The following is a 57,671-nucleotide window of genomic DNA, read 5'->3' as shown; positions in this document are numbered from 1 at the left end:
CATAGCTTACTTTATTTGCAAATCCGAATTTTTTAACCGCCGATACACTATCACCGCCACCTACTAATGAGAAAGCGCCATTTTCGGTTGCTTCTGCCACAGCCTCAGCAATTGCCCTGGTGCCCGCCTGAAATTTTTCCATTTCAAATACGCCCATAGGGCCGTTCCATAAAATGGTTTTAGACTGCAATATTACATTGGCAAACTGCTTGCGTGCAGCTTCTGCAATGTCCAGTCCCATCCAACCTTCAGGAATTTTATCGCTTGGCGACTCAGAAACACTGGCATCCTCTGCAAATTTATCAGCAATAATGCTGTCGCCGGGTAAATGTATGTTCACCCCTTTAGCTTTGGCTTTTTCTAAAATTTCTTTTGCGGTATCCAATCGCTCCTCTTCACAAAGCGATGAACCTATATTGCCTCCCAGCGCTTTAAAGAAAGTGTAGGCCATACCTCCGCCAATGATGATATCAGTAGCTTTTTCCATCAGGTTGTCGATGATGAGTATTTTATCAGAAACCTTTGCGCCACCCAAGATTGCTGTAAATGGTTTTTGCGCTTCCTTCAATACTTTTTCAGCACTGCTTACTTCGCCTTCCATCAGTAAGCCAAACATTCTTTTTTCTGCAGGGAAAAATTTAGCAATAATTGCTGTAGAGGCGTGCGCACGGTGAGCTGTTCCAAAAGCATCATTTACATACACATCGCCCAGTTTGCTTAATTTTTCTGCAAAAGCCTCATCCCCTTTTTCTTCCTCTTTATAGAAACGAAGGTTTTCGAGTAATAATACTTCCCCTTCACGCATCATATCAGCGGTAAGATATGCTTGCTCACCTATACAGTCGTCTGCAAACAATACCGGTGTTCCATCTAACAGATCACTTAAATGCTTCACCAGGTATTTAAGGGAAAATTTATCTTCGGGACCGGCTTTAGGGCGGCCCAGGTGAGACATTAATATCACCTTTCCTCCATCGGCCAGTATCTTTTTGATGGTAGGAACAGCCGCCTTCATACGGGCATCAGAAGTGATCTCCATTTTATCATTCAGGGGCACGTTAAAATCTACACGTACCAGCGCTTTCTGGCCTTTAAAATTGTAATCGCTGAATTTTGACATCTTTTTAATTTTTAGTTGGCAGGGTAACAGATCACGGTTGACAGATGAAAGCTATCAAACTGCTAATAGCATTAATCGCGATTTAATAGGCTACATACCGCCCTGGCCAGCCTGTTTCACTGCGCAGGTTCATAAAACAAAAAGCGGAACTGTTGATGTTCCGCTTTTCTATTTAATTATTTGCTGATCAACTTCGCAAAATAATCTACAGTACGAACCAACTGAGATACATAGCTGTTCTCATTATCATACCATGATACGGTGCGTGCAATGTGCTTATCACCCACATTCATTACTTTGGTAAGTGTAGCGTCAAATAAAGAACCGTAAGTAGTTCCGATAATGTCGCTGCTCACAATTTCGTCTTCTGTGTAACCAAAGCTTTCGTTAGCAGCCGCTTTCATTGCCGCATTGATTGCTTCTACAGTGGTTGGCTTGCTTAAAATCACGTTCAGCTCTGTAATAGAACCTGTAATTGTTGGTACACGTTGAGCGCTGCCATCTAATTTGCCTTTAAGATTGGGTAATACCAGTCCAATAGCCTTAGCGGCACCTGTACTGTTAGGAACGATATTGGCTGCCGCTGCACGCGCACGACGTAAGTCGCCTTTAGGGTGTGGTGCATCCAAAGTATTCTGGTCGTTGGTATAAGCATGAATAGTTGTCATTATACCCAGTTCAATACCGAAAGTATCATCCAATACTTTTGCCATTGGAGCTAAACAGTTAGTGGTACAGGACGCACAGCTGATAATGGTTTCGCTACCATCTAAAATATCGTGGTTTACATTATATACGATCGTTTTTAAATCACCTGTGGCAGGGGCTGAAATAACTACACGTTTTGCACCTGCAGCGATATGGGCTTCTGCCTTTGTTTTATCAGTAAAGAAACCAGTACATTCTAATACCACGTCTACATCGTGTGCTCCCCAGGGGATCTGAGAAGGATCTTTTTGTGCATAGATCTTGATTTCTTCGCCTTCTACAGTGATAGAATTATCGGAATGAGAAACATTTTTGTCAAATGGCCCTTGTGCAGAGTCATATTTTAATAAGTGCGCTAAAACTTTGGGACTTGTAAGATCATTAATTGCTACCACATCAATGCCTTGCTGATTGTAGATCTGACGGAAAACAAGACGTCCAATTCTACCAAAACCATTGATGGCTACTTTAACTGTGCTCATGACTTTTTTAGTAATTTAAATTATGAAGTACTTTTTGGAGGCGTGAAGTTAGTGATTATTATGAAATAAGTGTACTTCATACATTTTAAATTTTATAAACAGCATCATGTGCAATAATTTTCTTAAAAAAGTTTTTGGCTGTTCCATGATGGCACCCTATATTTGCACTCCCAAAAACAACAAGCCGCGTTGGTCAAGGGGTTAAGACGCATCCCTTTCACGGATGAATCACGGGTTCGATTCCCGTACGCGGTACCAAATGGGAACTTTCAGCTAAATATTGAGAGTTCCCATTTTTATTTTCGTTATATCTATTTGAAAGTTCGGAAGTTAACAAAATCTGATTCACATTAACCTTACGAGTTAGATATTCATGGTTTTCGCGTCCTAAAAAATTCCGTCCGGAAACAGGATTTTTTGAATTTTCCACTTATAGGTATCCTTATCTATCGCCAAGACCGTAACGAACTGTCAGTTCATGCGCCCTTTTTTCTAAGGTTTTAAACAGACTCAAAAGAATGACCACTTGGCGTAACTTCGTCTTGAAATGCCTCAAACATATTTATGTTGGACGTATGGGAGCATGATTAGATGTAGGTGTCCTAAAATATGTGGCCCAATCTCATTATTTTTTTCAATGGTTTTAATTACTGGTACTCCCGGAACAGAGCGTATGAATTGTGTAAGCAGATTGTCACAAGAGGCAGCATCTGTCGTCAAAAATAGTTAAAAACTGATGGAATATGTACTCCACTACTACTATCGCTTTATTTCAATAAAATGCCCGTCACTTCACTGGATCTTTATTATCCGCCCTTCCAAATTTTCGCGGATAAAAAGCTATTGTCAACATATAATATTTCTGCAAACTATTAGAAATGCTTTGTGTTATTAAATTATTATTCGCGGTATTATTGAGCACATTATTTTGTCCCAGCAGGTCCAGCGCAGAAAACTTACATTCCAGGTTATTGCTCTTTAATACGCGCAGGATAATATGAGCATTCCAAATGGTATAATTAATGGGATCAGAAAAAGAAGTGGAGTTGTTTTTATACTGTACATCCGAGCAAAGACGCAACCTTTTTGTGAATTGCACCGTTCCGGCAAAGGAAGTAGTCCAAAACTGACTTTTAAAAACTGAAGCGAAATATTCAATGAAACCTCATCCTTTTTATAGGGTTTCAAATCCGCATTGCCCAATATTATGAAGTAGCTATTCGAGCTGTCCACCAGCGGAACCAGTTAAGCGGGTGTAGGATAGTCAACAGTGCGGGCGTATTTATGAAATTCGTTCTACGCTATTGTTGCTGTAACTGTTATTAAAATTAATGCTTAAATGTTTAAGCAAAAAATTTAGTTTTTACAATAATTTATTATGTGATACAAAAGTATCCCGCTTTTATCCTTGAGATCCTTGGATAGAGTACTTTTTAATGTTTTGTCGTGAATTTTTATGATAAACATTATTGAAATCTATTTTATAAAAGGTATATTTGGAAGGCGCTTTGTGAAAGAAACTGCTTATGAAAATATGATAAAAACTCCTCATGACAAACAGTTACCATATTTCAGCTCATGTCCAGATAAACTAAATAAATGTGGAGCCTACAGATGCTGTGATATACTGTCAAAAATGGCATTGAAGGATGCAAAGGTCTTTTGCAAATGACCAAAGAATCAAAACATACGAGCGTGATTTTGAATTAAAAGCTTGAACTTATTAGAGTTGGAAGATTAAAAATAGTTTTTTATTTATTTTAGCAATACCTCCCTTTTTTTAAGGGCTTTAATTATTCTATGAAAAGTGAGCATTCTGTAAAACATAACGATAAAACGAGATAAACATATTCAAAATGGAAATCGTTAAATTACATGGAAAGGATCAGCGCCTGTATCACTTGGTTGCCCATTTGGTGATGGATGAAGATGTATTGAGCTACAATTTAAATTATCCATTTAAAACATCTCCGGATTACAGATGGTATATCGGAACAGAGAACGGAACTACAATTGGTTTTATTCCTGTAAAACTGGACGGGGAAAAAGCTGTCATTAACAACTACTATATCGCTGCTGATGATAGTGCTGCCCTCTCAAGTCTGCTCAAAGAAATCATTCAAACACTTCATCCCGATTTTGATATAGAAGCAATTGTACAAATAAGGCATATTCCAGTTTTTGAAAAATGCGGTTTCCCAACAGTGCTTTTTTGGAAAAGATATGTAAAAATGAAGATGGATAAACTGGTACCGGCTGAAGAAAAAGTTGGTACAACCTAAAAACGAGGTCCAATGAAAAAGAATGTGTATGACCTGGCAATGCACCGCATTGGATTGGTTTTTGAAGAATTTGATAATATTTATATTTCTTTTTCCGGGGGTAAGGACAGCGGTGTAATGCTGAACCTCTGCATTAAATACATAAGGGAGAACAGGATTAATAAAAGGATCGGTGTTTTTCATCTTGACTACGAAGTGCAGTATGAAAAGACGACACAATATGTAGACCGGGTCTTAAAAGAAAATCCTGACATTATTGATGTATACAGAATTTGTGTTCCTTTTAAAGTAACCACCTGTACGTCCATGCATCAAACTTTTTGGCGTCCCTGGGATGATAAGCACAAAGAGCTTTGGGTACGAGAAAAGCCAAAAGGTAGTTATACTAAAAATGATTTTGCATTTTACACCAGCGAACTGTGGGACTATGATTTTCAGATGCTCTTTGCGGAGTGGTACCATGAGCTAAAAAAAGCGAAAAAAACCTGCTGCCTGGTAGGTATAAGAACGCAGGAAAGTTTCGATCGCTGGCGGACTATACACAGCAGCAGACGAACAAGTCTTTACAAGGGATTGAAATGGACTCATCGTATTACAGATAATGTATATAATGCCTACGTAATCCACGACTGGCTGACAACGGATATATGGGTTGCTAATGGCCGCTTTGGATGGGATTACAACCGGCTATATGACCTTTACTACCAGGCCGGCGTCCCCCTTGAAAAACAACGCGTGGCCAGTCCGTTCCTTTCTGCTGCGCAGGAGCATTTATCGCTTTACCGCGCCCTCGATCCTGATATGTGGGGAAGAATGGTATGCCGCGTAAATGGGGTCAATTTTACAGCTCTATATGGGCATACAGCTGCCGCAGGAAGACATACGGTTGCTTTGCCTAAAGGATACACATGGGAACGTTACATGCATTTTCTTCTGGATACACTCCCCGAAAAAACGAAGAAAAATTATCTTCAGAAACTTAGTGTAAGTATTGATTTTTGGCGATATAGAGGCGGATGTCTGCCTGAAAAAACAATTGACAAATTGCGTTCTATGGGTATTAAAATAGAAGTTTCGGCAAGCTCAAATTACAAAACATCCAAACGACCGGTTCGGATGGAGTACCAGGATGATATCAATATCCCTGAATTTAAGGATCTGCCTACTTTTAAGCGGATGTGCATATGCATTCTGAGAAACGACCATCTGTGTAAATATATGGGGTTTGCATTAACAAAGAAAGAACTTGAAAATAAGCAGAAGACAATAAACTTTTACAAGAACATATATACATAGATCTCATGGAAGAATATACAAGTCCTGTTTACAACACGATACCTGTACCTGTGGAAAAGATCCTGGCCAATGCTTATAATCCTAATGTAGTAGCACCGCCAGAGCTGGAACTGCTGGAACTTTCTATTTGGGAGGATGGATACACAATGCCTTGCGTTTGCTATTACCTTCCCGAAGCAGATATGTATGAACTGGTAGATGGATTTCACAGGTATACAGTAATGAAAACTTCAAAACGCATTTACCAAAGAGAGAAAGGAAAGCTGCCTGTCGTTGTTATACATAAAGACCTGTCCAACAGGATGGCTTCAACAATACGACACAACCGGGCCCGTGGCACGCATAATATAGAGCTGATGACCAATATAGTTGCTGAACTTAAAAAAACCGGTATGACGGATGATTGGATCCTAAAAAATATTGGAATGGATAAGGATGAATTGCTCAGGCTAAAACAGATTTCTGGGCTGGCAGAATTATTTGCGCACAAAGACTTCAGCATCCCCAAATAAAATTGCAAAATATCTCAGAAAAATTTGCTTTAACGCAAAGGAAATGATTTTTAAGTTTACCGATGCGGATTTTAAAGCAGCAGAGCAACAGAACTAAAGTCACATGAAGAATAACACTTTTAATAAACCCACGGATATAATAATTGCAAAAAAAAGGTTTATTTCCATTTACTCTAAAGATAACGCCTGATAGTAGATTCTATCTCGAACAGATCAAAAGGTTTTGATACATACGCTGTAGCACCGGACTTCTTTGCAATTTCCCCACCGTCTGTGCTGGCTGACATTACAACAATGGGAAGGTTTTTATAAGCATCCTCAGCTCTTAGCTGACGGATAATCTGATCGCCGGTAAGCACAGGCATCCATAGATCAAGCAATACCACATCGGGGTGATACCGGTCAATTTGAGTCCTCACTTCCAGGCTGTTAAGCACAGCTATAACATTTGTATTCCCATTATCGAAAATAAGCGTAAGCATCTCCAGAATATCCTGATCATCATCACATATAAGTATTGTTTTGCTCATTGTGGTACATTTATCAGTTAACGGGAATAGTAAAGCTGAAAGTAGCACCGTTTCCTGGTTCACTTTCTACCCATAAACTACCTTTATGGTTGCTGATGATCTGTTCACATATGTAGAGTCCGATACCCATTCCCGGATACTTCTTTTGAATATCGCTCACGCGGTAAAACCTGCCAAATATCTTCGATTGCTCACTTTTAGAAATCCCCATACCATAATCCTGCACAGAAACCTTTACATAGTTGCTAACCCTGGCTATATATACCTCAATATCTTTTGAGTGCGGCGCATATTTAATTGCATTTGAAATTAAATTGGTAACAACCTGGGCGATATTGGATTCATCCCCGATCACGGTTTCCTCCATTTGCCCGCTCAGTTTTATGTTGTATGTGGGATTGGCGGCCAGTATCGCATCTATGGTTTCACGCAGCATAGCGCCAAAGTCAAAAGGGGCCATGTGTAATTCAATATTTCCAGACTGTATCTTTGAAACGTCGAGCAGCTCCGCAATCAGGTTATTTAAACGCTCTACATTACGTTCTGCTTTGTCAAGGATACCCTTAAATTGATCCGTTGAATCTTCATGCATAAAGCGCTTAAGCATCTGGATATACCCCTTGGCCGAGGTCAAAGGTGTTTTAAGCTCGTGACTGGCAATAGACAAAAAATCGTCCTTGCGGATTTCGATAGATCTCCGTTCTGTAATATCTTCTATCGCTAAAAGTATCCGGTTCTTATATTCACCCTCCAGCTCTATCCGGAAAGCATTTAACAGCATTATTTTTCTTCCTATGTGTGGAAAATTGTGTTGAACCTCGAAATCTAGAACAGGGTTATTCGTTGGCAATACCTGCTCCAGCAGCTCCTTTAACTTTTCAATGTTCCATTGCCCGTTGCCCAGATCATACAGCCGAAGCTTTACTGTCTCTATCCGGGAAACTTTAAAGGTGCGCAAGAAGTGTTCATTAACTGAAAGAACATTGAGATTTGAATCTAAAACGATTAAACTCTCCCGAACGGTTTCAAGTACACTTTCTGTAAACTCCCGTTCATCTTTCAGCTTTTTGGTACGCTCCAGCACTTTTTGCTCCATCCCGTGCTTTGATATCACTAGTTTATCCAGCGCCTCACGCTTTTCTGTAATGTCGTGCTGTACACCGATGAAGTTAGTAAGCACACCGTTTTGATCCCTTACCGGCGAAATGCGAAGCTCATTCCAGAATAGTGCACCATTCTTTTTGTAATTACGGATTTCAACAACCGCGCTCTCACCTTTTACTATAGCTTCTTTTAATATAAAACGTTCCTTTTGGCTCAGATCTTGCTTTTGGAGAAACCGGCAATTATGCCCAATGATCTCAGGACGGGTGTATCCGGTAAGTTTTTCAAAAGCTGTATTGCAATATATGATAGGATTATCGGGTTGAAGATTATCAGTAATGATAATACCGGATACACTTTCATTAATGGCCCGCACTATCAACTCTAAAGGTACATTATCAATAGAACCAGAACCATAGTTACTCATATTATTTATTGGCATAATTACTTTTTAAAATAAACTTCCACCGGGAAAAGGGCCGTATATAATGAACAAGCACCTATCAGGATTTAAAAATATCCTGCCTGGAAGGATCTTCTTCAGACCGGTATAATGTTATCATCAAGGGGTGAGAAAAAAACTGTTTGCTTCAGGTATTGAGTTATTTATGCCGGGGATAATATTGTATCCCGGATATTATAACAATGGTTGAAAAACCTGCCGAAGCGAGAACATTATGGTTCAATGTACCATTTCAATAAACAACTAATATAAAATGTCGGACCTTTACAGATCCAACATTTAGTAATAACCTAAAAGAAGCGTTATGTATATATTATTTATTTGCTTGCATCGCGTAATGCCTTAATTGTATCATGGCTCATATTAATGGCCTCCTGTTGCTGCAATAATACTTCTCGCACATCTGCTCCCAGTTCATTTTCCTGTAACGCCTCCTTATATGATTTTTTTATTGCATCCTCTCCTCTTTCACACTCAGCAAGAATACTGTGGCGATCAGATCCGCCAAATGTAGCTTTAATATCAATCCAGGCACGGTGCAACGTTCCTAAAACTGTATTCCCACCGTCCGGATGTTCGCCCTTGCTGCCCACAAGACCCGCCAGCTCTGTAACATTTTTACGGCTCTGTGAGGCAAATTTTTCAAAAGTTGCTCTCAGGTCAATATTTTCTTCGTTCACATCCTTTGCTGCTTTTTCAAATCCGTCGGCCCTGTCGTTGTTGATTTCAATTAAATCATTCAGGACCTTAATAACATTACTTTGATTTTCCATTTTAGTTTTTTTTAGGGTTCACAAAATATTCCAATACAGACTGTATTCCTTGCTTTTTACGAAAAGACATGAACAGGTGTTGAAACTGTATGACAGTCAATAACAATTTTAAAAGATATCATTTCTTTCCTTGTTTGCTACTTTGTCGGTTACTACACAAAATCTTTTGCCGTTAATCACTTCTACATGCCATGTCCATTCGTTGATATCGAACGAATTACCCGGGCCTGTGAGATGGCTTATGGCATCACCGGTAAATGTGATGGGCAAATTTGGCATGTCCTCATTTTCAAAAAAGGATTGATGAGCAACGGCATCATTGTATCTCATGGTTAAATATCTAGTATTTTTATTATTAATTCAATTAGAAAGATAAATTACGAGAGCACGTCGTAACAATCAGTATTTAACATTTTAAGCTAAAGCCAATTTTCATGCCAATTCACTTGAGAATTGAATAACAGAACGTTCAAACTATATTGCAGCAATAGCGCCATTTATGTGCAAAAGTGCAATGTACCGGCATCTTCTTTTACCGTTGTATTTTTAAAACAATTTGCCTTTACGGCAATGATTTTAATGATGAATCTCTGAAGGTGCAACCACAGGACAGGAAGCGTGAGAAAAGAAATGGTGTCAAAAACCTGTACTATCGGTTTTTAAAAAAACACGTTCCATTTTAAACGCCTATTTGCTGGTCAATTTGAGACTGACCGGTATACTTGATAGTAAGATGGATCTTTAACTTGATCTATAGTCATTTTTGTGATGTGCCTGAAGTATAAGGGCCCATATGATAAATTTTGCAACCACCTTGCTTTATCTTTATCAATAACAGCGCCCGATTATACTCATGGCCACTGTTATATTAATAAATATTTTTAATTATTTCTTCCCCGCAACTGTATATCATTTTCCCATTATAAGACGTTGGTAGCTAAAAAGTATCTACCGGAATACAGTGCCTATTATTTACATCCTTTGATCCTGAAAAAAATCCCGGAGCTTTTGGCCCGCATCCTTCATCAGCGCGATAACTCTTACCTGCAACTATTTGTCGTGTTTATTCCAGCCAGATCATAGGTGTAAATGCGCCGTTGGCTGCAATATCCCAGGCTTCAATGCGCACCCATTTTTTGTTAGACAGATCTACCGGCCAGGAGAATTGCTGCTTACCAAAAGCTGTTGTATGATTAAGGCTGATACGCTCGCGATATACTTTTTCTCCATCACCGGAAACAATTTCAACAAAATTCATCGGGAAATTCCATTGTAACACCGCTTCAATATTTACCTTTCCGGACGTTGGAACTTTGAGCACATCTCCTGATTCACTTCCATTAATCTTAAAGACGGGTATCAGCACTTCTCCGGTGGAAACAAAAAATTTACCATTTCGCATGGCATCTAAAACCGGCTGCCAGCCCTGTTCATAAAGAGGAAGTTGATCAAGCTTCAGATATATAACATTCAGGTGAGCGTACATTTCGTTTTGATGGGTAATAGTAAAAATATCAGATTCTGCAATTGCATGTTTCCGGTGTCCCCAATTAGCCATATCATCTACCAGCTTTATTACCCGCTGACTCAGCGTTGGCCAGGAAAGATCTGCAGGTATAGACTTCCATGCAGCACCCAGGTAAGTATCCGACTTAAAAAAAGCTTCGTCTTTATATTGATCCGGATATCCGGTAGATGCTTTGGTACGGGCATGTGCCACCCAGGCTAAGCCTTTTTCTTTTTCGAGCAACTTCAGCATTTCTTCTTTATTTCCTACACGGTAAACGGTTCCGTATTGCGAATCCTTTGTTTCGAAAGGAGCCTGTTCTTTCCTGGACATGATCCAATAAACAGGTTTTGGAAAAAACGCCAGCCAGTGTCCGCCATAAAAATTATTGGCTTCCTCTCCTGGTAATAAAAGAAAACTACTGTCAGACAAACGTTTTGTTTGTTCGAACAGTGATTTTAACTCCACCAGCCTGATCGAATCCGGCCCGGTGGGATGCCCTACCCCATGAAACTCGGCCAGTTTTACAATATCCAATCCGGCCTTTTTCAGCACATCAACAAACTCCGGCTTCGACGGTATTGACTTGCCGCTCATTACCTCATTCATAATAAACTCATTGTGAAAATGGGTAGCCATTCTTTTAAAACCGGGCAAGGCAACAAATGCATCATTGTTTGTAAACCGCTTTACTTCATCTAAAGTACCTTCTGCATCTTTACTGCTCAGTAAACAAAAAAAGTTTAAACGTTGTAAGGTTTCAGGTGGTGCGTTAAACCAGGGAACAAATCTTTTGTCGCCAACAGGATCCTGCCTGATGCCGATCCCGAAACCGGGAACCCTATTTAAATAATCCTTTCCACACCAGGTGAATCTTAAATTAAAGGCTTCATCCAAAGGGTAAAAATATTGATGCGGCGCCGGAAAAACGGCTAAGCTGCCGGATGCATTCTCGCCAATAACAGTCCGGTATTTTACTTCGAGATTGGCACTGTTCGTATTGCTCGAAGGAGCTATCCTTACAATATTATTGCTAACATCAGACCACGCAACATGCCGCCATAGCTCCTTTTTATTTACCAGGCCCGCATCGTATAAAATAGCAGTTGAATCTTTACCGGTACTAACTACGGCTGCTATATTAAACAAAGGGCTTCCATTATAAAATGTTATTTCTAAATAGCCCGTAAATCCCGGCGATTCCAGTTTGTTAATTTTTATAACGGTAGATGCGCCAACAGTACGTGCACTGGCGCTACTCTTGCTTAGTTCTACTACATGCGTTTGGTAAGGGCTATTAGGTACTTTATCAAAAAAGATATCCCATCCTCCGCTGGTTGGGCTTAGCTTCCTTTTTCCGCTGCGTAATATAAAAACAGGATCCAGGTTTTTAGCTATTTCAACAGAGCGCCCGCTTCTCTCTTCCTGGATACTACTCAGCAAGGCCTGCTGGTTTTGCAGGTTGAGAACAATTTTCGAGAACCGTGATTGTCCGCAAGGCCATTTAACAGTAATCAAATGTTGATTAACAGTAACACGGGCGCCGTTGTTTTTTAGTTCTTTTAAATCGACGGGGGGCTGGGCTACAGAATAAACACAACAATGTAATAACCATACTAAAAACACGCTTCTTATACCACCACACCGAAAAAGATATAATCCAGAAGCGCTTCTTTTTGCACCTCTGCAATGAATAACCGTTTCTTTATCCTGCATTCCTGCCAGCAGGCCAAGATCATCGTTTTGAATATGGCGTGGTAATGCCAACGTTGCGGCAGTATCGTGCGCTTCATACCTGGCTGGTTTGTGGCATTCAAACAGTTTTACTTTTTTATTCTTGACAATACATTCTTTCGTTTGTTCAACCATGGTAGCTTTCATACATACTATAATTTAGTTTCTGATTACCAATTCATTTATTTTTCACCATAAACACACAGTTATGAAGCAGAATGCCGGTATATAAGCCGGCTATTTTCAAGCAGATCCTGCAGATCATTAATATGATGGTGATACAGCCGGATATCAATTATTTGTTTCCCTTCTAAATATTGAATTAAAGTAGGGCACCATATTTCTTCACGCTCATTCAAACTGCTTACAATAACTATTGCTTTACGAGTGGTCAACTTGTTCTTAACTGCAAAACAACCCTTACCGGCGGAGTCTCTATTTTCAGATCAATAATTTTAAAAGATCATCCAAAAACAAGAATCACGCTTCGGAAAAAAGTAATTGACTTTTCATATTTTTTAAAAATGACAAAATAAAAGTTTTGAAACAAGCAAAAATCAAATTATTTCTTTAATGCTCAATTAAATTGTTAGATAATTCGCCGTTTTCAATAAAAGAGCCTGTCAAAAGTCCAAGACAGCCTCTTTTTATTCGGTAAGGTAATGGAGTGTATTATCAAATACGCGATTCTCAGCGCCTTCAAAAACCTTTTGATACACGCTCGTTTATTGCCCTAATAACTAATTTTTGACCAAGAGCTGATTTAATAAAAAAGGCCCTGAACGATCAGGACCTTTTACGGACGGAATTCGGACCTCAATCTCAGCCCTGACCGGGCTAATCCAGCTCTTTTATTTTAATATTCCTGAACCATACTTCATCTCCATGATCCTGTAAAAGGATATTGCCCGACTCTGCATTTCCGAAGTTTGGCCAGTCTTTATACTTACTATAAGCCACCAATGCGTTCCACATTTGATTATTCCGGGAGTAGGTCACAATTTTTGTATTATTCAGCCAATGCTCCACTTCATTGCCTTTCACCACCACCATTGCCGTATTAAAATCATTTTTCCGGAAAGGTTTATCGGTGGGCGCCGGTATAAGATCATAGAGCGATCCTAAGGTTCTGTTCCCGTTAACACCCAGTTTAGCATCAGGATGTTTTTCATCATCCAGGATCTGGAATTCGCAACCGATGGCCGAACCCTCGCCTTTATTCAGATCGGGGTTCACGAAATACTTGATGCCGCTATTGGCGCCATCCGTAATTTTAAAATCTGCTTTAAGAATAAAATTTTTGTATTTCCCGGTAGTAACAATATCGCCGCCATTGGTCGATTCACCGCCGCCGCTTTTTACTACTTTAAGCAATCCGCCATCCATTATCCATCCTTTTCCAGGAAAGATATCAAGCTTTGCACCTCTCCAGCCTTCGGTTGTAGCGCCGTCCCACAGCAGCTTCCAGCCGTCCTTTATTTCCTGCGCGGAAAGTGAATTGGGTATCACATTCACTTCAGGAGCGTCGTTTTTTTCGCGCCTTACGTACATCTGCGGGTTGGAGGTACATATCCTGATATTTTTCCAGCTTACTTTTTTCCCTTCGTCATTAGCATTGCCAATTGCATGCACCTGTAAAGCAATAAATCCCGTCAATGTTTTATCGTCCCAAAGATTCGCACAGGCGATACCATTCACCCAGGTGCGGATTGATTTCCCGATAGCTTCGATCCTTGCGGTATTCCAGGCATTACTTTTATACGCCTTCCGGGCTTTGGGATTTTCTGTCATGGGATATAGCCATCCACGGCGTGCTTCATCATAAATACCTCCTGACCAGGCACGGGATGAAGGATCAATTTCAAACTGGTAGCCGTGTACGCGCCCATTATTGTAGTCTTTCTCTGACAGGCTCCTGAACTGAACGCCGGAGTTCAGACCTTCATCTATTTTGAATTCAAACTCCAGAATAAAATCGCTGTATCTTTTTTCAGTAGCCAGAAATGTATTGGGCGTTCCCAGTTTAGAAATGCCCACTATTGTATTGCCCGCTATTTTGTATTCGGCCTCACCGTTGAGCTTTTCCCAGCCTTTGAAGTTTTTCCCGTTAAACAACGGCTCCCATTTTTGCGCGGAAGTAATTAAAACAAAGCCACATAGCAGCAATACTAAAATATTTTTTTTCATCATATATTTTTTATGTTTTAATGGTCGGATGGAACTCCGCATATACATCCCCCTGTGTGAGAAAAATTTATCATGCTTCGTTTCATGTTTGATATATTGTTTTTATATCTTGTAAAAATCTTCCCAGCCTTTACGTGGTGGCAAGCCGGTGAGCATCGCATTTGCAAAGGCATTATTGGTAATTTGTTTTAACCGGCTGTCAAAGAACAGTTGTGTGTTTAAGCGTTGGGCCAGTACGCCTAACGAAAATACCTGGCTCAAAGGGCCATGTATTTCAAAGGGTGAGCGTGTTTTTTCTAACCCGTTACATGCCAGCAGGAAATTTTTAAAATGATTGGAAGGGCTCGGCGGCACTTCCGGAAGGCGGCCAGCCATTTCCCTGGCCTTTTCTTCGGGTATAATGGTTAAAGTGCTTCCATGACTGCCTCCTTTGAAAACAAGTTCTTTACTGTAGATAATCTTTCCCGGGTTTAATTTCGTTTGCCGGGCATTTTCCTGGTTGGTAGCAGGTATATTCGGATCAGCCGCTGAAACGCTATAGCCGGGAGGCAGAGGCGGCAGGTTATCCAGGCCGTCGTACCAGGTAATATCTACCGGCGGCATGCCGTTTCGTTGTGGAAAACGAAATAATATGGTGGACGAGTAAGGAAAGAAATAATCGTTGTGGCCTTTTTCCTTAACCAGGGTAACCTCATACGGCAATCCAAGTTCCAGGAACTCATGAACCGTATCCAGTATATGGGCACCCCAATCTCCCAGCGCTCCCATGCCAAAGTCGTACCAGCAGCGCCATTCTCCCTGGTGATATTTCTCATTATAATCATGGTATGGAACCGCACTCAGCCAGGTCATCCAGTCCATACCCGCCGGAATCGGCTGCTTATCAGGAAGCTTATAAATATGGCTATCCAGGTTATGCCACCGGCGCACATTGTTCATGTGCGCGGTAACCGTAGTAACATCCTTGATAATGCCCGCCTCCTTCCAGGCTTTAAACTGGAAATAATTGGCTTCCGAATGTCCCTGGTTTCCTACCTGCGTTACAACGTTAGGATACTTTTTTGCAGCCTGCATCATCAGCTCAGCTTCATAGAATGTACGCGCCATAGGCTTCTCCACATACACATGCTTGCCATAAGCCATCGCCATCATGCAAACAGGAAAATGAGAATGATCGGGAGTAGCCACTACTACCGCATCAAACTGTTTGCCTGCTTTGTCAAACATCTCGCGGAAATCTTTGAATCTTTTGGCCCCGGGGTAAAGGCCTGTCGCTTCCTGTGTATGTTTGGCTCCCATATCCACATCGCACAGCGCTACCACATTCACCATTCCTGTCTTCGCAAATTCCTGAACCACCTGAAGGCCCCTGTTACCAATACCAATGTGGGCAATATTCACCTTTTTATTGGCGCCTGCCACCTGCCTGTAATTACGGGCATTGAGCAGCGTGGGTGCGCCAGCCGCAACTGAAGCTGAAGTGAATGCCATTGTTTTTAAAAAATTTCTGCGCTTAACCATAAAGTCTTGTTTTATATATGAAACTTACATTTGTTAATATATAGAGCCGTCTTGCTAAAACTGCCCTGTTTAATTATTTAAACCTTCTTCAGCAGGGTTCTTTATAAAAACTGTTCGGTTTACAACCTGATAGCCTTTAACCCATAGTTGTTTTTAACGGGCAAGTAAATGTATAGTTTTTTCTTTTGTGCGCTAAAATGTTATCGCTTTTGATTCACCCATGGCTATTGCCCTGTTTAAAGGCTCCTGTGATAAATTAAAGGATTTTGCGCCTCATCATTTAATATATCTCCTACTGACAAATTATTTACATATGCTTCGGGAAGAATATTGGGCTCACCGTTGTATACATTTCCATCAGGCATATAAGCACAGGTCATTGCCCTCCTGTAACCATTCGTCATATTAGCTCCGGCACCATGAATGGTTAACCCGTTGTGGAATGAACAACTTCCTGCCTTCATTTTGGCACTAAAAGATGGCGTTTTGGAAAACTGCGGATAAACGGAAAATATACCATCCATATTTTTCCCGATCCCCTTATTTTCAAAAGTAGTTTCCTTAAACGAGCGCGGTATAAAATACAGGCATCCGTTTTCGGCTGTTGCATCATCCAGCGCAACCCATATAGACAGTGCCCTCCGATCTGAGAAAGACCAGAAAGGGGTATCCAGGTGCCAGGAAGTCGGATTAGCCCAGGGGCGTTTTACCAGGGCCTGATCATGCCATATACGTATACCATCTACCTCCGCAAGTTCTGCGGCCATTTTCCCGAGCCGCGGATCTAACATTAATTTCTTCACCGCCTCACTGGTTTGCCATAAATTGAGGAGCTGATCGAATACCTTCGAAAAATAACCGACATCTTCATTGATGCCATCTTCCATACCTACCTGTATACTCTTTCCAGGTATTTTTACTCCGTTCCGTTCCTCAATAGCATTCATAACTGCGCTCTGCCACTCTTCCAGCTCGGTCGCATCTAAAAAATCTTCTATAATAAGAAAGCCATTTTCTTTATAAAATAAAACCTGGTCCTGAGTTAAATTATGATTCATGTTTATTTTTTTAAGGTATATATTTTTAAATGTACCAACTCGCCAGACATTTTAAAATGCCAGGCCTGTATCTCATGTTTTTTGAGCTCATTAAAAGGACATCGCAACATTTAGCAAAGCCGGGCAAGGTATATTTTCAACACCCCACCGGTTGCTTAAAATTTATTTTTCATACTTATTGCTTTTAACAAGTACAAGATGAGCCAGCCTGACTGACGCCAGGAACACCTCGCACAGCATGCTTTTCACAGCCTCAGCGGTTTTATTACCGGAAGCTGATGTTATGAATACTGCTTCCATAAACCGCCACCGGCCCTAATAACCCCGATCGGCGAAGATATTTATCAGCATCGGGTGTATCGAACTTAACAATGTTTGTTTTGGTAAGCCGTTTGTGGCGGGGAAGCTGGCCATCCCCTATCAGCCGGTTGGCCCATAAATTGGTAACTACAATTTCTACCCGGTTTTTACCCGCTTTAATATAATCTGTTATATCGGCAACAAACGGAGCCGCCCATATAGTGCCCAGCTTTTTACCGTTGATGGTAACCGTTGCCATGTCCTGCACATTGCCAAGATGAAGCTCGTATTTCCTTTTCTCTAATTTGTCCATATAAAAATCGTTTACATAAGTAGCCGATCCGGAATAGTATTTTATACCAGGATTCTCCAATTCAGTCCAGGATTGAAGTTGTTGCAGGGTTATGGCAGCAGGCGCATTCCAGGCCGTATCGAATTTTACCGTCCACGGGCCATCTAATTTTTTAATCAAAACAGGCTGCTTTGAGATAACAACCGCACGTTTGCCATCTGCCCGCTCCAGCTCGTACCGGCCCGGCTGATGAATAACAGTCTGAACAGCACCGGATCTTGTCCGCAGCTCAACTGGTGGCTTTGAATGAGGAAGAGGCTCCAGGCCTGTACCGGTGATTTTTGAAACCGGCACCAGTTTCTCTTGAGGGTTTGTGAAAACAATGAACTTTGAGGCACCTGGTTCAAAATACAGTGGAATGACCGTCTGCCCGTTTTCTACCCGGTAATGCACGATCTCTTCTATCTTTCCTGTAACAGGGTCCCAGAGCTGGGGCGCTTTTCCTGTAACGCGAAAACGGCATTCAACCGATGCGTAGCGGTCAGGCGCTGATGGCTGATACCTGTAAATAAAATCGCTGAACTCTTTCCATAAGAACCGGTTGGCCACAAAATAAATGTCTGCATCGGCAGTTTGACGGTGTATATATTCAAGCGCGGCTGTTGTATCGCTGCCGGTATATTCAAAATCGGGAATAACCTGCATAGATTTAAGCACTGCGTTAATATCCCGGCCCCATATTACGCGGCCTTTGCCATATTTGTTTTCAAGCACCTGCTTTCCATCAATGCTACCCCACAACCGGCCGGTGATGGCATTGAGCGCTGTATCGCTGTGCGGATAGCTTTTCAGCCCCGTAGCTCTTTGTGGCCGGGGCGCCCAAACAGTGGCCCCGTTCTTTACCAGCGCTTCTACTTTTCCCAATACATCCAGGTTAATGGTTTGCTCCGGGGGCAGCACCAGGAGGCGGTAGCTCATTCCGTCGGGCAGCACCAGCTTCCCGTTTTTTACCGTAACTTTATATAATACATCGGCCGCACATTTGTCCCAGTCGTACCCGTATGCCAATTCGGGGAACTCTTCTTTTAAGAAAACAAAATTGGGCACATCATCGCCATAATAGTACAATACATCTGCCACAAAAAGCCCCTGCTGTAACATGAAGCTGCTGCGATTCAGGTAACCGGTAAAATCGCCTGCCTGCTGCCACCAGGTAACATTGGGGTTCATGTGCGTTCCGGCAAAATATTCATTTCCCGGCAAACCAAATTCGGGAGGTGAGGAAGTAAACGTATGCCAGACGATGCGGTTCACACCCGAACAGAAAACCCGGTCAATATTCGTTTTCAGCTCTGCAGGCGACCGCTCCCACTGCGGACCGATACTGGTGGGGCCCTCCGCAGCTACAAACCGTTTCCCGTTGGTATGAGCTGCGCAGGCAGATTGCTTTACAGCAAGGCGCGCCGCATCGGAAACCCGGTGCGTGTTGGCCATTGCCCAAAATTCGCCCTGCGGAAAATCGCTGATGGCCATAGTTTTTAACGCATCTACCGGTGCAGAATGCGGACCTCCCGATTCGGGATGAATACCCATGCCATATTGATGCGCCAGATCGGCAAAGAGCTGGTAATGGTTTTTAGCCACACAGGCGCCGATAGTTTTCCTGAAATCGTACAGGAACCGGTTGGATACTTCCTGGCTCTCTACCACCCTTCCGGCCAGGACGGGCATATACAGCTTTATATCATAACCGCTGTTGCTCTTAAATTCAGCCGGAAAGTTCTGCGTCCAGTTCACCGCACCCATTTCCCAGCTATCGGTTTGTAAAAACTTCACACTGTTACCTGCAGCCTGGGCCGTATGAATAAGCGGTTCTATCACTGTTTTACTAAAATGCCTGAAAGCGTCGGGGTTCAGGTGGTCCATTGACAGGCCGTTCCATCCATCGCTGGTGGTGGATATTTTCACCCCGGTACAGGTCCAGCCATAGCGTATAATGGTCCACTCACCGGCAGGCGCATTCCATTTCAATTCTTTTCCATCAAAAAAGGGCGTAACATCAATGATGTCTTTCTGTTTTACGATATTGACATTTACCGTATTAAAAAAACCATCTCTTAGTTCATGCAGCGGATAAATACCGCTTGAGCCCATCGACCGGTTCAATGTTTTTTTCGACCAGTTGGTGATGGCTTCATCTCTAAGCGGTAACACTTTACCGGGCCTGGGAATTGCCTGTACTATCACATCCTGGTACAAGAGGTGCGTTTCGGGCTGCGGAAGAACTACCGTAACTAACCCGCCGCCGCTGATATCTGTTTCTGCAGTAACTACTCTTTTAAGCGCCAGTTCGGGCGTAACAGAAGGCCCGCCGGGGTTCCAGCCGCTTTGAATATTTACACTTAATTCTATCCCCACCCTATCGGCCTCTTTTACAGCATGCTGGTATAACGCCATCCATCCGGGGCTCATAAATACCGGGCCGGCTTCTGTTTTTTTGGCAACATCATAGCTGGAGCTGCCGGCATCTACAATGGATGCACCGCCATACCCTTTGGCTTTCATTTCTTCCAGGTCTCTTGTTATAGATTCTTTGGTAGCCATACTATTCAGCCACCACCAGTAACACCGGAGCTTTGACTCGGGAGGTGGATTTAAAAAACCGTTTTTTAAAACATTGCTGCTTGTGTTCCATTCGGTATGGAGCGGGTAAGAAAGCTGCTGTCCGAACAATTGAAGACGAATTACTACCAACCCTACCAGTAAAAAAAATTTCGACATGCTGCTAAGATAATTTATTAAATGGCTTAAGTTATTTTATACCAGGTACAGGTGCCTGACTGTATATTACCGGTTTGTCCATCCCGGGTTCTGTTCTATCACTACATCTTTATTGGTTTCTATTACTTTTTGCGGTATGGGCCATAAATTATACTGAAAAGTAAGCGTAGCCTGGGCTTCGGGCCAGAAGGCATATTTTCTGATCCTGTCTACAGCAATGTTTCCTCCCATTCTTAATAAAGTGTTCCAGCGAAATTCTTCATAGATCAATTCCCGCACACGCTCATCCAGTATGGTATTGAACGCATCGTCCATATCTGCAGCAGTTACTTTATAGCTGCATTGCGCCCGGTCTCTTAATAAATTAATATCAGCAGCGGCCCCGGCCTTGTCGCCATTGCGTTGCTTAGCTTCGGCTCGTAATAAAATAGTTTCCGGTAAGCGGATGATATAATCATCGCGAAACAGATTGCTCCGGTTTTCGCCATCGGCAATACCTGTAAATTTATCAATGGCAACTTTACAGGAAACGGGGTAGCAAAGGCTTTTGTTATTTGTATTGGTGGTGGCATCCGGGCCTCCATTGTACATAACATTCCATGGAACATCTTTCTTAAAATAAGGAGAACTGGCTACATTGCCTTTAAATCTTCTTCTGAATACCGCATCGCTGTTACGCATATCAGCAGCCCATTTATCAGCGTAAATATCATCTCTTGCATACATGGTAGGAATCATCTGAACAATACCCCGGCCACCTACATCCTCGAGCGTTCCGGTAAGATGATCTTTTGCGCCATCCCTGAAATCGGCGCTGTAATAGCGGGTATAGCCGAGTTTTGATTTGCTATCTCCCGCCCTGTAAGCTGCATAATCAATTTGTGCGGCCCATATACACTCCGTATTACCCTCCTGGTAGTTTACATTACCTTCCTGAAAAAGATCCCAATAATAATTAGTGGGCTGAAGCAATGTATCTACCACTGCACCGGCGCTGAAAACCCCTCCCTGGTATACCGGGAATGAAATCGCTGATTCGTTCCGCCTTGAACCGTAACGGGCTTTGATCAATGAATACTTCCCCCCGTCAATGACCTTACTGGCAAACCCTATTGCTTTTGTAAAAGCAGCCGTGGCCTCTCCTTCTTTTCCATCTGCTTTCAACTGAATACCCATTGCCAGGTAAAGCTCACATAAATTATGCTGCGCGGCAGCCCTTACCAGTCTTCCGCCGGTAGTAGTGGTTTCCGGCAGGTCGTTCTCAACAGCTTCCAGGTCGTCTATTGCAAACTGGTAGGTCTCAACCCTGCCGGGACGCCTGAAATCGAATTTTGGCGCCTTGCTGATTTCGGTAACGATCGGCACTCCGCCGAAAAGCTCGCCCAGGTTGCGGTAAGCAAATGCCCTGAAAAACCTGGCCTGTGCTATTGCATATTTTTTTTCGGCATCGGAGCCCCATTGTATCTGCGGCAGATCAGCAGCATACAGGGCCAGGTTAGCACGGTTGATTACATAATACCATGTGCTATATACCTCATAAAAAGTGCCGTTATCGGCATTAATACTGCCATAATTATTAAAAGTACTGCCACGCCTGATGCTGGCTACATCAAAAAGATCGGTACCATTGCCACGCAGGTTAAATATCCAGCCTGTTTCGCCGGGGTTGGTCCATAAATCTCTTATATGGCTGTATATGGAAACCAGCACCTGGTCTACCTGCTGCGATGTAGAAAAGGCATTATCTACCGTATAAAACGATTCTGGAACTTCCGTAAGAAAATCTTTGTCTTTTTTGCAACCTGTATTCACCAGTAAATAAAGCGCTACAGGAATGATATATATAAGCTTTTTCATAATAAAAGTAGATTGATTTTATTAAAACCTGATGGAAACACCTGCCGAATAAATAGAAGGTACGGGAAATGTATTTTCTCTTACAGTAGTACCTGTTTCAGGATCGCCGCCTTCCCATTTGGTAAAAGTGGCCACGTTCTTTGCGCTCAGGAATAATCTTAATGAGCTGATGTGCCGGTTGGTGATCCAGGGCTGCGTAAACGAGTATGACAGGGAAATATCCTGTATCCTCACAAACCCCCGGGATTGCAATCCCAGGAACCTTGCATCTGCCGAATAATAGGCCGAAGGGTAAATGTTACTTTTATTTTCCGGTGTCCAGTAGGGTTTTGAGCTCATATTGTCGTTGAAGCGGTTAGTCCTTGTAAGGTAAGCGGCGGCATTACTTCTCTGGTAAAACCCATTGCCACCAAAGATGCCGGTTACCAGGGCGTACAGTTCAAAATTCTTATAGGTAAAGGTATTGCCCAGGTTCAGCCTGAAATTTTCTTTACCGTAACCCAGGATCTTGCGGTCAGCTGCACTGATACCCGCAACATTATCCAGGTCTTTATACATCGGGCTGCCCGGTTCTGCCCCTGTTAGCCGTATATAAGCCGTGTCGGTTGCCTGCACAATACCGATTTGCTCATAACCGTATATTGCGCTCAATGATTTTCCTATAAATAAGCTATTGGCTATGTCATCATCTTCTTTGCCATCGCCGTCCTTATCCTCTCCATACAACCGTGTCAGCTTGTTACGGTTTTGCCAGAAGGTAACCATACTGCTCCAGCTAAAATCTTTTTGTTGTACGTTAACGCTTCTTACCGTAAGCTCGATCCCCTTATTATCCACCTCTCCCATCGAAGCACGAATAGTTTTAAACCCGGTCATAACAGGAATTTCACGAACAAATATCTGGTCGGTAGTTTTGGAAACATACATATCCAGATCTATAAACAGCCTGTTCTTTAGCAGGGCCGCCTCAAATCCGGCGTTCCAGGATTCGGTTGTTTCCCAGCCCAGGTTGGCATTACCCAGTGCTGATTGTATAAGCCCGTAAAATATTCTTCCCGGCGTGTTTGAAAATTCATACCGCACCCCGCCCGAAGGGCCATTAGCAACAGCAGATAAAGTGCCGTAGGGCTCTATGCCCTGGTTACCGTTTTGCCCCCAGGAAACTTTAAGCTTCAGGTTATTGATATACTCATTTCCTTTTAAGAAATTTTCATTTGAAACAGCCCATGCAAGGCCTACTGCTCCAAAATCGCCCCATTTTGTATTGGCGCCGAAAACGGAGGCTCCGTCCCTCCTGTATGATGCTGATAAAAAATACCTGTTTTCAAATATGTAATTGATACGGCCCAGGTACCCTATATTAGCCCGTCTTGAATTATTCAGGTCAATTCTTTGCGTGGTAGCCTTATGAAGTCCCCTTGCACCCAATATGGTATTTCCATTTAAAGCAAAATCGGAACCAATAATATTTTCCTGCTGGTAACGCCAAAGGTCCCTGGTAGCCACCGCCGTAGCATTAATGCTGTGCTTGCCAAAAACATTTTTATAGTTAAGGATATTGTCCACCACATAGCTATAGGCAGCGTTGTTATCTATATTTCCGTTGGCGCTTGTTAAAAAACCCTGCAATACTGTGGGGCTGTAACGGGCAATACCTTCTCCTTCTGCAACAAAATAGGTTTCATAATTGAAGTTGGCCGATTGGTTTTTATCCTGGTTGATTAAATAATTGAGCCGGTAACTTAATCCCTTAACGAAGGGTACATTTACCACCAGGTAACTGTTCAACCGGAAATTATTTCTCAGGTCTTTATTATACCGCGTACCGTCATCCACACCCCATAGCGGGTTCATTAACGACTGTGTGTAGGGCCATTTTTCAAGGTTGCCCAAAGAATCCCTGTACATCACTCCGTATGGAGACATTAACTGCGCTGCACCAATATTGGCCGGCAGGCCCGAATAATCCCGCTTTGAAAAACCACCATCCAGGCCAATCTCCAGCCATTTGGTAATTTTCGTATTTATTTTTCCCAGCAGGGATATACGCTCAAAATCATCTCCTTTAAACCTACTTCTTTTACCGATGTAATGACAGTAACCGCTACCGGTAAACGAACTTTTTTCCATAACAGGGGAGCCAACAGGTTTTTCCGGGTAGAGGATGATCTATTGAAAAAATCAAATGCGAAGATATTTTACCTGGCCTACCTGATGTTGCTGGATCACATGGATTCTTTTTCGGGCAGCCAGACTTATGCCTCCAAAGCATTTGCTAAAGCCAAAGAAGCAGGATTTATTACGGCTACAGATATTGTGAGCGTAAGAAATGAACATTTCCCGAAAGTAGTAAGCTCATCGCTGCCTTATGTTGACTATCTTTTTATCAATGAACTGGAAGCAGAATTGCTGACCGGCATACAGCTCACCCATACCGGTCAAATGCCGGACACAGACGCTTGTATCAGAGCCGGTAAACTGATATTGGATATGGGCGTGAACTGCTGGGTGATACTGCATTTCCCGCATGGCGCTATTGCATTCAATAAGGCCGGAGAAGTGGTAAAACAAGGCAGTATAAAAATACCGGCTGAATTAATAAAAGGAGCGGTTGGTGCCGGAGATGCATTTGCCGCAGGCACTTTAGCAGGTATTCACCAGGGCAGCAATATGAGCGAATGCCTGAAAATGGGCGTTGTTTCTGCCGCTTCCTGCTTAAAGGAAGCATCCAGCTCCGCAGGGCTTATGCCGCTTGCTCAATCCTTACAGCTGGTCGAAGCCTATGGCTTTCGTGAGTTTTAATTTTTCAATCTTGCTGCCCCGCGTTCATAAAAGCACGGGATGAACTTATCTATTCAACAAAACTTTAAAAAATGATACACCGCATATTGTACTTCATGGTTTGGGTGCTTGTTTTCAGTTCCTGTAAAAAAGATACACCATCCAGCCCATCCCAGGAATCAATAAAAATAACAGCCGTTTCGCCGGCTACAGCACAGTTCGGAGATACTGTTACCATAACAGGAACCAATTTCCCTGCAAACCCTACTGTAAAATTCAGGGAAACTGCTGCATGGGTTATCTCCTCCGGTACTACGGAAATCAAAACGATCATGCCTGATACTGACGCAGGCGTTCTGCGCATTTTGATCAGCTCCGGCAACCAGGCTTCTAATTATTATAACATAACGGCCGTATCATCCGTTAAAGAGATCATGGTTCGGGGAACTAAATATCTTGTAGATACCGTTTCCAGTTTTGACGCCGGGCCAGGCATCCGTTTTATGTCGCTTACTCTTGCCAACCCGTTGGCACCATTGAAGGTTTCCCTGCTTGAAATGGACCGGAATAACCAGTACCTCGATTTTAAACCGGTGCTCGGCGGCGATTCTATCACGCATCGCGAAACAATTGTGAGCATGTCCCAGCGAAAATCCAAACCCGGCGAAAATTATGTAGCCGGCATCAATGGTGATTTTTTTAATACCACTACCGGCAGGCCTTTGCAGGGTACTGTTATTGATGAGATGGTAGGTATACTGCCCACCAATCCTGCAGAAAATTACCTGGCAATAGATGCTGCAAAAAAAATGTATGCCGGTAAGCTTGCCTATTCCGGCAGTGTTACTACAGCAGCTTCATCCCTCAGCATTGCAGATGTAAATAATACGAGAAATACCGGCCAGCTAATTCTTTATAACAAATACAATGGAAAGAGCACTAAAACCAATGCTTCCGGCTCGGAGGTGGTTGCAGTACCGGTAAGCGGCAGTACATGGGGCTTCAACAAGAATATAAGCCTGCGCGTATCACAGACCAATTTTGATGCCGGGAACAGCGCCATCCCCGAAGAGGGCGCAGTGCTCTCCGGAAGCGGGACTGCCGCTACATTCCTTAAAACATTAAGTGTGGGAGATGTTGTTACTGTAAGATTGAATCTTATAGCTACCGAAACTTCGGACCTTGCCATTAAACAGGTAATTGGCGCGCATGATTATATGCTGAAAAACGGAGGCTTCATTAACGGAGACTGGAACGAAAGGCACCCGCGTACAGGCGTTGGTTTTTCGGCAGATGGCAACAAAATCTATTACATCGTAGTGGATGGCCGTTTAACCACATCGGTAGGGGTTACCACGTACGAGCTGGCTGATATTCTAAGATTATCCGGCGCAGCCTATGCCGTCAATTTAGACGGTGGAGGCTCGTCTGCAATGTTCATTAAGGAGGTTGGCGTAGTTAATACACCCAGCGATGGCACTCCCAGGGCTGTTGGTAATGCCCTGTTTACAATTTCATCGGCACCCGGGGACAATCAAATAACAAAGATCGCAGCAGATAAATACAATATGCGTGTTACAAAAGGACAGCGCATTACTATCAAGGCGCTTGGGTATAACCAATATGGCAGCCTGGTAAATGCCAACCTTGGCAACGTTTCATTATCCTGCCCGCCTGAGCTTGGAACCATCAGCGGCAATACTTTTACTGCCAGTACCACCAACTCAATGGCGGGTAATATTAAGGTGTCATACAATGGTATGAATGCCTATGTAAAAATCCGTATTTATTAAAAAGGCAATTAACAGGAAGGTCTACTAAGAAGTTAAGACTGTTTGGGTGTTAATGCTTCCCGGGTGCTTGTTACAGAATAAATAGCATTATTAGCCTTATAGTACCCGATATTGTATTCGATAGGTGTTTTATAATTATCGAATACCAGTCTTTTCCTAAAAAGAACAGGCGATTTTTCTTCTATCTCAAATTTTTCGGCGATGAATTTATCGGCGCTTTTTGCGCTGATCTCTTCCTGGGAGTGATGCACAATGATCGAGTAATCGGTTCTTAATATTTCATAAAGCGGGCGGTTAAAGTCTTCTTCCCCGGTGAGGCCGATATTGGGATTGAAATAGGATATAAAATAAACGAAAGGATCATCGGTTTTACCACGCAGCCTTTCGAGCTTCAGCACTTTCTCGCCTTTTTTCATTGAAAAAAATTCAAATATTTCCTTTGGTGGATTGCACCAGCTGATGTGCATTTCGAAATTTCGGATAGGTATCCCCCTGGAATTCATTTCCTGCGAAAAACTAAGCCATTCTGTTGCCTTAGCCGGGATTACCTGTTTGGCAACCGTGGTTCCCACTCCTTTCTTCCTGGTCAAAAGGCCATCATATACCAGCTTATTGAGCACATGCCTGAGCGTTGACCGGGAGATTCCCAGTTGCTTCGCTAAATCTATCTCTTTGGGCAGCAGCTGTCCATTGGCGAATTCGGGTGAAACAATTAATTTCCTGATAAGCTTTTCTGCCTGTATATGGAGCGGTAACTCGCTGTTACGGTCAAGTTTAGATTTCATTTATGAGCTCTGTCGGTTAATAAAACATAATAAAATTAATAATTAATCCGGTTACGAAAAAAACTCATGTCGTTTTCCTATTACTGCTGGTTCCGGCTAACTCTATTGAATGGTTAGCGAGTTCTGATGAATGGTTTGAAGAACTTATTGAAGATATAATATTATTACACGTAGCAGCTATACCTGCTGGCTCATACCCATTTTAAAAAATGGTAATCATAAAAAAGATTCCCCGGCACGATAAAATTTATTTATCAGGATTTGATTTCCAAAATGTTCCACTGCTCCAAACGTTCTCCATACCTTTTACAAAATTCGTCCTACCTGTCCAGCCATAATTTAAACAAAGGCATTTTGATGCGGCTTACAATGACCGCTGCCTTCCGGTCGCGTTTCAAAACGATCTTCGCTTTCTCGCCGAAATACTTGTGAATGCTTTCGATGCTATCGATATGCAAGATGTATTGCCGGTTTACCCGGAAAAAAAACTGCGGATCAAGTTGCTCCTCCAGCTCTTCCAGATTGTACGGAACCGTGATGGAAGAGCCGTCCAGCAACCTGAAGGAAACCGTTTTATGCTCCAGGAAAATATAATCGATTGCTTCCACCGGAATCATTTTGTAGGTTTCGCGGTAGTGCAATAAAAAGCGACTTTTATATTTCTTTTGCTGCGTACGGAACATATCCAGCAGCAATCCTATATCATCACCGGAAAACTGCGGCTGTATGCGTTTCACTTTCTCCAGGGCCTCTTCCAGTTCTTCCCGGACGATGGGTTTCAGCAAATAAGCCGCACCATATACTTTAAATGCCTGCAAAGCATATTCATCATAGGCAGTGGTAAAAATGACCGGCGCCTGGATGTGCACTTTCTTAAAGATCTCAAACGACAATCCATCTGCCAGGCGTACATCCATAAAGATCACATCGGGTTGCGGCTGCGTATTGAACCATTCCACGCTTTCCTGGATGGTAGGCAAAACCGCCAGCAATACTGCCGTATCATCGTATTTTTCTATGGTACTTTTCAGTAATTCGGCGTTGTGCTGCTCGTCTTCAATGATGATATAATTCATAACCTGATTTATAAATTTAACAAAGGCAGTTTCACTTCAAAACGGTTATCTGTTATAGCAATTTCAGGTATTTTTCCTTGCAGTAACTGATACCTTTCACGAATATTTCTCAAACCCATCCCGGTACTTTTATAATCAATATTGATGCGTTGCAGGTTGTTTTTTACTGCAATCGTTCCATCCCCGAGGCTCTTAATGGATAATTGCAGCGGTTGCCTTACTGTGGAGATATTATGCTTAATCGCATTTTCCAATAATAACTGTAAGGTAACCGGCGGAATGCCTTTGCTTTTATCAGCATCACTTACATTCACCCATAAGTGGATGCTTTCCCCGTGCCGTATTTTAATGAGGTGAAAATACATCTCCACAAATTTCAGCTCTTCTTCCAGTGCCACCACATCCTTTTTGCCGGTGGTTAAAATATAGCGGTATACCCTTGAAAGATTCGACAAAAATTCCTGAGCTGCTTTCTGATCAGTTTCTATCAGCTGCGTGAGGATGCTGAAATTATTGAACAGGAAATGAGGGTCCAGCTGCAATTTCAGCACTTCCAGTTCCGACTGCAAGGCATTTTCCTTCAGCTGATGGGCGTGTATCTCAAGCTTGCTGCTTTCAATCACCTTGGCTTTCCATTTTGCAAAAAAGAAAAAAGCATTGTAAAAACTATTGACAAAGGCAGCAACCACCATATTCACCACCAGGTAATACCGTAATGCCAGTTCCATTTCCTGGCTATTGTCAGAAGGTTCGGGCCAGATCCATTCGTAAATGACATTTTCCAGGTAAAGCAGCAGGAACATACAGGCCATGACCACACCGGTAGTGATGAGAAAGTGCACTACAATATTATTTCTGAAAACCAGCCTTTTGTTCAGCCAGCCGGAAAGCAGCCGGATGATCCAGAACAGCAGCGCATACATCATGATGCCCCCCATAATAGTGGCACTGATTTCTGACCATTGCGCTTCCGTGTAAAAATTCCACCAGTTGCTTTGCGGGTTCAGCAGGTACTGGATAAGATTAGCCAGCGCCAGCGAAACCAACACACCGCTCCATTGAAAAAATCCTTTCCGGAGAAGATTGACCGGGGCTGTATCTTTAATAACCATTTAATTTCCGCCTAAAGATTTGTACAAAGCAATGTAAGCATTTATTTCTTTCTGTATCGTCATTGTATACGCTAATTCAGTCTGGAAGTAGCTTTGCTGCACGGTCAGCACCTCCAGGTAATTGGCCTCACCGTATTGATACAATATCTGCGCATCGGCAATCGCTTTATCCATTGCTGTTTTTCTGTTATTCAGTTCTGCCATCTGTTCCCTGATATGATCAATATTGCTTAGCGAGGTGCTTACTTCTTCTACGGCTATCAACACCGATTTCCGGAACTCCTGCACGGCCGCTTCACGCTGGTGCACCGCCTGTTCATAACCCGATTTGATTTTTCTCTTATTAAAAACCGGCTGTGTCAATCCTGCGGCAACATTCCCAAACAGCGAAGCCGGAACCGCCAGCCAATGGGCAATGTTGGTAGCATTAGAACCAGCCTGTGCCGTAATTCTGAGGCTGGGATAAAATTCCGTTCTGGCAATACCCACCCTCGCATTGGCAGCCTGCAACAACAGTTCCTGTTGCTTTACGTCAGGACGGTTTGCCAATACATCCGCCGGGATACCGGCTTTTAACGCTGTTACAAATCTGCTGTTTTTTAAGGAATGTGCACGCTGTACCACAGCGGGATAATTGCCTGCCAACGCCTGCAAGGCATTTTCCTGTGCTTTGATGCTGGCTTTAATTTCGGGGATCAATGCCCTGGTTGCGGCCAATTGAGCTTCTGATTGTTTAATGGCCAGGGAAGTTACCTCTCCTACAGCATACTGTGTTTGCAGCATAGCCAGCGTTTGCTGCATACTCTTTTCCACCTCCTGTGTAATGTGCAGCTGTTCGTCTAAGCTAAGCAGGTTATAATAAGCCTGCGCCGTTTGGGCGATCAGTTGTACCCGCAGGGCCCTGCGATTTTGTGCCTGGCTTAAATAACTGGATAATGCTTCCTCCCTTTGCCTTTTCAGCTTGCCCCAGAAGTCAATATCCCAGGAAACGGCAGGTGCAACATTGTATTCCTGGAATACCAGTCCGCCGCCGAATGAACCCAGCATGCTGTTTTTGGAAAGCCGTTGCACACCTGCATTCACCTGTACATTAATTTCCGGAAGATAGTTGAGCTTTATACTTTTCAAGGTAGCGGCTGTAGCTAAAACCTGTTCTGAAGCAATAAGCAGATCCGGGTTATTGACCATCGCTTTATCTAAAAGGCCTACTAAAATTTCATCTGTAAAGAACTGCTGGTAGGAGGGATTTTCTACAACGCTGCTGTCATTTGTTATAGCAGTATTGCCGAACGATGCGGGGAGGTTCAGCTCCGGCCGGGCATAATCTTTCGTTACTTTGCAGGACTGTACCAGTCCCGCTATCAACAATAAATGGATACTGTTTTTTATTACTGATTTCATCTGATGCTAATTTTACTGCTGGAAATCCAAAAGTAGAAAGCCTTATTCCTTGTATTACTATAAAACTGATTAAACTGATGAAATTGGAAACTAAAGTGGGGAAATGGAGCGGCGGGTGTTTCCAGAAGATTGTATATTTTGGTGTTATGTAACCCCCGTGAACAAAACCTTACATTTCAGGCAAATTTGATTTTCCAACGGTATTTATGTCGACTTGTTATGGAGGCTGCGCTGAAAATTCCTGTAGAGGCTTTCCGGAATTTTGATGAAGAGCAGGCCGTAAATGTGATTGCCAATACTTATTCTTTTCAAGATTTTAAAGACAATGCCGTTGCTTCCGGGTTTAGCTATCAACCAACCTTTAACCCTATTGATAAAATGGTTGAGTTGTATGAGCGTATGTTACAACAACAAAAAGAAATGATTGAGAAGCTGGAGCGGTTAATTGAGGCTAAGTAAATCTCTATCTTATTTACTTACCCCGGATGCCTTGTCCTGCAACCACTGGAAGATCATATACAGAACAGGGATGATCAACACGCCTAAAATCACCCCGCTCAGCATTCCGCCTGCGGCACTGATGCTGATCGATTTGTTTCCAATTGCTGTTCCGCCTTTTGCAAACATCAGCGGTATCAACCCTGCAACGAACGCAAAGGAAGTCATCAGGATAGGTCGTAGCCGCATTCTGGCCCCGGCAATGCCTGCTTCAAAAACCGATAAGCCTGCTTTGCGTTGCTGTATGGCAAATTCCACGATCAGGATGGCGTTCTTCGCCAGCAATCCAACCAGCATAATCAATGAAATCTGCACATAAATATTATTGTCTATTCCCGCCAATCCCGTAGCAATAAATACGCCCAAAATGCCGGTAGGCAAAGACAGCATCACCGCCAATGGCAACAAATAACTTTCATACTGGGCAGCAAGAAGAAAGTAAACAAATAAAATGCTCAGCCCGAATATAAAGAGCATCTGCGAACCCGATTTGCGTTCCTGCAAACTCAAACCGTTATATTCGTAACTGTAGCCTTTGGGCAGCTCTTTTTGCAGGACCTGATCAATAACGCTCATCACTTTCCCGGTACTGGCACCGTTACCCGCAGTTACGTTCACGCTGATGCTGTTGTAGAGATTGTAACGGCTGATGCCTTGCGGACCAAAAACTTTCTTTAGCGTAACCAAAGTTGATATCGGCACCATTTGATTGAGATTGTTACGAATCATAATATTGTCCAGTGAAGCTTCATCTTTCCGGAACTCCGCTTCGGAACGGACGTTTACACGGTACAATCTGCCGAAACGAACAAAATCGGTGGTCTGCGAACCCGTCAGATACAGCTGCAGGGCATCCATTACTTCTTTCGGCGTTAGCCCCAGTTGCTGTGCTTTGTCTTCATTCAGCACCACTTCATATTGCGGGTAATCGCTGCGGAATGTAGTAAATGCCATGCCGATTTCGGGATGTTTGTTCAGCGCCGCAATTACTTTTTGACTTACAGCTTCAAAATCTGAAATATTGCCCGAGGTCCTGTCCTGCAATACAAATTCCACACCGCCGGCATTACCAAAACCTTCCACTGCAGGATTACGGAAAATCAGGAACTCCCCTCTTATTTTACCCTTCATTGCGTTTTCTATTTTGTGCATCACTTCGTTAATGTCGGAGATTTCGCCCCGGTCTTTCGGGTTTTTCAGCGTGATAAAGCCCATTGCGGCATTGGGAGCCGAGCCGGAACTGAACAAACTGAAGCCGGAAACAGTACTGATGCTTTTTACTTCGGGCAGCCCTTTAACGATCTGCGTTGCTTTTTCCATTTCCCGGGTGATGAATTGCAGGTTGGCGCCCGCCTGCAGGTTGACCACGAACGACAGGTTATTATCGTCTTCCTCGGGAACAAAACCTTTTGGGGCGGTATTCATCAGGAAAAATGCTCCGAAGGCAACCAAAACCAATCCTCCTATTGCAATGAGTTTTCTTTTACCCAAAAGCCGGACAGCCCCGGTGTATTTACTGGTTAACCGCTCGAAACCTGCATTGAAGGCTTCGGAAAAGCGTTTCGTGAATTTTTTCTTTGTACCGCTTTCGTCCGTATGATGGTTTCTCAGTAATAAAGCGCACAAAGCCGGGCTTAAAGTCAGGGCGTTCACAGCAGAGATCAAAATAGCAATGGCTAAGGTGTAGGAAAACTGTTTGTAAAACACACCTGCCGGACCTTCCATAAAACCTACCGGAAGAAATACCGCCGACATTACTAATGTGATGGAAACAATCGCTCCGCTGATCTCGCTCATAGCCGAGGCCGTTGCTGTTTTCGCGTTCTCGCCGGTTTGTTCCATCTTGGCGTGAACGGCTTCCACCACTACAATGGCATCATCCACCACGATGCCGATAGCGAGCACTAAAGCAAATAAAGTTAGTACGTTGACAGAGAAACCGATGAGGTACATAAAAAAGAAGGTTCCGATGATGGAAACAGGCACTGCTATTGCCGGGATAATGGTAGAACGGAAGTCCTGCAGGAAAACCAGCACTACGATGAACACCAGAACAAATGCTTCTATCAGGGTAGATTTCATTTGGGAAATGGAAGCATCCAGGCGGTGCTTCATATTCTGGATGACGTCGAAATGGATGCCGTCCGGAACATTTTTCTGGAAGTTTTTCAGGGATCGCTCCACCTCAATGGCAATATCATTGGCATTGGAACCACTCGCCTGCAGCACGGCAAACACTACAGAGGGTTTGCCATCCGTATAAGTATCGCTGGAATAATTGGACAACCCGAACTCAATACGGGCCACGTCACCTAACCGCAGTTTGGAACCATCCGTCTTTGAACGGAGTATGATTTTCTCGAATGCTTCAGGCTTGTTCAGCTTGCCTTTATAGCGTAAAACATATTGCAGTGAAGCATCGGTTTCTTCGCCCAGGCTTCCCGGCGAAGCCTCAAAACTGTACTGCTGTATGGCCGTTTCAACATCTGCAGGCACCAGCCCATACGAAGAAAGTTTGGCGGGGTTGATCCACACCCGGACAGAATAATCTTTCGCCCCGAACAAACTGACATTTCCAACACCCGGAATCCGTTTGAGCTCGGGTATCAGGTTGATGTTGGCATAATTCTGCAAAAAAGCCTCATCGTATTTCTCCGGCTGCTCGCTGCTGATATTTACGATCATCAGGTAGCTGGTCTGCTGCTTGGTGGTAGTTAGCCCAAGGCGGATGACCTCAGACGGAAGCTGTGCATTGCCTTGTGCCACGCGGTTCTGAACATTCACCGCAGCCTGGTCCGGATCCACACCCTGCTTAAAAATAATGGTAATGGAAAAACTGCCATCGTTGGCCGCAGCGGATGTCATGTACTGCATATTTTCCACACCGTTGATGGCCTGTTCCAAAGGCGTAATCACGGACCGGATCACGCTTTCGGCATTGGCTCCCGGATAAACGCCCGATACAAATACCGTAGGCGGTGCAATTTCCGGGAATTGCGTCATGGGGATGCGTAACAATCCTAAAATCCCCAGCAGCACCAGTATAATGGAAATGACCGTAGCCAGTACGGGTCTTTTTATAATCCTGTTCAACATTTTTTAAAAAGATTTTTATTTAGCTGTTTTGGGTGTGATGACGGCATTTTCAGGAACGCTTGCCAGCTCGTTGGCGATGATCCGGTCTCCGGGCTTAAAACCGGATTTTACAAGGTAAAAATCACCCGATTTGGTAAAATCTTTCAGTGTCACACGTTCCATTTTATTTTTATGATCCAGTAAACCCACGAACAGCTTGTCCTGTACCTCGTAAGTGGCCAGAAGCGGTATTTTGTACACGCTTTGTTCTGTTGTTTTTAGAACAATTCTGCCGGTATTACCGGTGCGAAGCAATCCTTCGGGATTACGGAAAGAAGCGCGCAGCATTACCGAACCGGTAGTGGGATCGAATTGTCCGTCCATCATATCTATTTTACCAGGCTGGTTGTACGGTTTACCGTCAGCAAGCAATAAAAGGATGTCCTGAAAGCTTTTCAGTTTCTCCAGCAGATTTGCTCCGCGGCGGGAGGCATTGATCTTCAGGATTTCGTTTTCCGGGAGGGAAAAGTACGCGTAGATCTCATTCACCTGCGACAAGGTGGTTAACGGCTGTGCATCATTGGGCCCTACCAAAGCGCCCAGGCGATTGGGAATACGCCCGATGTAACCGCTCACGGGTGCTTTTACAACAGCAAAACCAAGGTTCACTTCTGCCGATGCCACCAGCGTTTGCTGCTGCTTCACCGCCGCTTTTGCATTTTCATAACCGGTCTTCGCCTTTTGATATGAGAAGTCTGCCACCACTTTATGCTCACTCAGCACTTTGTATTTATCCAGTTCCAGCTGAGCAGAAGCTAATTGCGATTTTGCCATTGCCAGGGCGGCTAAGGCGGTATTTTTCTGTTCGCGGTACACACTGGCATTGATGCGGAACAGAGGCTGCCCGGCTTTTACAAAAGCACCTTCATCTACAAATATTTTGTCGATATAGCCGCTGATCTGCGGACGTAGCTGCACATTATCTTTTGCCTGTAAACTTGCGGGGAATGTCTGGTCAATGACCGCCCCGGTTGGCTGAAGGGTAAGCACCTCTGCCTGTACTGCTGCAGGTTGTTTTGAAGTTTCGTTACCGGAATTTTTACAGCTCTGAATAAAGAGGATTACTGTAAAAAACAGGACGAGGGCACGGATTTTTTTCTTTATAAAACGCTTCATCGGTTGGTTCATTTTGACATTGTGAATGCCAAAAATAAAATGACCGCTTCCTGATCATAAGGTAAATCAGACCGAAGTGATGAAATGGGGAACCGAAATGCGGAAGCCGATACTTAAAAGAAACAGGAGCCTAAACTTTTCTATCTTATATTTTAACCGGCCCTACATATGTTAAGCCCATTCTGGAAAAATACAACGATGGTACAAGGCTTTAAACATATCATCGAAGCTAAAAATTAAATTTTAGCAGCCTGAACAAATAATAAAACATCAGGCAGTAAGAGCAAACAAAAAATGACTTTTTATTGCCATATACACAAAAAGAGGCCGCTTACATTGAAGCGGCCTCCCAAGATTTTTAAGGTATCCTGCCAGGGTTATTTTTTCACAACCTGAACAGGCTTGCTATAGGAAAAGCTACCATCTTTATCTACCTGCTTTACACGTACAAAAAGTTTTCCGGAAGCATCAATGTCTGCTGCATCATTTTTGGAGCAGGATGAAGCTCCAAAGATGCTAAGACCACCAACCAGCACTACAGTGTACAGCCATTTGTTCTTCCTGCTGAACAACAACGCCACAAATGCAATCGAGAAAATAGCAATACCCAGCAGCGTATTACCGCTTTGCAGGTCAATGTTAAAGTCGTAGCTGATGCTTACGTCAGAGTTGCCATCTTTCGCCTTGGTATTTACCGTGCCTATTTTATAGAAGTTTTCGCCGTCTTTAGATGCTTCAATTTCAAAATAGCTATTATTGGTTTCGGTTAAGGTAGACCAGTTTACTACTAATTGCCCGTTTATGAGGGTAGCAGTAATAGCGCCAAAATCTACGGGAAGAGTCGTTCCATCTGCAACCCATACTGTAATAGTAGCACGGTTCGATTCATTGCTTTGGTTATCCTTGATCGTGTACCAAACAGCAGCCTCTCCTGTAAATCCTGGCAAAGGAGTAAACCTAACGGAACCATTAGGCTGTACTACAAAAGTTCCTTTATTAGGAACAGTAATTGTATTATTTGCAGTTCCACCCGTTTGGTTATCATACAATACTGTAGAGGTAGTAGTTACAGGGTAAGTGCCCTGCACATCTTTTGCAGAGTTATTGCCATTCCTGTCTGATTTTCCATTAATAACATTTATAGTTACTGCACTCATGTCAAAAAGCTCCTGATCATCATTTTTAGCAAATGGAGCCACTGAGCTGATACAACGTGCTCCGTCAACAGGTGTTATAGACTGTTCGCTCAGGTAAACCAGAGGACTGGCTAAAAGGGTAGTAGGCCAGCTGGTGCCTGTAGTTGGATTACCTATTTTATATACATTACCTCCAGTAGCGCCACCATTTTGCCCAACATACATATTTCCGTTATCATCTATAAAAGCAGTACCTTTTGTACCGGTTGGCAGTCCGCTTAAATTAGTACCCGTAGCTTTTAAAGTCACATTCCCGGCCGGGGTTATTTCAATCAGCTCAGAGCCGCTTGTAACAGCGTACAAGTTGCCGTTAGAGGGATGAACCACAATATCGTCTATGCTTCCTGTTACACCAGCAGTACCCAATGCTGTTGTTAAATCAGCAACCAGGGTAGCTGTAGGCGTTCCACCTGTAAGGTTTATTGAAACCAACATTTTACTGGAGGGGTTAAAAATATAATATACGCCACCGGCTGTTGCATCACCGGCTGTATAGCCCGCACCCAGCAAACTATTAGGATCAGCAACGGTAACAGATGTGATGTTACCGGCTGCATCTATCTGAAACACTGCACCCGTTCCGTTAACGGCGTATAAAGAACCAGCATAATAACCTAATGCGTTATATGTGGTAAGGCCTAAGTCCTTCACAACTACTAGATTGGAAGAATTAAGGGTACCATCAGAGTTCAAAGGTACTGAATACAGATATTGCCTGCCGTTGGCTTCAGCACTGGTACCCAACACATACGCCCGTCCGCCTGCATTACAGTCAATCGTTTGTGCCAATAAAGCCTGCTGGCCGAGTATGAACGCCGATATTGCCAAAATGGCCGTTCTCATATTGACAAACAGCTGTTTTTTTAAGGATTGTTTGATTTTCATGTGATTGTTTGATTTTGATTAAAATTGAGTTAAGTCATTAAAAAATATCATATTAAATGGTTCCTTGTACTGTATGATAATCATGAGATAGACTACATCTTATACTTTAGGGGCAGGAAGTTTAGCCTTACACTTATTAGAAATAATTGCACAATATCAGAGGCTATTATAACAGATCACAGGATAATTTATGTGCTCATCTGAACATCTTCAAAGGCTTCATCAGATGTAAAAGTTATCAATCATTAACTTTAGTTATCAATCATTAACTTTTAAAATATATTACATGGCAAATATATAAGGCTGGTATGTATCCTAAAAAGAGTTGTATTATCATAATAAGGAAAATGATAACTCCTTCCTAAAAATGAATAATGAATAATATATATAAATATTAATATAAATATTAATTCATAATTTACTAATATATATTTCTTTGAAAATAAAACATTGCCAAAATCCGGAAAATGGAAATATATAAAAATGGAATTATATATTTGCTTCTGACTGGGGAGATCAAAACTTAATTTAAATCAATTATTTAATTTTACCCCTTCAATGATGCAGATAACACATGATACTTAAAAAGCATTTCTTATCTATTTTTTTTCCACTTTTTTTAATATATATTCCAGGGAATGGGCAGGATGGAGTGGCTTTCAATAAAATTTATACCCGGGCGTATCTTGAAATAGCTCCCAAAGATATTGCCCGGGCACTTGATATTGCTGATTCGCTTTACAAGACCTCTACACTCCCGATCTTCCAGGCCAAAAGCCTGATGCTGTCAGCTACTTTGTACCAGCAAACACAGGAACTGGCAAAATCGATAGCATTCGCCGAAAAAGCAGAGGGCATTATCAGCAACACGAACGATTATAACTGGAAAATAAGGATCTGCGGTTTTTTAGCTACTCAATATCGCCTGATGCAGCTATATAATAAATCCAGAAATTATTCACAGAAAGCGCTGGGGATGATCCCAAAAATTGAAAACCCGGAAACAGTCAACAGCACGATGGGATTAATGAAACAGGAGCTGGCCTATTATGCCCTGGCTGTTAAAGATTACCCATCATCTATACAATACCTGGCAGAGTCGCAAAGTCATTTCAGCCATCTCACACAAAACAAAGATTTTTTAATGGCGGGAAATGAGCAGCTGTTAGGACTCAACTATTATAATCTTAAGGATTATGAAAAAGCTTTGACCCATTACTATAAAGGCCTGGCGCTTTTAGGTAAAATGCCCCCTAATACAACCACCGGTCTTATATACAATGGTATGGCAGCCGTGTTTATTGAAAAAAATGAATTAACAACTGCTAAAAAGAACCTGGACAGTGCTGTAAAAATAGCCAATGCATCGCCCTACCTGCAGCTGAAGAATGAAATATATAAGACCTCACAAAGCTACTATACTAAAACCAAGAACCTGGCCCAACTTGCAAAGACCCGTCAAAAGCAGGATACAGTTATGGAAAAGATTCTTACCAATACTACCAGCTCTATCGACAGCATTGTATTTAAATTAGAAAAACAACAACAGGCTGCAGAGGCAAAAAGCAATATAAAAGATCTTTATATAATGTCAGGGATTATTCTCTTGCTTTGCAGCATTATTTTCTTTTTTGTTTACAGAAAAAAGCAAAAAAAGATCATTCTGGAAAAAATCAAGGTTACTTTACAACTGGCAGCGCAAAAAGAACAGCAGGTACTCAATCATCAAGTGCTTCAAATACCACTTCTTCCAACATCGTTCCCGGAAGAAAATTCAAACAAAGAAAATCCCAGAACTCCTGAAAATAATAATGCAGCAGCGGCTTCCTATTCTAATAATGAAGGCATTTTATTCATCCCCGAAGAGACTAAACAAAGGCTCCTGAACAGCCTTGAAGCATTTGAATGCTCCGACCTTTTTACCTTTGGCAACATGTCGCTATCTTATCTGTCGGCTCACCTGAACACTAATACCAAGTATCTTTCGTATGTAATAAAAAAATATAAACAAACAGATTTCAATAATTATATTAATGAATTGCGTATTAATTACATCATCAAAAATTTAAAGAATATTCCTGAATGGAGGCAATATAAGATCAGTGTGCTTGCAGAGAAAGGAGGCTTCTCTTCCCATAGCAAATTTGCAACAATATTTAAGGCCCATACCGGCCTGTCCCCTTCTGTTTTTATAAAAAATTTAGAAGATTAGATTTCTCAGAATACAACCGGCAGCATTTAGCATAGTAAGTAGTAAACAAACTCATTGCTCTACATCCTTTCAGGCACTTTAATACCTAATAAACTCATTGCTTTGGCTATAGTATTGGCCGTAAGCAGTGAAATTTTCAGACGTAATTGTTTTTTATCTTCATTTTCAGCGTTCCGGATAGAATGTGCTGCATAGAAACTATTGAAAAGCCTGGCAACATTAAATGTATAAATAGCAATAAGGGAGGGATTGAATTCTGCAGCCGCCTGCTGTACCGTAGTATCAAATTGTTCCAGCAATAGGATCAGCTCCTTTTCGAGCGGTAACAGATCTGAGGGAATGCGGGTACCGGTAACAGCCTCATTTCTTAATACAGATTTGATGCGTGCATGGGTATACTGAATAAACGGTCCTGTAAAACCATGAAAATCTATACTCTCTTCGGGGTTAAATACCATCCGTTTTTTAGGATCTACCCTTAAAAGAAAAAACTTTAATGCGCCTAGAGCAATGGTTTCATAGAGCTCATTCAACTCTGCCTCAGAAAAGCCGCTTACTTTGCCGAGCTCTTCGGTTTTAGCAGCAGCTACTTTTACAAGTTCATCCATAAGATCATCAGCATCAACCACTGTACCTTCACGGGTTTTCATACGGCCCGAAGGTAACTCTACCATCCCATAGCTTAAATGACAGATGCGGTCTGCATAAGGCTTTCCTAACTTTTGGAGGATCAGCTTCAGCACCTTCATGTGGTAGTTTTGTTCATCAGCTATTACATAAATACTCTCGTCATAAGGAAAGTCTTTGTACTTTTCATCGGCAAGCCCCAGGTCCTGTGTAATGTAAACAGAAGTACCATCCTTCCGTTGAACAATTTTTTCGTCCAGCCCGTCAGCAGTCAGGTCAATCCACACACTACCATCGTCTTTTTTATAAAAAATCCCTTTCTGCAGCCCTTCCTGCACAAACTCTTTTCCTAACAAATAAGTCTGGCTTTCGTAATAATTTTTATCAAAATCAGCGCCAATACGGTTATATGTTTGAGTAAAGCCATCATATACCCATCCATTCATTTTTTTCCAGAGAGATACTACTTCCTCATTGCCATGCTCCCAGTCTAAAAGCATTTGCTGGGCCGCTTTCATGATGGGAGTGTTCTTATCTGCCTCATCTTTACTCATTCCCGCTTCGATCAGCGCTGACACCTGCTCCTTGTGCTTTTCACCAAACAGTACGTAATAATCGCCCACCAGATGATCACCTTTTATTCCGGTACTTTCGGGGGTTGTCCCGCCGGCAAATTCTTTCCATGCAATCATTGATTTACAAATATGAATCCCCCTGTCATTGGAAATAGAGCTTTTAAACACTTCACTTCCCTGCGATTTTAAGATCTCTGATACGCTCCAGCCCAGGAATATATTTCTAAGATGCCCCAGGTGTAAAGGTTTATTAGTATTAGGCGATGCATATTCCAGCATGACCTTTTTGCCCTTTTTAACACCTTCTGTTTTCGGTGATGCCACATTTGTTTCAAGAAAGTTCAGCCAATACCTGTTATTAACAGTAAGATTTAAAAAACCTTTGATAACATTATAAGATGTAAAAAGATCCGGGTGCTCTACAAGCAGCTTCTCTCCCACTTCTTTGCCTATTTCTTCCTGTTTCTTTTTCAGCTGTTTCAGAAATGAAAAAAGCACCACTGTATAATCACCCTCAAACTCCGGCTTGGTGCTATTTATAGCAACAGCATCTTCTTTAAACTCCTGGTGATATAGATTGTTTAATGTAGTTATAATAACAGGCTTCAATTCCGCAACAATGCTCATGTATTTTAAATTTTGGTGCAAATTTAAGCAACCGGCTCTCACAAATAGTTATAAATAACAATATCTTCGCAAACCAGATGAAGCAGCATTTTTACAGGGTCAGAAATTTTATACTTCCTGTCATTGATTTTTTCTACCCGCCATTTAAGAAATTGATGCCATTGCAAACTTTCAGGTACCTGGTGTCCGGATCTGCTAATACCTTCCTGGGGCTTGTAGTTTTTTATATTTCTTATCACTATATTTTTAAAGCAGAAAATTTCCATTTTAAATTTTATGCCTTTGAGTCCTATACTGCTGCTCTTATTTTATCATTTACAGCATCCTTTCTCTTTGGTTTTTTTCTGATGAAATATGTAGTGTTTGATGATAGTAAAATAAGGGGGCATGTGCAATTATTCAGATATTTGCTCGTTTGCGCATTTAATTTATTGCTGAATTATACGCTGCTGAAGTTAGCTGTGGAAGTACTGCACATATATCCTACATTTGCGCAGGTTGGTACCACCTTTTTTGTAGCTGTTGCAAGCTACCTGGCGCAGCGTCATTTCTCTTTCAGGAAAAAAGTATTGCCGGACTATGTGGAAGACGAACAGAACGATGAGCCCATCTTACCAGATCAGAATTGCAGGTAAAAGACAGTGCCTGAACCGGGCAGGGATTTTACGTAAATATTGCCCTTGTGCAATAACATGATCTGCTTGCACAGGCTGAGGCCGATACCATTGCCGTTGGTTTTGGTGCTGAAAAAAGGAATGAATATCTTTTCCAGGACATCCGCCTCAATACCAGTTCCATTATCGCTTACAGTAACCACTACACGATTATCATTGCTCCTGTAAGCAGCCAAACTGATTTTGGGCTGTACGGCTGTTTTCAGGGCGTCAATAGCATTCATCAGGAGGTTAATAATGACCTGCTCTACCAGGTTGCGGTCTGCGTTGAGTGTTAATAACGGATCTTTAAGTATAATATCTGCAACAATACCTCTTTGCTCAAACCCAGGTGTTAGCAACTGAACAATATTCTCAAACATATCCACTATTGAGATCTCCTTTTTATGCGAAGCGGTTATCTTATTAAGCGTTCTGTAAGATGCGGCAAACTGAAGCAGCCCTTCGCTGCGGCGTTGTATGGTCTCTATGCCCAGTTTCACATCTTCTTTTAACGATGCGATTTCAGCATCTGACTGTAACTGCTGCTTTAATGTTTCTGCAAGAGAAGCAATGGGAGCCACTGAGTTCATGATTTCATGTGTCATGACGCTTAATAATTTTTTCCACGACCGCGCTTCATTTTCATCAAGGGCGTCATTAATATTCTGAAGCACCACCAGCTTATAATTTTTACCTTCCGTCTTGAAAGAGGTAGCTGAAAGCATTATTTTTAGTTGCGCTCCATCCAGTAATAACACCGTATTGCTTCCCGCTTCCAGGTTAACAATGGCATTGTATAAGGCCGTATTCTTCCTTTCAATTACATGCAGGGTGGATATATATGGTATTTGCGTTATTTTTTTTAATGATTCATTTACCCAGATAACCTTATGGCTTTCTGCCTCATATAAAATAATGCCGGTTTGTATCAGTTCCAGTATTTTTTGAAGGTATTGATACTGCGTCTCTTTTTCGCGGGTAATTAATTGAAACGTCTGGTTAATGGTGTTGAAATCCTGCCTGAGTTTCTTTAGCTCTGCCGGTGCATTTTCTGCATTGAAATACCGGGAAAAATCGCGGTATTTTACTGCTGATGCGAAATCATCCAGCTCTTTAAGCGGTAATATCATCTTATTGTAAAGCATATAACCCTGCAATAAAGCCAAGAAAAACAATGGCAGCGCAATTACGTACTGGCCGTTTATAAAAAACCATGCTGTGACGAAAAAAGAAACAAACAATACGATCAAACGCAGCGCGTAGGTAAGCCTGTATTTTTGTTTTGCCTTCATGACTATATATCGTATTTATTTAAACGCCTGTACAGCGCGGTACGTGTAAGCCCCAGTTCTTTTGCGGCTCTTGTGATATTGCCGTCATACTTTTCTATTACTCTAATGATCGTACTTTTTTCCAGCAGTTCCAGGTTCGTGGTATCCTGCGGCTCATTCATAGTGTTATGCTTCTCTATCGGAGAAAAAATAATATCATCGTCCTGCAGGGTATCACGCTCACACATAATTACAGCACGCTCTATTGCGTATTGCAGTTCTCTTACATTACCCGGATAATGGTATTGCAACAGTTTTTCTTTCGCCTGCCTGCCTACCGGCAATAAAGATTTCAGGTATTTTCCGCAATATACCTTACAAAAATGCGCCGCGAGCGGTAAAATATCTTCTTTTCTTTCGCGTAAAGGTGGCAGAATTATCTCAACGGTGTTGATACGATAAATAAGATCTTTGCGAAACCGGTTCTCACTGGCCAGCTCCTGCATCGGCAGGTTGGTGGCGCAGATCAGCCTTATATCAACCAGCCGGCCTTCGTTACTGCCTAACCGGTGCACCACACGGTTTTGCAAAACGCTGAGCAGGCTGGCTTGCTGCGGTAATGAAATATTGCCGATCTCATCTAAAAACAAGGTGCCTCCCGAAGCCATTTCAAAGCGTCCCGGCCTGTCCTCACGGGCATCAGTAAAAGCACCTTTCCTGTGGCCAAAAAGCTCACTTTCAAACAGGCCGGGCGTAAGCGCCCCTACATCTACCTTTACAAAAGGTCCCTTGCTTCTTAACGACTGCTGGTGAATAGTATGCGCAATCATATCTTTACCCGTTCCGTTCTCCCCCAGGATAAGGATATTGGCTTCGGTGGGCGCAATTTTTTTCACTTTATACAAAACTTCTCGGATCGCTGGCGAATGACCAATAAAATTATCTAAGCCATCATTTTGCTTACCTGTATCACTTTTCTTTTGCAGGTTATTGCCTTTCCTGCTCCATATTTCTTCAATTGCCTCTATAAGTTTTTCATTATGCCAGGGTTTTACAATAAAATCAGCAGCACCCTCTTTCAGGCTTCGCACAGCAAGGTCTACATCTGCATAAGCAGTGATCATGATCACCTGCAGATTGGGTTTTAATGCTTTTGCTTTGCGCAGCCAGTACATACCTTCATTACCGGTATGCAGCGAGCTGGTAAAGTTCATATCCAGTATAAGCAGGTCGTAATCACCTTCTGTAAGCAGGCTACGCAGTTGCTCGGGGTTCTTCTCTGTAGTGATCGTTTTTACAAACGGTTTAAGTAACAACCTGAGCGCTATCAGCATGTCCGGATCATCATCAACCGCTAATATGGAAATATTTTTTAAAGACATCATCGGTTCTTGACTTTGCAATAATAGCATAATTGTATGCCTGTACATTCCATCGGCCTAAAGATTTTTTTATTTATTGAATGTGTATCAAAACCGTACAGTTACTGTACGGATATGTACACGCTTCTTTACCAGAAAAAAGGTAAAAGACTGAAAATAAATATATTAATTTAATGGCATCATTTTGATAAGCAGGTATATGAATTTCTCATACATGATCTTAGTGCCGGAGTTGGAATAGCTCCGGCTCTATTTAAAATTAAATGGAACTGAAACTTTGGACAGGAAAATTGAAAAAAAGAAATGGCCGGCAAAAAGGATACTGCTTGTAAGTGGTATTGCCTCGCTGGCTTTCCTTATAGGCGCAAGTATTTACGCCACATCCGGTAAAAGGAAGCTGAATGTGGAAGCCGAACGTATTACCATCAGCGAGGTCAAGCAGGGGCCTTTTCAGGAGTTTATACCGGTAAATGGCGTGGTGCAGCCTTTAACCTCCATATACTTAGATGCCGCCGAAGGAGGACGGGTAGAAGAGAAATACGTAGAGGACGGTACTTTTATGAAAAAGGGACAACCTATATTAAGACTATCGAATACCGATCTGCAATTGAGCCTGGTTCAGCAGGAAACGCAGGTATATAATCTTATTACACAGATGCAGATTGCTAAAAATGCTTCACAACAAAACAGGATCACCAATCTCAACCAAATGACCGATGTGGATAATCAGCTTAAAGAAGCAGAGCGCATTTATAACCTGAATAAAAAGCTGTACGATAAAAAAGCAATTGGCTCGCAGGAATTAAAACAGAGTGAAAACACCTACCATTACCAGCTTGAGAAGAAGAAGCTGGCTACACAAACTATTAGCCAGGATGCCCAATCATCTAAACAGCAACTGGCGCAAGCCGAGCAATCGTACAAAGGATCTCAGAATGCACTGACAGTAATGCGCCAGAAAGTAGGCGACCTTATTGTACGGGCTCCGGTTGACGGGCAGCTTACCTCGCTGGACGCTGAAGTAGGACAAAACAAGAATAAAGGAGAAAGATTAGGCCAGTTAGATGTAATGGGTGATTATAAAGTACGGGTAGACGTGGACGAACATTATATTTCGCGTATTTATAATAACCTGGAAGGAATTGCTGCATTTGCCGACAAAGAGTACAAATTAACCATTAAAAAAGTATATACACAGGTTAGCAACGGCCGTTTCCAGGTAGATATGGCTTTTACCGGAAAAGCACCTGAAGGAATCAGGCGGGGACAGACATTACAGATCCGCCTGGCTTTGAGCGAAGAAACAAAGGCATTATTGCTACCCCGCGGCGGATTTGCAAATAAAACAGGCGGCCGTTGGGTATATAGGCTGGATAAAGACGGGAAGCTGGCTTACAAAACAGATGTTGAGCTGGGCCGCCAGAATCCGGATTACTTCGAAGTGCTCAGCGGATTGAAGCCTGGGGATAAAGTAGTTACCAGCAGCTATGATAATTACGGCGATGATATGCAGGAACTGGTAATAAAAAAGTAACCAGGAGCAGGGTCGTTATGATATAACCAGGATGGAATAACATTAGTTGTTTGATTAAATAATTGATAATAAAAAAACAGTCTCTCCTTCGGAGGGATTTGGGGAGGCCCTTTTATGATAAAAATCACCGATCTGGAAAAAATGTACCGCACGGAAGAAGTGGAAACCATTGCATTGAATAAACTGTCGCTTGAAGTAAAAGAAGGAGAGTTTGTGGCGGTAATGGGGCCTTCGGGTTGCGGCAAATCTACATTGCTGAACATACTTGGTTTACTGGACGACCCTGATGGCGGCAGCTTTATTTTTAATGGGATTGAAGTGTCTCATTTTAACGAACGCAAACGCGCCGATCTGCGTAAGCATAATATCGGCTTTGTATTCCAGAGTTTTAACCTGATTGATGAGCTGACTGTATTTGAAAATGTAGAACTGCCGCTGATATACACCGGTATAAAAAGTGCTGAACGAAAAAAACGGGTGGAGGAAGTACTTGAAAAAGTGCAGATCATGCACCGGCGCAACCATTATCCCCAACAACTTTCGGGCGGGCAGCAACAAAGAGTAGCGGTGGCCCGGGCCGTGGTAAATAAGCCGAAACTGATCCTTGCGGATGAGCCTACCGGCAACCTCGACTCTTCGAACGGTAACGAAGTGATGGAGATGTTAACCGATCTTAACGAGCAGGGCACTACTATTATTATGGTAACACATAGTGAGCATGATGCCCGCTACAGCCATCGCATTATAAGAATGCTGGACGGGCAAACGGTTACAGAAAATATTTTAGTGTAGCAATAACATCCAAAGCATCATGAATCTAACATATAAGATTCACATGATTCAGAAAGTATCATTAACCGGATCACATCAATCACTTTTCAGACAATGTTTAAGAATTATCTAAAAATAGCCTGGCGGAATTTGCTAAAAACAAAATTATACAGCAGTATCAATATATTCGGGCTCGCTGTGGGTATCGCAAGTTTTGTACTGCTGCTGTTATATTTTAATTATGAGTTAAGCTATGACAAATGGGATAACTCTCTAAGCAGGGTGTATAAACTTGGACTGCAGGGGCAAAACGGCATTGAATGGGAAGGGAACACTCCAGCACCTTTAGGGGAGCTGCTGAAAAACAAATATCCCAATATAGAAGCTGCTACTTCTTTACAAAACAACGGAGGTTATGAAGCGCTTCTTTCTTCAAATGATAAAAAGATATATCAGGATGGCCTCATTAGTGTGGATTCATTGTTTTTTAAAGTATTCCCTTTCCAATTGTCACACGGTGACGTGAATACTGCACTCAACCCTCCGGATGCAGCTATAATAAGCGAAGAACTGAGCCGGAAGCTTTTCGGCAATGAATCTCCCATAGCTAAGACCATCAAGCTATACAACGCGTACGATGTACAAATTACCGGCGTTTTAAAAAATCCCGACAAACCCTCAACTTTACATCCGCAACTACTATTCCGAGCCGGTGCTGAAAAATCCAATTATCACTGGCAGAATTTTTCTTATGAAACGTATGTAAAGCTGAATACTCCGAAAATTACAGCGCATTTGGAGAATGATATTAACAGGATCTATTATAATGAGCGTATAAAAAAAGACAGTCTCTCTTTTGAGAACTGGGAAAAGCAGGAGGTAAAAACCACTCTTTTTGCTGAAAGATTCACAGACCTGCATAATTTTCCCAAAAACGGCAGCAGCAACTTTAAAACGGTAGCGGTGCTTTTGATACTGGCTGTGCTTCTCTTGCTTACAGGCTCCATCAACTTTAGCAATCTTTATGTTGCGGCTTCCATCAGGCGTGCCAAAGAAATCGGGGTAAGAAGGGTACTCGGATCAAATCGCAAGCGCCTTTTCTGGCAGTTTATAATTGAAGCATTCATACTAAGCCTTATCAGTTTTGTCATAGCGGTGCTGCTATTGCTCATCATCATACCTCCTTTCAAAAAAGAGTTTAATATTCAACTGCATCTTTTTGACCTGGAAAATTCAAAAATTTACATACAGGTATTTATCTGTATGGTTATTGTTACTTTTTTATCTGGTTTGTATCCGGCTATATTTTTATCCCGTTACAATGCAGTGAAAGTACTTAAGGGTGATTATTCGCAGGGAAAACAGGGAATGGGTATACGCAATGCACTGTTGATCACCCAGTTCTGCCTCTCTGGATTTTTCATATTTGCTATTGTAGCTGTTAAAAAACAAATGTATTTCATGCAAACAAAAGATAAAGGTTTTTCATCTGAGCAGGTTGTTCGCATAACAATATCGCAAAATACAGGAGACAATAACTTTGACCTTACCCGAAATAAACTGTTAAGCATCCCGGGAGTTAAATATGTATCTAAAACCACTAATGTGCCTGGCGATGCATATGCTGATACATCAGCACAGGCATACAGGTTTGAAGGACGGGATGTAAGGCTGATTACGGTAAAGGTAAGTAATGATTATTTTAAGACAATCGGAGCTACCATTAAAGCAGGCCGGGATTTTAATGGCAGCATTGCCGATGAAAATACACGAAGCATTATACTTAACGAATCTGCTGCACGCTTATTAAATACAGTGACGCCGGTTGGCAAATTTATAGGCTTTCCTTTTTGTGATACCGTTCAGGCACAAATTGTAGGGATCATTAAAGATTTTAATGTGCAGAATTTATCAAATGCAATAAGGCCTGTAGCTTACTCCATTAATAATAAAGCCTGCAGCTATATGTGGGGCGGCGCCATGCTTGTGAAGCTAAGCGGGAATAATGTACCCCGAACAATAGCTGCTATAGAAAATACCTGGAAGCAAGTAGAACCTGATTTTCCATTACGGTATTCTTTTTTGGATGACAATTTTCAAAAGCTGTATGCGGGATATATCAGGGTGCAGAAGATCGTGGCCTTTTTCACACTGATAGCCGTTGTTATTGCTGCAATAGGCCTGTTTGCCTTAACAGCGTTTTTACTAAAGGAAAGAACCAAAGAAATAGGTATCAGAAAAGTGCTGGGAGCAGATATAGCAGACATAAGCCTTTTAGTGGCAAAAAATTTTTTAACGTTAATAGGTATCGCTACTGCAATAGCCCTGCCGCTGAGCTGGTGGGCTGCCCAGCAATGGTTACAAACATTTGCCTATCGTATTCACCTGGACTGGTTTACAGTGATCAGCACTATGCTAATTATTGCTGTGATTGTTTTAATTACTATTGGCACGCAGGCGGTTAAAGCAGCCATGTCTAACCCTGTAAAGAGCTTAAACAACAAATAGTGCTTATTGATGATAGCGAAACATTAAATATCAAATCCGTCTATGTTCAACAATTATATAAAAACCATTTTCAGGAACCTTTGGAACAATAAAGGGTACAGCTTTCTGAATATTTTCGGACTGGCTATTGGTATCACCTGCGCAGGAATCATATTCCTCTGGGTTGAAGATGAAGTAAACTATGATCAGTTCAATACCAAAAAAGATCGCCTGTATCAAGTGATGACCAATCAAAAATACGAGGCCCATATAAGTACTTTCAGATCTACCCCTACTCCGTTAGCTCCCGCTTTGCAGCAGGATATACCAGGTATTATTAATACCTGCAGAATGGCAGACTATAATGTGAAGAAACTATTCACAATCGGCGGGAAATCTTTATATGCATCAGGGGGCTTTGTTGACCCTTCTTTATTCAATATGTTTACCCTTCCATTTTCAGAGGGTAACACAAAAAATGCTTTTTCTAAACTGCACTCGCTGGTGATTACAGAAGCCGCCGCAAAAAAGTTTTTTGGGAAAGAGACGAACATAACCGGCAAAACAGTTCGCATGGACAATGACCAGGATTACATTATTTCCGGGGTTATCAAAAACATCCCTGCCCACTCGTCGCTTCAATTTGAATGGGTGGCGCCTTTTGAAGTTTGGTATATCAAAAATCAATCATGGGCAAATAGCTGGGGTAATAATGCTGTTGACACTTATATTGAACTCGCCCCCGAAGTATCAGCCAAAGTCATTGGTAAGTCCTTTAGTAATAGTATTCGTACAAGAGAACCCGAATCGAATGTAACGCCTATTTTGTGGAGTATGAACGACTGGCGTTTACGGGGCACTTTTGACAATGGCCGGCAAACCGGAGGCGGGAAAATAGAGTATGTTCAAATGTTTTCGGTCATTGCCTGGATTATACTCATTATTGCCTGTATCAATTTCATGAACTTATCTACAGCAAGAAGCGAAAAAAGAGCTAAAGAAGTGGGAGTAAGAAAAGTTTTAGGGGCAGGCAAACTAAAATTAATAACCCAGTTCATTGGAGAAGCTATCTTTATGGCCTTTTTATCAGCTATTTTAGCGATTGCATTGATGGCGCTGGCGTTACCGGTGTTTAACGGGGTTTTTCAAAAAACGCTCTCCCTGGGCTTCAACAACCCTTCGCATATATTCGTATTACTGATCATAATATTTATCTGCGGGGTCATTGCCGGCAGCTATCCATCATTTTACCTATCCTCTTTTTCCCCGGTTATTGTTTTAAAAGGGAGGAAATCAAAAAACGGAAGTGCAGTTTATTTAAGAAAAGGCCTTGTTATAACACAATTCACCATTTCCATCATATTAATTATAAGTACTGCAATTATTTTTCAACAAATACGGTACGTAAAAAGCCGCAACCTGGGATTTAATAAAAACAACCTGGTAAGAATAGATATGAATGATGAAATGAAGCAGAATTACTCCGGTATACAACAGAGCCTGCTGGCTACCGGTTTGATTGACCACTTAGGCTTTTCTAACTATAATACGCTTTATGCAGGAAATAACACAGGAAGCCTGATCTGGAGCGAAAAATCGTCAAATGATAAAATCCTGCTTTCAATGCGGGGTATTTCGCCTGGCTTCCTAAACACTTACGGTATAAAAAAAATATCAGGTCGCGATTTTGTGGCAACTGATAGCATACCATCTAAAAATATGAATGTCATCATTACTGCTTCACTTGAAAAAATGATGGGCAATAACAGCGCTTTGGGCAAAAAACTTTTTTGGAAAGGAGGCGCTGATGAATTAACGGTAGTAGGTGTAGTTAACGATTATATATATGGTGACATGTATGCAAAACCCGATCCGGTCGTTTTCTTCTTTAACAACATATCAGATGCAGCCAATCTCTATATCCGCTTAAAAACAGATGTTGACATAGAAAATGCTGTTCAAACAATCTCATCAATTATAAAAAGAAATAACCCGTCCTACCCTGTTACCTATCATTTTGTGGATGAACAGTTTGACCAAATGTTCGAAAATGAAACGCTGATCAGTACCCTATCTAAAATATTCGCTTCGCTAGCTATTTTAATCTCCTGCCTGGGTTTATTTGGACTTTCTGCTTACACTGCAGAAAAGAGAACAAAAGAAATTGGCATACGAAAAGTATTGGGTGCAAGTGTTACAGGCATTATAGCATTGCTGTCAAAAAATTTTATACAGCTCGTAGCATTAGCCTGTTTGATCGCATTTCCCATTGCGTGGCTGATCATGCATAACTGGTTACAGAATTATCAATACAGGATTGCAATAAACTGGTGGATATTTTTAGCAGCAGGAATTTCAGTCATACTGATCGCATTAATCACCGTCAGTTTTCAATCTGCAAAAGCATCGCTTGCAAAGCCGATGAAGAGTTTGAGAACAGAATAATGAATAGTGAGTAGTGCAACAAGTAAAATATGCAAATAGTAACAAAATATCTCATACCTGGCATCTGGAAAGAGGAGACCCGGAACCGGTAACCCAATAATCGCTCAGACCATGTTTAAAAACTATTTCAAAATCACATTCAGAAATCTTGCACGAAACAAGATTTATTCCATAATTAACGCTGCAGGTTTGAGTATTGGCCTGGCTTGTGCTATGCTTATTCTGTTGTATGTAAATGATGAAGTAAGCTATGACCGTTTTCATAAAACCGCTAACCGGATTTACCGTATAGATAAGCAACAAATAAAAGGAGATGGAAACGTTCATTTCGGCAGTTATACAGGATATTTTCCGGGACCGCGTTTTGCGGCGAAGATTCCTGAGATACAACATTTTGTCCGATTTGAACCTGGCTATGCCGATATTAAATCAGGCAGCGATATTCAATCACAATCAATAAGCATTGTTGATGCTAATTTCTTTTCAGTATTTAGCTTTCCTTTAGTGAGCGGCGGCAATGCGAAAACTGTATTAACGCAGCCTAATTCGGTAGTGATTACTGAAGATATGGCGAAGAAATATTTTGGCAATTCAGATGTGGTTGGCAAAACAATTGCTATAAAAAACAAAGGAACGTTTGAACCATATATTGTAACAGGTGTTGCAAAAAATTGTCCGCAAAATTCGTCTATAAAATTTTCGGTTGTATTGCCTTTGAAAGTTCCCGCAGTCGATGAAAGTAATAATAATAATTGGTTTAATTCTTTTCTTACCACGTTCGTTGTACTTTCTCCAAATGCAAATGTTAAAGCCGTTGAAAACAAAATGGATAAGGTTTTCAAAGCTGATGCAAGCGAAGCTATTAATGAAATAAAAACAAAATTTGGCATTAAAGATGTAGGTATTTCTTACGCGCTCGAGCCGCTTACGGCCATTCATCTCGGCAACATGGTGCCGGATGAGGATGAAGCGCTTTCTGATAAAAGCAATCCAACATTCTCTCATATTCTTTCTGCTATTGCTGTTTTTATTTTATTGATTGCCTGTATAAATTTTGTAAACCTTACAATTGCAAGGTCTGTAAGGCGTGCAAAGGAAATCGGCATCCGAAAAGTAATAGGCGGCAGACGAAAACAACTGATGATACAATTTTTAACTGAGTCGTTCATCTTATGCCTTATTGCTTTTGTCTTTGCCATTGCTATTGTAACAGCAGTGCTTCCTGTATTCAACCAGCTTTCAAACAAAGCCCTTTCACTTTCTTATTTGTTCAATGCAAAACTTATTACAGGTTATATAATTCTTCTCATAATTACAGGTTTGTTAGCCGGGTTTTATCCGGCAGTAGTGCTATCCAATTACAATCCTGTAAAAACACTATACAGCCATTTCAATTTTGCATGGAAAAACTATTTACAAAAATCATTAGTTGTATTTCAATTTACCCTGGCATCATTTTTAATTATTGGCACGCTGGCTTTTTTTTTACAGTTCAACTATCTCACCAAACAAAGCTTAGGCTATGATGACAGTAATTTAATCGCCATTAATAAATCGCCATTAACACGAAGTGAAGCTCTTTTATTTAAACAACAATTAATAAAGAACCCTGACATAATTGATGCTGCTCCGGGAAGCGATGGTTATAATGGCAACACGGTAAAAATAAGTGGCGATAAGCATATAAATATTTCTGTTGAAACCATTGATGTCTCTTATTTGCCTTTAATCAAAGTGCCGGTTATTGCAGGCAGGAATTTTTCTGCCGATTATCCATCCGATTCAACACATGCGGTTTTAGTGAATGAAGCATTTGTACATCAAGCCGGATGGAAGCAGCCTGCTGGCGAACAAATAACAAACTTCGATGGCGATAATTATACAGTGATAGGCGTGGTAAAGAATTATCACTATAAGCCTTTAACCGAAAAAATAGAGCCGCAGCTTTTTACCATGAACCCTGCAAACAGTTATGGAATGATGTATATAAAAATCAGGCCCGGCACTGAATCCGCAAGTTTGCAATACATAGCAAAAACATTTAAAGATTTATTTCCGTTAAGCCCGTTTATTTACAATTTTAAACAGGAACAAAATAAACTGAGTTATGCGGCAGAAGCCCGGTGGAAACAAATTATTTTATTCAGCGCCATACTGACCATTTTTATTTCCTGTACAGGTTTATTTGGCCTATCTGTTTTATCAGCAGAAAAAAGAACAAAAGAAATCGGGATACGTAAAGTGTTAGGCGCATCTGTAAGCAGCATTGTATCTATTCTGTCAACTGATTTTTTAAAGCTGGTTTCTATTTCATTAGCTATATCAATACCGCTTGCATGGATGGCAACCAACAAGTGGCTGCAGCATTATCCATATCGCATTACGCTTAATTGGTGGTTGTTTGCGATAGCAGGCTTGTTGGTGATATTGATTGCAATGCTTACAATTAGTTTTCAATCAATAAAAGCAGCACTTGCCAACCCGGTTGCAGCATTACGGAGCGAATAGCATCCTAAGGCCCCGAAAGGAGGACTTAATAAGAGGTTTATAAATGTGAACAACTTTTAAATATGAACAACTTTATATTATAATCAATCTAAAATCCGCTCCGCCATTCCGATAGTTATCGGTATGGCGGAAGGTAAGGAGTGGCTTATGTTCAAAAATTATTTTAAAACCGCATTCAGAAGTTTAAAAAGATACAAAACTTACGCCATTATAAACATTGCAGGCTTAGCAGTTGGCATTGCTGTTTGTATGATGATCTTTATGATCATACAATTTCATACGAGCTTTGATGATTTTCACTCAAAGAAAGATCGCATCTATCGTGTGTTGACGGAATCTCATCCTGCAGATGTTGGAAATATTACTTATGCGAAAAATACTCCTTTTCCAATGCCCACCGGATTGAAAACTGAGTTTCCCCAACTGGAACAGGTAGTCCCTGTTTATGCAAGCCACAATGACGAGTTGCAGGTGCTTGATGATAATGGAACTCCTGTAAAGAATTTTAAAGAGCAAAGCGGTGTGTTTTATACATCGTCTTCATTCTTCAACATGTTTAACTTCCCGCTGCTCGCAGGTTCCTATTCCTCGTTAAAAGATCCGAACAATGTATTGCTTACAAAAGAGATTGCAGAAAAATATTTTGGCGACTGGAAAACAGCGATAGGTAAAACCATTAAAATAACAGGATATTATAGCATGGGTGCAGGATTGTTTCAGTTTCAGGCAACAGCGCTGAAAGTTTCAGGCATTCTTGCAACTATACCGGCAAATACAGATTTTCAGCTAAAATTGGTGGTTGCTTACGGAACAAGTTTTACCGGTGATAAAGAACATGGATTTCAACAACCCGGTGGGAATGGAACGGCGCCTGACTTTGGTTGCTATGTTATGTTGCCCTCAAACATGTCTGCCGCCAATTTCAATCAGCAATTGAGCGCGTATGCACGAAAGGTACAACCTGCCGGCAATAAGGATAGTTATGTTCTACAACCAATAAGCGCTGTACATTATGATGCGGCCGCTGGTAATTACAGTAACAAAACAATCAGTCACGAATTAATTAATGTGTTGTGGTTAATTGCCTCCTTCATCCTTTTAATAGCCTGCGTAAACTTTATCAATCTCTCCACTGCACAAGCGGTAAACCGTGCAAAAGAAGTAGGTGTTAGAAAAGTGTTGGGAAGTAATAAATCTCAATTGCAGATCCAGTTTATCGTTGAAACATTTCTGATAGTTACAATTGCTGTAATACTTGCAGCAATTATTACAATACTTGCATTGCCTCCTGTAAATAATATTTTAGAACTTTCACTTTCATTCAGCACACTAACCAATCCCGCAGTTATTTTATTTATGTTTAGTGTTGCCATTGTTGTAACCGCACTCGCCGGTTTTTATCCTTCTGTTGTTTTATCACGTTTCAACCCGGTTACAGCTTTAAAAAGCAAACTTGCCGTAAATACAACAAAAGGAATTTCATTAAGAAGAGGATTGGTGGTGTTTCAATTCATCATTGCCCAGGCGCTCATCATCGGGGCGCTCATCATTGTAAAGCAGATGGATTATTTTATGAATCAACCGTTAGGCTTTAACAAAGATGCCGTTGTAAATGTTCCTTTTCGCCCGGATAGTACCGGCAGCAAGCTGACGGGTTATTTAAGGCAACAGTTATTGCAGGTAAGCGGCGTGCAGGCAGTAAGCTTCAGCTCCAACACGCCGATTGAAGATGATAATAATATGTTTACCGCATTCAAATTTGATAATGCAATAAAGGATGCAGATTTCCAGGCTATTACCAAATTCGCAGACAATGATTATGTGCCGACATATAAATTACAGCTGGTAGCCGGCAAAAATTTGCAACCCTCTGATCCGACAAGAGAATTTTTGGTAAATGAATCAATGGTAAAAAGTTTAGGGCTTAAAAAACCGGAAGATATATTGAACAAAGAAATAAGCATAATGGGTGGTCTGATAAAATGTCCTGTTGTAGGTGTATTGAAAGATTTTCATGACAGGTCTTTACGCCAGAGTCTGGCACCATTGCTTATTACCACTAATGCAACCATGTACCGTCAGGCTTCAATAAAACTGGCAACCATAAACATGGCTTCTACCATGCAATCCATTAAAAAAATATGGGAGCAAACTTTTCCGGATTATGTTTATGAATACAGGTTTTTGGATGATAAAATTGATAGTTTTTACAAACAGGAAAACCAGTTGTCAAAGTTGTATAAGATCTTTGCCGCCATCGCTATATTCCTTAGCTGTCTTGGGTTGTATGG

37 protein-coding genes and 1 tRNA gene (2 of these 38 cut by a window edge) are annotated in these 57,671 nt (G+C 41.8%); 15 read left to right on the top strand and 23 right to left on the bottom strand.

Annotation, left to right across the window (positions count from 1 at the left end; genetic code table 11):
- Positions 1–1,120, bottom strand: the 5' portion of a protein-coding gene (locus ACYVBM_RS11770) for a phosphoglycerate kinase (RefSeq protein ID WP_460685857.1). It extends 80 nt beyond the left edge of the window; the window shows 1,120 of its 1,200 coding nt (coding positions 1–1,120); its start codon is at positions 1,118–1,120; its stop codon lies off the left edge, out of view.
- 176 nt (positions 1,121–1,296) lie between these two features.
- The gene (gene gap / locus ACYVBM_RS11765) at positions 1,297–2,310 is read right to left on the bottom strand and encodes a type I glyceraldehyde-3-phosphate dehydrogenase (RefSeq protein ID WP_460685856.1); all 1,014 of its coding nucleotides are present in this window, start codon (positions 2,308–2,310) and stop codon (positions 1,297–1,299) included.
- A 183-nt stretch (positions 2,311–2,493) separates the two neighbouring features.
- Between gap and ACYVBM_RS11760 the strand changes: the two genes are divergently transcribed.
- From ACYVBM_RS11760 to ACYVBM_RS11745, 4 genes are all read left to right on the top strand, one after another.
- Positions 2,494–2,568: transfer RNA gene (locus ACYVBM_RS11760), tRNA-Glu, on the top strand.
- A gap of 1,598 nt (positions 2,569–4,166) precedes the next feature.
- Positions 4,167–4,592, top strand: a complete 426-nt coding sequence (locus tag ACYVBM_RS11755) for a hypothetical protein (protein WP_460685855.1) — start codon at positions 4,167–4,169, stop codon at positions 4,590–4,592.
- A 12-nt stretch (positions 4,593–4,604) separates the two neighbouring features.
- Positions 4,605–5,888 carry a DUF3440 domain-containing protein gene (locus tag ACYVBM_RS11750; protein ID WP_460685854.1) on the top strand — a complete coding sequence of 428 codons (1,284 nt, stop codon included), beginning with the start codon at positions 4,605–4,607 and terminating at the stop codon, positions 5,886–5,888.
- Positions 5,889–5,893: 5 nt separating this feature from the next.
- Entirely contained in the window at positions 5,894–6,400 is a 507-nt protein-coding gene (locus ACYVBM_RS11745) for an IbrB-like domain-containing protein (RefSeq protein ID WP_460685853.1), read from the top strand.
- Positions 6,401–6,573: 173 nt separating this feature from the next.
- On the opposite strand, the gene ACYVBM_RS11740 is transcribed toward ACYVBM_RS11745, so the two are convergent.
- From ACYVBM_RS11740 to ACYVBM_RS11690, 11 genes are all read right to left on the bottom strand, one after another.
- On the bottom strand, positions 6,574–6,930 hold the full coding sequence (locus ACYVBM_RS11740) for a response regulator (RefSeq protein ID WP_460685852.1): 357 nt from the start codon (positions 6,928–6,930) through the stop codon (positions 6,574–6,576).
- 13 nt (positions 6,931–6,943) lie between these two features.
- Entirely contained in the window at positions 6,944–8,476 is a 1,533-nt protein-coding gene (locus tag ACYVBM_RS11735) for a sensor histidine kinase (RefSeq protein WP_460685851.1), read from the bottom strand.
- A gap of 338 nt (positions 8,477–8,814) precedes the next feature.
- Positions 8,815–9,270 carry a PA2169 family four-helix-bundle protein gene (locus tag ACYVBM_RS11730; protein ID WP_460685850.1) on the bottom strand — a complete coding sequence of 152 codons (456 nt, stop codon included), beginning with the start codon at positions 9,268–9,270 and terminating at the stop codon, positions 8,815–8,817.
- 108 nt (positions 9,271–9,378) lie between these two features.
- Positions 9,379–9,600 carry a hypothetical protein gene (locus ACYVBM_RS11725; protein ID WP_460685849.1) on the bottom strand — a complete coding sequence of 74 codons (222 nt, stop codon included), beginning with the start codon at positions 9,598–9,600 and terminating at the stop codon, positions 9,379–9,381.
- Between the two features lie 733 nt (positions 9,601–10,333).
- A complete protein-coding gene (locus ACYVBM_RS11720) occupies positions 10,334–12,658 on the bottom strand; it encodes a CehA/McbA family metallohydrolase domain-containing protein (RefSeq protein ID WP_460685848.1) in 2,325 nt (774 codons plus the stop codon).
- A 690-nt stretch (positions 12,659–13,348) separates the two neighbouring features.
- The gene (locus tag ACYVBM_RS11715; RefSeq protein ID WP_460685847.1) at positions 13,349–14,701 is read right to left on the bottom strand and encodes a 3-keto-disaccharide hydrolase; all 1,353 of its coding nucleotides are present in this window, start codon (positions 14,699–14,701) and stop codon (positions 13,349–13,351) included.
- A 99-nt stretch (positions 14,702–14,800) separates the two neighbouring features.
- Positions 14,801–16,219 carry a Gfo/Idh/MocA family protein gene (locus tag ACYVBM_RS11710; protein WP_460685846.1) on the bottom strand — a complete coding sequence of 473 codons (1,419 nt, stop codon included), beginning with the start codon at positions 16,217–16,219 and terminating at the stop codon, positions 14,801–14,803.
- A 236-nt stretch (positions 16,220–16,455) separates the two neighbouring features.
- Positions 16,456–17,277 (bottom strand): phytanoyl-CoA dioxygenase family protein, encoded by an 822-nt coding sequence (locus tag ACYVBM_RS11705; RefSeq protein WP_460685845.1) that lies wholly within the window; start codon positions 17,275–17,277, stop codon positions 16,456–16,458.
- A gap of 265 nt (positions 17,278–17,542) precedes the next feature.
- Complete coding sequence (locus ACYVBM_RS11700) at positions 17,543–20,650, bottom strand: glycosyl hydrolase (protein ID WP_460685844.1); 3,108 nt, start codon at positions 20,648–20,650, stop codon at positions 17,543–17,545.
- A gap of 66 nt (positions 20,651–20,716) precedes the next feature.
- Entirely contained in the window at positions 20,717–22,507 is a 1,791-nt protein-coding gene (locus ACYVBM_RS11695; protein WP_460685843.1) for a RagB/SusD family nutrient uptake outer membrane protein, read from the bottom strand.
- A 21-nt stretch (positions 22,508–22,528) separates the two neighbouring features.
- Positions 22,529–24,637: a SusC/RagA family TonB-linked outer membrane protein gene (locus ACYVBM_RS11690; RefSeq protein WP_460685842.1), complete on the bottom strand. Its 2,109-nt coding sequence runs from the start codon at positions 24,635–24,637 to the stop codon at positions 22,529–22,531.
- On the opposite strand from ACYVBM_RS11690, the gene ACYVBM_RS11685 reads away from it, so the two are divergent.
- The gene (locus ACYVBM_RS11685; RefSeq protein WP_460685841.1) at positions 24,599–25,309 is read left to right on the top strand and encodes a carbohydrate kinase family protein; all 711 of its coding nucleotides are present in this window, start codon (positions 24,599–24,601) and stop codon (positions 25,307–25,309) included. The genes ACYVBM_RS11690 and ACYVBM_RS11685 overlap by 39 nt on opposite strands.
- A gap of 71 nt (positions 25,310–25,380) precedes the next feature.
- Positions 25,381–27,081: a phosphodiester glycosidase family protein gene (locus tag ACYVBM_RS11680; RefSeq protein ID WP_460685840.1), complete on the top strand. Its 1,701-nt coding sequence runs from the start codon at positions 25,381–25,383 to the stop codon at positions 27,079–27,081.
- Positions 27,082–27,113: 32 nt separating this feature from the next.
- Here ACYVBM_RS11680 and ACYVBM_RS11675 read toward each other — a convergent pair whose 3' ends face one another.
- From ACYVBM_RS11675 to ACYVBM_RS11660, 4 genes are all read right to left on the bottom strand, one after another.
- On the bottom strand, positions 27,114–27,866 hold the full coding sequence (locus ACYVBM_RS11675; protein WP_460685839.1) for a GntR family transcriptional regulator: 753 nt from the start codon (positions 27,864–27,866) through the stop codon (positions 27,114–27,116).
- Between the two features lie 320 nt (positions 27,867–28,186).
- A complete protein-coding gene (locus ACYVBM_RS11670; RefSeq protein ID WP_460685838.1) occupies positions 28,187–28,942 on the bottom strand; it encodes a LytR/AlgR family response regulator transcription factor in 756 nt (251 codons plus the stop codon).
- Positions 28,943–28,950: 8 nt separating this feature from the next.
- Entirely contained in the window at positions 28,951–30,054 is a 1,104-nt protein-coding gene (locus ACYVBM_RS11665) for a sensor histidine kinase (RefSeq protein WP_460685837.1), read from the bottom strand.
- On the bottom strand, positions 30,055–31,455 hold the full coding sequence (locus ACYVBM_RS11660; protein WP_460685836.1) for an efflux transporter outer membrane subunit: 1,401 nt from the start codon (positions 31,453–31,455) through the stop codon (positions 30,055–30,057). It abuts the gene before it with no gap.
- A 219-nt stretch (positions 31,456–31,674) separates the two neighbouring features.
- On the opposite strand from ACYVBM_RS11660, the gene ACYVBM_RS11655 reads away from it, so the two are divergent.
- On the top strand, positions 31,675–31,914 hold the full coding sequence (locus ACYVBM_RS11655) for a hypothetical protein (protein WP_460685835.1): 240 nt from the start codon (positions 31,675–31,677) through the stop codon (positions 31,912–31,914).
- 9 nt (positions 31,915–31,923) lie between these two features.
- Here the strand turns inward: ACYVBM_RS11655 and ACYVBM_RS11650 are convergent, their stop codons facing one another.
- The 3 genes from ACYVBM_RS11650 to ACYVBM_RS11640 form a co-directional block, all read right to left on the bottom strand.
- The gene (locus ACYVBM_RS11650; protein WP_460685834.1) at positions 31,924–35,049 is read right to left on the bottom strand and encodes an efflux RND transporter permease subunit; all 3,126 of its coding nucleotides are present in this window, start codon (positions 35,047–35,049) and stop codon (positions 31,924–31,926) included.
- 15 nt (positions 35,050–35,064) lie between these two features.
- On the bottom strand, positions 35,065–36,204 hold the full coding sequence (locus ACYVBM_RS11645; protein WP_460685833.1) for an efflux RND transporter periplasmic adaptor subunit: 1,140 nt from the start codon (positions 36,202–36,204) through the stop codon (positions 35,065–35,067).
- Between the two features lie 377 nt (positions 36,205–36,581).
- Complete coding sequence (locus tag ACYVBM_RS11640) at positions 36,582–38,285, bottom strand: Ig-like domain-containing protein (protein WP_460685832.1); 1,704 nt, start codon at positions 38,283–38,285, stop codon at positions 36,582–36,584.
- 574 nt (positions 38,286–38,859) lie between these two features.
- On the opposite strand from ACYVBM_RS11640, the gene ACYVBM_RS11635 reads away from it, so the two are divergent.
- The gene (locus ACYVBM_RS11635) at positions 38,860–40,497 is read left to right on the top strand and encodes a helix-turn-helix domain-containing protein (protein WP_460685831.1); all 1,638 of its coding nucleotides are present in this window, start codon (positions 38,860–38,862) and stop codon (positions 40,495–40,497) included.
- Between the two features lie 59 nt (positions 40,498–40,556).
- Here the strand turns inward: ACYVBM_RS11635 and argS are convergent, their stop codons facing one another.
- Positions 40,557–42,326, bottom strand: a complete 1,770-nt coding sequence (gene argS, locus ACYVBM_RS11630; RefSeq protein ID WP_460685830.1) for an arginine--tRNA ligase — start codon at positions 42,324–42,326, stop codon at positions 40,557–40,559.
- 77 nt (positions 42,327–42,403) lie between these two features.
- Between argS and ACYVBM_RS11625 the strand changes: the two genes are divergently transcribed.
- Complete coding sequence (locus ACYVBM_RS11625; protein ID WP_460685829.1) at positions 42,404–42,961, top strand: GtrA family protein; 558 nt, start codon at positions 42,404–42,406, stop codon at positions 42,959–42,961.
- On the opposite strand, the gene ACYVBM_RS11620 is transcribed toward ACYVBM_RS11625, so the two are convergent.
- Positions 42,946–44,274, bottom strand: a complete 1,329-nt coding sequence (locus tag ACYVBM_RS11620) for a sensor histidine kinase (protein ID WP_460685828.1) — start codon at positions 44,272–44,274, stop codon at positions 42,946–42,948. The two genes, ACYVBM_RS11625 and ACYVBM_RS11620, sit on opposite strands and share 16 nt — an antisense overlap.
- A 2-nt stretch (positions 44,275–44,276) precedes the next feature.
- The gene (locus ACYVBM_RS11615; protein ID WP_460685827.1) at positions 44,277–45,638 is read right to left on the bottom strand and encodes a sigma-54-dependent transcriptional regulator; all 1,362 of its coding nucleotides are present in this window, start codon (positions 45,636–45,638) and stop codon (positions 44,277–44,279) included.
- A gap of 274 nt (positions 45,639–45,912) precedes the next feature.
- Between ACYVBM_RS11615 and ACYVBM_RS11610 the strand changes: the two genes are divergently transcribed.
- The 6 genes from ACYVBM_RS11610 to ACYVBM_RS11585 form a co-directional block, all read left to right on the top strand.
- Positions 45,913–47,169: an efflux RND transporter periplasmic adaptor subunit gene (locus ACYVBM_RS11610; RefSeq protein WP_460685826.1), complete on the top strand. Its 1,257-nt coding sequence runs from the start codon at positions 45,913–45,915 to the stop codon at positions 47,167–47,169.
- A 114-nt stretch (positions 47,170–47,283) separates the two neighbouring features.
- On the top strand, positions 47,284–47,961 hold the full coding sequence (locus ACYVBM_RS11605; protein ID WP_460685825.1) for an ABC transporter ATP-binding protein: 678 nt from the start codon (positions 47,284–47,286) through the stop codon (positions 47,959–47,961).
- Positions 47,962–48,054: 93 nt separating this feature from the next.
- Positions 48,055–50,448, top strand: coding sequence for an ABC transporter permease (locus ACYVBM_RS11600; RefSeq protein ID WP_460685824.1), 2,394 nt, complete (start codon positions 48,055–48,057; stop codon positions 50,446–50,448).
- A gap of 42 nt (positions 50,449–50,490) precedes the next feature.
- Positions 50,491–52,872, top strand: coding sequence for an ABC transporter permease (locus ACYVBM_RS11595; protein WP_460685823.1), 2,382 nt, complete (start codon positions 50,491–50,493; stop codon positions 52,870–52,872).
- Between the two features lie 111 nt (positions 52,873–52,983).
- The gene (locus ACYVBM_RS11590; RefSeq protein ID WP_460685822.1) at positions 52,984–55,380 is read left to right on the top strand and encodes an ABC transporter permease; all 2,397 of its coding nucleotides are present in this window, start codon (positions 52,984–52,986) and stop codon (positions 55,378–55,380) included.
- Positions 55,381–55,503: 123 nt separating this feature from the next.
- Positions 55,504–57,671: the 5' portion of an ABC transporter permease gene (locus ACYVBM_RS11585; RefSeq protein WP_460685821.1), read on the top strand. 319 nt of this gene lie beyond the right edge of the window; 2,168 of the gene's 2,487 nt are visible here — the first part of the coding sequence; it begins with the start codon at positions 55,504–55,506; its stop codon lies off the right edge, out of view.

The organism is Niabella aquatica (genome assembly GCF_054779315.1).
Note: the sequence above shows the minus strand (reverse complement) of the source record. Positions and strands in the feature narration are given on the sequence as shown.

What these genes read in the sequence shown, in the direction of transcription:
- ACYVBM_RS11590 (WP_460685822.1), top strand. Translation starts at nt 52,984, where the DNA reads ATGTTTAAAAACTATTTCAAAATCACATTCAGAAATCTTGCACGAAAC.
- ACYVBM_RS11755 (WP_460685855.1), top strand. Translation starts at nt 4,167, where the DNA reads ATGGAAATCGTTAAATTACATGGAAAGGATCAGCGCCTGTATCACTTG.
- ACYVBM_RS11690 (WP_460685842.1), bottom strand. Translation starts at nt 24,637, where the DNA reads ATGGAAAAAAGTTCGTTTACCGGTAGCGGTTACTGTCATTACATCGGT.
- ACYVBM_RS11710 (WP_460685846.1), bottom strand. Translation starts at nt 16,219, where the DNA reads ATGGTTAAGCGCAGAAATTTTTTAAAAACAATGGCATTCACTTCAGCT.
- gap (WP_460685856.1), bottom strand. Translation starts at nt 2,310, where the DNA reads ATGAGCACAGTTAAAGTAGCCATCAATGGTTTTGGTAGAATTGGACGT.
- ACYVBM_RS11665 (WP_460685837.1), bottom strand. Translation starts at nt 30,054, where the DNA reads ATGGTTATTAAAGATACAGCCCCGGTCAATCTTCTCCGGAAAGGATTT.
- ACYVBM_RS11660 (WP_460685836.1), bottom strand. Translation starts at nt 31,455, where the DNA reads ATGAAATCAGTAATAAAAAACAGTATCCATTTATTGTTGATAGCGGGA.
- ACYVBM_RS11700 (WP_460685844.1), bottom strand. Translation starts at nt 20,650, where the DNA reads ATGTCGAAATTTTTTTTACTGGTAGGGTTGGTAGTAATTCGTCTTCAA.
- ACYVBM_RS11595 (WP_460685823.1), top strand. Translation starts at nt 50,491, where the DNA reads ATGTTCAACAATTATATAAAAACCATTTTCAGGAACCTTTGGAACAAT.
- ACYVBM_RS11680 (WP_460685840.1), top strand. Translation starts at nt 25,381, where the DNA reads ATGATACACCGCATATTGTACTTCATGGTTTGGGTGCTTGTTTTCAGT.
- ACYVBM_RS11600 (WP_460685824.1), top strand. Translation starts at nt 48,055, where the DNA reads ATGTTTAAGAATTATCTAAAAATAGCCTGGCGGAATTTGCTAAAAACA.
- ACYVBM_RS11720 (WP_460685848.1), bottom strand. Translation starts at nt 12,658, where the DNA reads ATGAAAGCTACCATGGTTGAACAAACGAAAGAATGTATTGTCAAGAAT.
- ACYVBM_RS11670 (WP_460685838.1), bottom strand. Translation starts at nt 28,942, where the DNA reads ATGAATTATATCATCATTGAAGACGAGCAGCACAACGCCGAATTACTG.
- ACYVBM_RS11605 (WP_460685825.1), top strand. Translation starts at nt 47,284, where the DNA reads ATGATAAAAATCACCGATCTGGAAAAAATGTACCGCACGGAAGAAGTG.
- ACYVBM_RS11705 (WP_460685845.1), bottom strand. Translation starts at nt 17,277, where the DNA reads ATGAATCATAATTTAACTCAGGACCAGGTTTTATTTTATAAAGAAAAT.
- ACYVBM_RS11745 (WP_460685853.1), top strand. Translation starts at nt 5,894, where the DNA reads ATGGAAGAATATACAAGTCCTGTTTACAACACGATACCTGTACCTGTG.
- ACYVBM_RS11640 (WP_460685832.1), bottom strand. Translation starts at nt 38,285, where the DNA reads ATGAAAATCAAACAATCCTTAAAAAAACAGCTGTTTGTCAATATGAGA.
- ACYVBM_RS11740 (WP_460685852.1), bottom strand. Translation starts at nt 6,930, where the DNA reads ATGAGCAAAACAATACTTATATGTGATGATGATCAGGATATTCTGGAG.
- ACYVBM_RS11730 (WP_460685850.1), bottom strand. Translation starts at nt 9,270, where the DNA reads ATGGAAAATCAAAGTAATGTTATTAAGGTCCTGAATGATTTAATTGAA.
- ACYVBM_RS11695 (WP_460685843.1), bottom strand. Translation starts at nt 22,507, where the DNA reads ATGAAAAAGCTTATATATATCATTCCTGTAGCGCTTTATTTACTGGTG.
- ACYVBM_RS11735 (WP_460685851.1), bottom strand. Translation starts at nt 8,476, where the DNA reads ATGCCAATAAATAATATGAGTAACTATGGTTCTGGTTCTATTGATAAT.
- ACYVBM_RS11635 (WP_460685831.1), top strand. Translation starts at nt 38,860, where the DNA reads ATGATACTTAAAAAGCATTTCTTATCTATTTTTTTTCCACTTTTTTTA.
- ACYVBM_RS11750 (WP_460685854.1), top strand. Translation starts at nt 4,605, where the DNA reads ATGAAAAAGAATGTGTATGACCTGGCAATGCACCGCATTGGATTGGTT.
- ACYVBM_RS11725 (WP_460685849.1), bottom strand. Translation starts at nt 9,600, where the DNA reads ATGAGATACAATGATGCCGTTGCTCATCAATCCTTTTTTGAAAATGAG.
- ACYVBM_RS11645 (WP_460685833.1), bottom strand. Translation starts at nt 36,204, where the DNA reads ATGAAGCGTTTTATAAAGAAAAAAATCCGTGCCCTCGTCCTGTTTTTT.
- ACYVBM_RS11615 (WP_460685827.1), bottom strand. Translation starts at nt 45,638, where the DNA reads ATGATGTCTTTAAAAAATATTTCCATATTAGCGGTTGATGATGATCCG.
- ACYVBM_RS11625 (WP_460685829.1), top strand. Translation starts at nt 42,404, where the DNA reads ATGAAGCAGCATTTTTACAGGGTCAGAAATTTTATACTTCCTGTCATT.
- ACYVBM_RS11675 (WP_460685839.1), bottom strand. Translation starts at nt 27,866, where the DNA reads ATGAAATCTAAACTTGACCGTAACAGCGAGTTACCGCTCCATATACAG.
- argS (WP_460685830.1), bottom strand. Translation starts at nt 42,326, where the DNA reads ATGAGCATTGTTGCGGAATTGAAGCCTGTTATTATAACTACATTAAAC.
- ACYVBM_RS11650 (WP_460685834.1), bottom strand. Translation starts at nt 35,049, where the DNA reads ATGTTGAACAGGATTATAAAAAGACCCGTACTGGCTACGGTCATTTCC.
- ACYVBM_RS11620 (WP_460685828.1), bottom strand. Translation starts at nt 44,274, where the DNA reads ATGAAGGCAAAACAAAAATACAGGCTTACCTACGCGCTGCGTTTGATC.
- ACYVBM_RS11655 (WP_460685835.1), top strand. Translation starts at nt 31,675, where the DNA reads ATGGAGGCTGCGCTGAAAATTCCTGTAGAGGCTTTCCGGAATTTTGAT.
- ACYVBM_RS11685 (WP_460685841.1), top strand. Translation starts at nt 24,599, where the DNA reads ATGACAGTAACCGCTACCGGTAAACGAACTTTTTTCCATAACAGGGGA.
- ACYVBM_RS11715 (WP_460685847.1), bottom strand. Translation starts at nt 14,701, where the DNA reads ATGATGAAAAAAAATATTTTAGTATTGCTGCTATGTGGCTTTGTTTTA.